We start from the raw sequence: 56,550 nt of genomic DNA, 5'->3' as shown, positions 1-56,550 counted from the left end.
GATCGATTTCGGCCTTCAGACCTTTTGCGAAAGCTGCAACAAATGCGCGCGGGAATGCCCGTCGGGGGCGATTACCGCTGGCCCAAAGCTGATGTTCAACGGCTATGAAATCTGGAAATCCGACAGCCAGAAATGCGCAACGTACCGCGTGACGACGCCGGGTGGGGCGATGTGTGGGCGGTGCATGAAAACCTGTCCTTGGAACCTCGAAGGCATCTTCAAGGAGCGCCCATTTCGCTGGGCGGCGATGAACATTCCCTCTGCCGCGCCTGCATTGGCTAAGCTGGATGATGCGGTGGGCAATGGCGGGCTGAACGACACCAAGAAATGGTGGTGGGATATCGAATTGCAGTCGGACGGCGCTTATCGTCCGACGGCACACCCACTGAACAGGCGCGACCTGCAAACGGATCTGGACCTGAAATACGAGGATCAGACTCTGGCCGTCTACCCGGCCTATCTTGCTCCGCATCCCTGGCCTTATCCCTTTATGATGGACCGCGAGGCCGGGATTGAAGCCTATGAGGCGATGGTAACTGCGGAGGAATACAAGTCCCGCAAGGCGAGCGGAGACATGTCTGTCGTGCATCGTTACTCAATCGCTGGCGACGCTCCGGTGATGCGGGTCGAATTGACCAAAGCCGACAAGATGACTGCCGATGTTACGAAATACGAATTCTCATCGCTGGACGGTGCGCCCCTGCCGGGATGGACAGCGGGCGCACATCTGGACGTGCTGGTTGCGCCCGAGTTCCTGCGTCAGTATTCGATGTCCGGTGATCCTTCGGACCGGTCGGTCTATCAGATCGGCGTGCTGCGCGAAGATAAGGGGAGGGGTGGTTCGGCCCTGTTGCACCGGATTTTCAACGAAGGCCGCAAGGTTTTTATCTCGAAACCCATCAATCATTTCGAACTGGAGGAAGCCGCCACCAAGACCTTTCTGATGGGTGGCGGCATCGGCATCACCCCGATGATCGCCTTTGCGCATCGCCTGTACGCGCTGGGCAAGCCGTTCGAGCTGCATTACTCGGCCAGCACACGCGCCGGGGCCGGGTATCTGGACGATCTGGCGGTGATGCCCTGGTCGGACCACGTGCATTACCATTTCTCGGACGAAGGCACGCGCGCCGATTTGGATGCGGTCCTGCCGAACTATCAGCAGGGGTGGCACGTCTACACGTGCGGGCCGGACCGATACATGGACGGTGTCATCGCAGCGGCCGAGCGTCAGGGTTTCCCCGAAGAGGCGCGGCATCTGGAGTATTTCTCGGTCCCCGAGCAGCCGGACTACGAGAACCACCCCTTCACTCTGAAGCTAGCAAAGTCGGGCAGGGAGCTGACTGTCCCTCAGGACAAGGACGCTGCTCAGGTGCTGAACGAGGCTGGTATTCATGTCGATGTCAAATGCGCAGACGGTATCTGCGGGGTCTGCAAATGCGGGGTGATTTCCGGCGAAATTGAGCATCGGGACTTTGTCCTGTCGAACAAGCAGCGCGAGGATGCGATCATCCTGTGTCAAAGCCGTGCGGCCGAACCTGACGGTGTGATCGAACTCAACCTCTGATCCGAGGTCTGAAAACGACTTCGTGAAACACAAAAATTGGTCGTTACGGCCATGGACGCCGTGGGGTTGCTGCACTAACGTCCCCTGCGAACCCCAGTGAATCCTGATCAACAGGTGCGAGGTATTTTCATGGATTATCACAGCCCCGCCAGCTTTGCCGAGGCATCGGCCCTGGCTGCAAACGCAACGGGCATCACACGGTTTCTGGCAGGTGGCACCGATGTTCTGGTGCAGCTGCGCTCGGAACTGGTGACACCCGATACGCTGATCGACATCAAAAAGATTGACGGCGTCAGCGAAATCAACAGCAATGCCGACGGCAGCTGGACGCTGGGCGTCGCTGCCACCGGCGCAGAAATGAGCGAACACCCGGAACTGGGCCGGGACTGGCCCGGCGTGGTTGAGGCGATGGACCTGATTGGTTCGACCCAGGTGCAGGGGCGCGCGACGCTGACCGGCAACCTGTGCAACGGATCGCCTGCGGCAGATTCCGTGCCTGCCATGGTTGCAGCAGGTGTGACCGTGACGGTGACCGGACCGGAGGGGGACCGCGAGGTTGCGGTCGAGGATATCCCCACCGGTCCCGGCAAGACGTCACTGGCCAAAGGTGAACTGATCTCGGCCGTCCACATTCCCGCCCGGGGCGAGAATGGCGGCGACGCGTATCTGCGGTTTATCCCGCGCACCGAGATGGACATTGCCGTTGTCGGCGTTGGTGTAAACCTGCGTCTGGACGGCGACACTGTCACCGAGGCTCGCGTGTCGCTGGGCGCTGTTGCCCCGACCGTTCTGCTGGTCGAAGACTGCGCGAAGGCCATCATCGGCAGCACGCTGGATGAGGCCGCGCTGGACGCGCTGGCAGCTGCGGCCTCCGCAGCCTGCAACCCGATCGACGACAAGCGCGGCACCATCGAATTCCGCACCGAGGTCGCTGGCGTTCTGGCCAAACGCGCCGCGAAAATCGCCTATGCCCGTGCGAAGGGAGAGCAAGCATGAGCAAGTTCCACGTATCCACTACTGTAAACGGCGACGCGGTCGAATACCTGTGCGACCCGCGCGAAACCCTGCTAGATTGCCTGCGCGACAAGCTGAATCTGACCGGCGCGAAAGAGGGCTGCGGCACCGGCGATTGCGGCGCGTGTTCGGTCTCGGTCGACGGCCGCCTGGTCTGTTCGTGCTTGATGCTGGGCGTTGAGGCGGATGGCAAAACCATCGAAACTGTCGAGGGCATCGCGGATGGTGATGTTCTGCACCCGCTGCAGAAAAAGTTCATTGAACACGCTGCGCTTCAGTGCGGTATCTGCACTCCGGGTATTCTGGTCGCGGCCAAGTCGCTGCTGGAGAAGAACCCCAACCCGACCGAAGAGGAAACCCGGTACTGGCTGGCAGGCAACCTTTGCCGCTGCACCGGATATGACAAGATCATTCGTGCCGTCATGGAAACGGCCGAAGAACTGCGGGAGGCTTCGTAATGGCACTCGACGATCGCAAATCCGACTTCACCTTTGTTGGCACACGCCCGAACCGTCCTGACGGGTTGGACAAGGTCACAGGCCGCGCAAAGTTCGGGGCTGATATCTCGGCCCCCGGCATGCTGCACGGCGCGATCCTGCGCTCGCCCCACGCCCATGCGCGGATCGTGAAAATCGACACCTCGAAGGCCGAGGCGCATAAGGGCGTCAAAGCTGTCGTGACCCGCGCAGATTTTGCAGATGTTCCGTTCAAGCCCGGTCTGGAAGGCGAGTTCTGGAATGTTCTGGAAAACGTCATGGCGGGGGAGAAGGCGCTGTATGACGGGCACGCCGTGGCAGCGGTGGCGGCAACTTCGGCGTTGGCGGCGCGCGATGCGCTCAAACTGATCGAGGTTGAATACGAGGTGCTTCCCCACGTCACCGATGTGGACAAAGCGATGGCGCCGGATGCGCCGGTCATTCGCGAGGGTGCCGCGGATTATTCGGTCCCGGAAGGGATGCATCCGAACGTCGTGCGTTACCACGAAAGCGGTCACGGCGATGTCGAAGCCGGCTTTGCCGAGGCTGATCTGGTCATCGAGGACAGCTTTGTCACTGAGGCGACCCATCAGGGGTACATCGAACCGCACGCCTGCTTGGGTATGCTGGGCAATGACGGCAAGGGTGAGCTGTGGTGCACCACCCAAGGTCACTGGATCGCGCAGAAGACTTGCGCGGCGTTGCTGGGGATCGAAACCTCGCAACTGCGCGTGACTGCATCCGAGATCGGCGGCGGGTTCGGCGGCAAGACGACTGTCTTCATCGAACCGGTTGCGCTGGCGCTGAGCCGCAAGGCCAACCGCCCGGTCAAGGTCGTGATGAGCCGGTCCGAGGTATTCCGAGCCACCGGTCCGACCGCGTCGGCTTCGATGGACATCAAGATCGGGATGAAGAAGGACGGCACCATCTCGGCCGCTCAGGGCGTGTTCCGTCTGCAGGGTGGCGCGTTCCCTGGTGCGCCGGGTGACATGACTGCCATGTGCGCCTTCGCGCCCTACAACCTGACCAACGTCAAGCAGATCGGTTATGACGTCATGGCCAACCGTCCGAAGCAGGCCGCATACCGCGCGCCGGGCGCGCCGATGGGGGCCTTTGCGGTCGAGTCGGTGATTGATGAGCTGTGCAAAAAACTGGATCTGGACCCGGTTGATGTGCGCCTGAAAAACGCCGCGCATGAAGGCACCAAGGCCAGCTATGGTCCGACCTACGAACGGATCGGCCTGGTCGAGACGCTGGAAGCCGCCAAAGCGCACCCGCACTATTCAGCGCCGCTGAAGCCGGGGCAGGGGCGCGGGATTTCCTGCGGGTTCTGGTTCAACCATGGTGGCGAGACTTCGGTGTCGCTGGCGCTCTCTGAGGACGGCTCGGCGCAGTTGATGGTAGGCACACCCGATATCGGCGGCTCACGCGCATCGATGGCGCTGATGGCGGCCGAAGTGCTAGGCATCCCGTACGAGAACATCCGTGTCACCATCGCCGATACGGCCACGCTGGGGTATAATGACGTCAGCCACGGCTCGCGCGTGACTTACGCCAGCGGTCTGGCGACGATCAAGGCGGCCAAACACGCGGTTGAACAACTCTGTGCCCGTGCGGCGGCCAGTTGGGGAATTCCGACCGACGCGGTGAAATGGGAAAACGGCTGTGCCGTGCCCTCGGGCCCTAATGCGGGTGATTTTGACCCGCGCCCGCTGGCGGACATCACCGCCCATATGGGCGCGACCGGCGGTCCGATTTCAGGCCATTTCGAAGCCACCCCCGAAGGCGCAGGCGTGTCGTTTGGCACCCATATCGTCGATGCAGAAGTTGATCCGGAGACCGGCAAGACCTCAATCACCCGCTACACGGTCATTCAGGACGCAGGGAAGGCGATCCACCCGACCTATGTGGAGGGTCAATATCAAGGTGGTGCTGCGCAGGGCATCGGCTGGGCGTTGAATGAAGAGTATATCTATGGCGATGATGGTCGCCTGCAGAACTCGATCTTCCTCGACTACCGCATCCCGGTTGCCAGTGACCTGCCGATGATCGACACGGTGATTGTCGAGGTGCCAAACCCCGGCCACCCGTTCGGCGTTCGTGGTGTGGGCGAAACCGGTATCGTGCCGCCCTTGGCTGCGATCGCCAACGCGGTTTCGCATGCAGCAGGCGTACGGATGCGGCAATTGCCAATGTCGCCGCCACGCATTCTGGCGGCACTGAAGGACAATGGTTAAGGTCCACCTCTGGTCCGGCCTCCGGTCTCTGACCGGGGGCCAGCAGGTGGTCAAGGTTGATGCCAAAACCACCGGCGAACTGCTACGCGAACTCGTGCGCGTGCATCCGCAGCTTCAGGGGCCGATTGATGCGGGTGTTTCCATCGCTATTGACGGGCGTGTCATTGCCACGGGGCTGACCGAACCGATCCCCGAAGGCAGCGAAATATACCTGATGCAGCGACTTAGGGGCGGTTAGCTTTCCGGCGACCACGGTTCGCGACCGACCATTCGGTCGGCCTCGGCAGTGATGACATTCATGTGGTTCTCGAGGCTCTGGCGAAGCTCTTCCATCTGCTCCTCCGTCGCTTTGCGCGGTACGGTATCCGTCCATTCGCGACACAGGAACACGCCTTCGTTGCGCCAGGGCCGGGGCATCAGCAGGCGGTCCCAAGTTCCTGCCTCGCGCCCGTGCTTTGCCGAATAGGTGATCCCGAACACCCGTTTGCCAGACGTACGCGCCCAGATCAGCGGCACGGTCGAAGACACTCGCTCTGGCCCGCGTGGGCCGTCGGCGGCAATCCCTATCGATATCCCTTGCTTCATCTTGCCCAGCACCTCGCGCGACAGCGCGACATGACGCTTGTGGCTGGACATCGCAATCGTATCCATGCCGAACAGTTGTTGAACGCGCCCCACCATGCTGCCTGCCCTTGCAGACGAGGTGATCGAACAAATCTGCCCCTTGTCGAGCGGAAAGAAATACGGCGACTGAGCTAGTCGTTGATGCCAAAGCACCACGATGACCGGCTCACCCTGTTCGGCCAACTGGTCCAGCTCTTCATAGCCGACCCGCTGCCATTGGGTGTTACGATTGACCATCCGGATATAGCTTGCGATGCGTCGCGCTGCCCAGTTCAGAACGGCTTCGCTGTCGGCGATTTTTTTGCGGATACTCACGGATGGGGTCCCTCGTACTGACCAAACCGTGTCTTATAGAACTCAACGCTGCACGCAACTTGTTTGTCGGATGCATTAGTCGCGCAGAATCTGAAAAAGCCTCTTGAGTCCGCCGCGCGGCTGGCATATCTGAGGCGCACCTTAGGGGTATAGCTCAGTTGGTAGAGCGACGGTCTCCAAAACCGTAGGTCGCGGGTTCGAACCCTGCTGCCCCTGCCATTTCCCAAATAACCGGAAACAATGCGCGCGTGTAAGCGGTGCCGCTGGGCCTGTGATTTTGGATTTTTGAGAAAACAACGTATCCTTTTCCAATTATTTCGGAAATTCTGATCGTGGGGGCGGTCAAATGCGAGTTTTCTTCAAGCAAGGGTTGGTGGTTTTCTGGTTCCTGTGGTGGGCTATGGCGTTCCTGACCGATTTCGTCGGAGGGCTGGAGCTGTTGGGTGTGACGTCGACGCCTTGGTTTGACGGACACAATTATCCATTTCTTGTGAAGACACTGGAGCAGTTTGGTTCCACAACAGCGATAAATGTCTCACTGTTCATCGGGATCATTCTGTGGGCATTGCTGTCTGCGGGGCTTTTCCTGATCGCTTTGGGGACACCTTACTCTCACACGGAGCTGTGGTTCCGCCGCGTGGATATGGCCTTTATCGTTTCGCTGGGGCTGTGGCTGGCTTTCTTTCTCTCGGACCAGACCGTCATGAAATTTGATCTGGAAGAAAACCACATGGTTCAGGGCGGCTTCCAGCTATTGTGTTACCTGACCATTTACGTATTGCCGGATTGAGCGGCTTGCGGGCTCTGAATACGCGTTAGAAATTCGTGCTTAAGGCGGAGCTTTCTGGTTTTAGGCGCGCGGCGTGACGCTGTGTTGAGCTTTTGTCACGCCGAACGCACAGCCCGGAATAAGGCTCCGAACTCAGCCCGTGAAGTAATGCCGGTAAACCATCTCGTGCATGTCGCGTCTGCAATAGCCCAGATCCATTAGCTCCTTTTCCGACATCCTGTCGATTTCGCACCGTTTACGTTTGTACTCAGCTTTCCTTTCACGCTTTGACTTTCTTTCCTCTGCGGACGCAAAGAGGTTCGAAAATGCACCGTTTCCGGTGATGAAGTCAGCATAGGCCATCATATTCTCCTCCATTTCATGGTGGCTGTCCTTGACATTCAGATTGGTGGCCGTGCTGAACCTTGCCTGTCGGAGAAATTAACGTTGGTTTAGGCATCAAGTGGGGCGGCAACCGCGCAATTCGGTCAATCCCGGTTTCCTACGCCTGGGGAATGGCCTATGGTCCAGCCCACGACAGACAGGCGAAAGAGGTTTCATGTCGCGCTTTGACGGTTATTTCCTGCGGCAATTGCTGATTCTGTTCGGCTTCTTCACTCTGGTTCTTGTCGGCGTGTTCTGGATCACCCGTTCCGTCAGCCTGTTCGACCGTGTGATTAGTGGCGGTCAGTCTGCGATCGTGTTTCTGGAATTCACGGCGCTGACCCTGCCGACCCTGATCCGAACCGTAATGCCGATGGCCGTGTTTGCTGCTGCCGTCTATGCCACCAACCGCCTCAGCCGTGAAAGCGAGATGACGGTGATGCTGGCCACCGGAACCAGCCCATGGAGGCTGGGGCGTGCGGTGTTCCTGTTCGGTATCCTGACGGGTCTGATGATGGCTGCGATCAGTGTTTTCCTGCGCCCCGCATCGGTTGATCAACTTGAACAACGCCAGGCCGAAGTCGCCGGTGATGTCACTGCGCAACTACTGAATGAGGGCGAGTTCCTGCATCCTGCGCAGGGCGTTACGGTGTATATCGGTGAAATTGATCTGGACGGTACGCTGTCCGAAGTTTTTGTTTCGGACCGCCGGGATGAAGAAAGCCCGGTCAGTTATTCCAGCAAGACGGCCTATCTGGTCAACAACGGCACAGGCATTCATCTGGTGATGGTCGACGGGATCGCGCTGAGACTGGACCAGCAGGGCCGAACGCTGTCTTCGACCCTGTTTGAGGATGCATCCTACGATATCTCCGCGCTCACAAGCGCGGATACCATGACGGCCCGCAGCCTTGAGGCGATCCCGACGATTGAGCTGTTGCAGGACCGCGATGCCATTTTGGCGTCCGAGTATTTCTCTGAGGGACAGATGATCGAGGAACTGCATCAGCGGTTTTCGTGGATCGCGATCTGTATCGCTGTGGCGATGGCCGGATTTTCGACGCTGATGCTGGGCAGTTTCTCGCGCTTCGGTCTGTGGCCGCAAATATTCGGAGCTTTCACGATTCTGGTCTTGCTAGAAGGTGTCCGGGGATTTGTCTCACCGGTCGTGATCGAAGATCCGAAACTGTGGATTCTGCTCTATTTGCCAGCCATTATCGGCATCCTGATCTCGTGTGTGTTCCTGCTGATCGCCGGGCGGCCATTGATACGTGCCCGATCACGGGGGACGAATGGAGCCTTGTCTCAGGCCTAACTGGACTGGCGAAGATCGGTCAGGCACGTCATCACGTCTTCAAAGGCATCGCTGTCTCGCCTGGTCACAAGGTAAAGCGGCAACATCAGGTCCAGCGCCCCGGCGACCGGCGTCAATTTTCCCGCGCTCAACTGATCCCGAATGACATATTCGGGAAAATAGCCAGTCCCACCACGTTGCAGAACATAACGCAGGGCCATCATGCAGTTGCCCAGAAAAATCGTCTGCCCCGAGGCTTTCCGCGCCGTTGATCGCACGTGGTCCTGATAGATCTCGCCCAGCTCCAGATTGACGAAAACCGGATCGTCGGACTTGTCCGGTGTCTCAACCAACAACAGGCATTCCGGCGTCAGTTCTTGGTACAGAACACGTTGATCCGAGGGTTTTTCGTGGGTGAGTGCCGCGTCCAGTACATGCGTCGCGACAGCCTCGACCATGTTGAGGTCGTGATCGTAGTTGAGCGTCAGCAACAACTGGCCAAGACGCTGTTCGTATCGGACAGCCAGATCGACCAGTAAGGGATCCCAAACGCTCAGCTGCGCGCCAAGACGCAGCGCGATTCTGTGCTGAGTCTGATCCGGCAGATCACGAGAGGCAAAGGACCAGAGCGATAGCATCTGCTCGGCATAGGGCCGGAACTGTCGGCCGAAATCCGTCAGGTTGGTGCCTCCGGCGCCCCGGGTGAACAGCGGTTTGCCGGTTTCCTCTTCAATCAGCTTGATACGGGCGCTGACAGCTGTCTGAGTCACGTTGAGTCTGCGCGCGGCGGCATGGAACCCGCCGGTTTCCGCAACACAGAGAAATGTTTCGAGCGCTTTGATCTGCATGGCGAAAGTATTTTTTCATCAGACCGATAAAATCAATTCGTTTTTTTGAACACCAACCTTGGGCTAAGTTGGGACCAGCAGATCAGCCAGAGGAAACACCATGCTGGACAAAAGCCACAAACCGACCTGGACCAGTTTTGAAGAGGCAACCAAGGCCGACTGGGACGCTGTCATGGACTATGAAGAGGCGTACAACGCCGCGTTGCCGGACCGTATCCTGGATGCCATCCGATCGCTTGATGAAGAGTGGACGCCCTATCCCGTGAACCGCTACCAGCACAGCCTTCAAGCCGCGACACGTGCTTATGAGGATGGCGCGGATGAGGAGCTGGTCGTCGCGGCGTTGATCCATGACACCGGAGATATCCTGTCACCCTACAACCATGGTGAGCTGTCTGCGGCGATGATGAAGCCTTATGTCAGCGAGAAAACCCATTGGATTCTAAAGCACCACTGCGTGTTTCAGGGCTATTACTACAATCATCACCTCGGCGGCGATCGCAACGCCCGCGACAAGTACCGCGACAGCCCGTATTGGGAGGACTGCCGCTATTTCTGCCATGAGTACGATCAAAAGGCGTTTGATCCGGATTATCCGACCAAGCCTCTGGAGTTTTTCGAGCCCATGCTGCGCCGCGTTCTGAACAAGGGCGAGGGCCACATGGAACTGAACGAAACGTCCGAGGGTTAACAGGCCGCCATCAGGCGATAGACGATTTGAGCGGCGGTAAAGTCCCAGGCGGCGTTGCCGTCCGGGGCAAGCTCGACCACGTCAAAGCCCACGCATTTGCGGTGCTGCAGTGCGTGTTCGACCAACCGCAGCGCTTGGTAATAGCCCAGTCCTCCGGGAACCGGTGTTCCAGTGGCAGGCATTTGCGATGGGTCCAACCCGTCGACGTCAAAGCTGACATAGACCAGCTCGGGGAAATCCTCGGGCAAGTCGACGGCGTGGATACTGCCTGTCACCAGTTCTTCGGCATCCACGTGGAAAACGTGGTTTTTCAAACGGCTCTTTGCTTCTTCCGTAGAAAATGCGCGCACACCGAATTGGGCCAGCTTGATGCCTTCCTCGGCCAGCAGGTGCATAACTGAGGCGTGGCTGTGTTTCTCGCCCTGATAAGCGTTGCGCAGGTCGGCATGGGCGTCGATCTGGACGATGCCGATTGGTTGCTCCATTGCGCGCGCCACTCCCATGACGGCGCCGTAGCTGAGTGAATGCTCGCCGCCCAAAGTGACCGGTATCTTGCCTGCGCGAACGGCGGCTTCGGTGCGTTGGGACAGGCGGTCCATAATCTCGGCCAGCGAGGCGTCGCAATCGATGGGGTCTTCGGTGAAAATGCCCTCGACACAAGGTTCGGCGTGACCGGTGATGCGTTCCAGTTCATTGCTGGCCTCGATAATTGCTTCGGGGCCTTTGGCGGTGCCCGAGCCGTAGGACACTGTGCGCTCCAGCGGCACCGGAATCACGCGGAACCGGGCGTCTTCGGTGCGCTCGGATGCGGTCAATTCACTGTCGAGGAATATGCTCATGAGAGTCTGTCCTTAAAGTCGTTATAGCCGAAATGTTTGATGATCTTCAGCTCGTCCGTTTCGCTGTTCCACAGCGCGATGGAGGGCAGGGGAACGCCGTTGAACGTGTTGGTCTTGACCATCGAGTAATGCGCCTGATCAAGGAAGGCAAAGCGCTGGCCGATCTCCAACGGTTTATCCCACGTGTAGTCACCGATCACGTCGCCGGCCAGGCAGGACGGGCCGCCCAGACGGTAGGTGTGGCCCGACCCGGCCTCATCCATCAGGGCGGGGCGATAGGGGGCCTCGATCACGTCGGGCATATGGCAGGTGGCCGAGATATCGGTGATCGCAAGGTTCATGCCGTTGGTGGGCAGGTCGAGGATTTCCCCGACCAGAATGCCCGCATCCAAAGCGACGGCCTCGCCGGGTTCGAGATAGACGTCGATGCCGTATGTTTCACGGATGGTCTGAATGAACTTCACCAGCCCGTCGCGGTCGTAATCGTCGCGGGTGATGTGGTGGCCACCGCCGAAATTGAGCCATTTGAGCTGACCGATATAGGGCGCAATCTTCGGTTCAAGGGCCGTCCATGTGCGTAGCAATGGCTCGAACCCTTGTTCGCAGAGGGTATGCATGTGCAGGCCATCCACACCAGCCAGTGCCTCTGCGGTCAGTTGACTGACGGGAGTTCCCAGCCGCGAACAAGGCGCACAGGGGTCGTATTTGGGAATTTCACCCTCAGAGTGTTCCGGGTTGATGCGAAGTCCGACCTGAACACCCGCGGCTTGCGCCTTGGCGAGGAAGCGATCCTTTTGCACCGGAGAGTTGAAGATGATGTGGTCTGACAGCGACAGGATTTCATCCATGTCCGCGTCTTTGTAACCGGCGCAGAATGTGGCGACTTCACCGCCGTATTCTTCGCGCCCCAGCCGCGCCTCATAGATACCGCTGGCACAGGTGCCGCCGAGGTGCTGGCGGACCAGCGGGGCAAGCGAGAACATCGAGAACGCCTTGAGGGCGCTGAGCACATGTGCACCGGACCGGGTTCCGATGTCGGAGAGAATGGTCAGGTTTCGCTCGACGGCCTTTTCATCGACCACGAAGCATGGAGTCAGCACGCGGCTCAGGTCAAATCTGCGAAAGGCTCCGGCGTCGCCGGCCTGTGTGGTCATCATGTCGGACATAACCGGCGTCTCCGAGTTGTGGAGAGGCCGGGGGCGCTGCCCCCGGACCCCCGGAGTATTTGGGAAAAGATGAAGGTCAGATCAGAATTCGACCGGGCCGTTGAGTTCGTGGACCTGCCACGGCAGGCCGTGTTCGTTCAGCATGTCCATGAAATCATCCGGGTCGAGCTGTTCCATGTTCCACACGCCCGGCTCGGTCCAGTTGCCTTTCAGCACCTGCGCCGCGCCGATCATGGCGGGGACACCAGTGGTGTAGCTGACGGCCTGGCTGCCGACCTCGGCATAGCATTCTTCGTGGTCGCAGATGTTATAGATGTAATAGGTCTTCTCGCCCGAACCGTCCTTGGCCTGGCCCGTAGCGATGTCGCCGATGCAGGCCTTGCCCTTGGTTTCCGCGCCCAGATCGCCGGGATCGGGGAGCAGGGTTTTCAGAAACTGGATCGGGATGATTTCCTTGCCGTCATGCATCACCGGGTCGATGCGGGTCATGCCGACGTTTTCCAGCACTTTGGCGTGGGTGATGTAGGCGTCACCGAAGGTCATCCAGAAGCGGGCGCGTTCGATCTCGGGGAAGTGGGTCGAGAGCGACTCCAGTTCCTCGTGATACATGAGGTACATGTTTTTCTGGCCGATGGCGGGGAAGTCGAACTCGACCTTGTGGGTCATGGCGGGGGAGTGTTTCCACTCGCCGTTTTCCCAATGGCGTACTTCGGCCAGAACCTCGCGCAGGTTTATCTCGGGGTTGAAGTTAGTGGCGAATTCCTGATCGTTCGACCCGCCATTGGCGTCCAGCACGTCGATCTGGCGGATCGTGTCCAGCTTGTGTTTTTTCAGCCATTTCGCGAAGACGGATGTAACGCCCGGATCGAAGCCCGAGCCGAGGATGGCGGTCAGGCCGGCCTCTTTGAACTTGTCCTGGTAGGCCCACTGCCAGTGATATTCGAACTTGGCCTCGTCTTCGGGTTCATAGTTCGCGGTATCCAGATAGTTGATACCGGCCTCGAGACACGCGTCCATCAGCACCAGATCCTGATAGGGCAGGGCGAGGTTCACCAGGATCTCGGCACCGGTTTCCTTGATCAGCCTGACTGTGTCTTCGACTTTGTAAGCGTCCAGCTCGGCGGTTTTGATATCAACGCCGACGCGATCCTTCACTGCTTTGGCGATGGCGTCGCATTTTGACTTGGTTCGGCTGGCCAGTGTGATTTCGGTGAAAATGTCCGAATTCATCGCCATCTTGTGCACGGCGGCGTGGGATACGCCACCCGCGCCGACAACCAGTGTTTTGCCCATGGGGTTTTCTCCTCTCACAGGGGGTTATTCGTAATACGTGTAGCCGTTGATCGAGTCGCGATACGCGCTCATCAGGGTTCTGCGGTCTTTGGCTTTCAGAGTACCGGTTGAGATCGCTTCGTCCACCATTTTGCGGAAGGCGGCGACGCAGTCATTTGGATCGAACTCCACATAGGACAGGACCTGGCTGATTGTGTCGCCTTCCTGCTCGTGCAGCAGGTCAAAGCCGCCGTCGGCCCGCAGGTCTATGGTGACAACGTTGGTGTCTCCGAACAGGTTGTGCAGATCGCCCAGCGTTTCCTGATAGGCGCCGACGAAGAAGACGCCCATAAAGTACTCGTCTTCCTCAGGCAGCGAATGCACCGGAAGGCTAGGCGAGACGCCGTCGGACAGAATGAACCGGTCGATCTTACCGTCGCTGTCGCAGGTGATGTCGGACAGAACCGCGCGGCGGTCCGGGGCCTGGTTCAAACCCTGCAGTGGTACGATAGGGTGCAGCTGATCGATGGCCCAGACATCCGGCAGCGATTGGAACAGCGAGAAGTTGCAATGGTAGATGTCGGCCACTTTTTCGAGTTGATCATCGACATCGGTTTCCAGATCATCGCTTGCGGCCAGCGCCTTGAGCCGCGCCATCAGAGACAGGTAAATCCGTTCCGCGCGGGCCATCTGGCGCAGGTCGACATAGCCACGGCGGAACAGGGCGCGCAATTCGTTGCGATAGAAGGTGGCGTCGTTCCAGCATTCCTGCAGACGATCTTTGCTCAGATATCCGTGCACGGCGGCAAGGTCCGAGACCAGATGGTGATCGTCGGGTTCGACTTCGGGGCCGTTGGGAGCATCGTAAAGCGTGCTTTCCAGCACGTTGAAGACAAGCATCGAAGATGTCGCCACCACAGCGCGGCCACTTTCGGTGACCAGTGTCGGGTGGTCGACTTCGGCCTCGTCCATCGCGTAGGCCACGGTTTCCACGACGTTGGCGCAGTATTCCTCGACCGTATAGTTGATCGAGTTCTCGGCTGCTTTTTTCTCGCCGGTGTAGTCCACACCCATACCGCCGCCGAGGTCGAGATGAGTCAGCGGCACACCCTCTCGGGTCAGCTCGGTGTAATACCTGCATGCCTCGCCTACGGCACGGCGCACATCGTTCACGTCCTGCACCTGAGAGCCCAGATGCGAATGCTGCAGCTTCAGGCAATGCAGAAGGCCCGCGTCGCGCAGCTTGTCCACCGTGGCGACCAGTTGATCGGTGTTCATGCCAAATGCGGATCGGTCGCCCGAGCTTTCTTCCCACTTGCCGCTGATCTGGTTGGTCAGTTTGACCCGAACGCCGATCAGGGGTTCGATTCCTAGCTCATTGTAGACCTCGATGACCGTGTCAGCCTCTTTCGGGCTTTCCAAAACGATGACGGTGTTGAATCCGATCTTGCGGGACAGGATGGCCAGCTGGATGAACTCGGCATCCTTGACGCCATTGCAAACGATCAGCGCTTCGCGGGCAAGACGATGCGCCAGAGCGACCACCAATTCGGGTTTTGATCCGGCCTCGAGCCCGTAATTGTACTTCTTGCCGAACTCGACAATCCGGTCCACGACCTGTGCCTGCTGGTTCACCTTGATCGGGAAGACGCCGCGATAGCTGCCTTTGTAGCCGACGCGTGCGATCGCATCGCGAAAGCTCTCGTTCAGATGGGCGATCTCATGTTCCAGATAAGACGACACGCGCAACACCATCGGTGCCTTGATGCCCCTGTCGTCCAGATCGCTGAGAATACCGGGCAGGCTGATCGCCTCGGCCTCGGGCACCAGTGGATTGCGCAGACCGATCTCGCCCCGCTCCGTCACCTCGATGAGGCCTTTACCCCATTTCTCAACCCCGTAGATGGAATGCGGTGCGTCGGGCGTCTGTTTCAATCAAGTCTATCCTTCGCAAGAGGGTGCCGGTGTCGCGCCCGCCAATACGGCAGCAATTCGATTCTTCCAAGTGTAATCTATGTGACGGGATTTGCCGAATTTATGCAGCTGCGCGAATTGAAATCAGGTGGTTGTCCCATTGGCAATCAGACTGGGTCGAGATCCTGGCTTCGTTAGCTGCCAACACCCCGATTAAACCGATTCCTGTCGTAAATACAAACCCGTTTTTCCCGGTGCCAAGCCCACAGACGTCTTCAAGCTCGAAAACGCCATCAAGCTGGCCATCAGCAACGCGGAAACGATGCAGGGCATTGCCGCGTGGGCAGGTAATTGCGACGGTCTCGCCATCGCCGGAAAAGGCAATACTGCCCGCATAGCCCTGCAGCGAGCTTTGGTCCGCATCTGGCGCGCTCAATAATCGGGGTTCCTCACCGCGGCGGTGCAGGCCCAGCAGAGGAGGGTGTTGCGACTTGTCCCCTTGCCATTGCATCGCGAGGCCGACCAGCCCGTCCGGCCGCACGGCCAGATGGCGGATCGAGTTTTTGTGCAGAGCACTTTGCAGTTCTACCTGCTCTAGTACTACACCGGACAAATCAAGGTAGGTCAGGCGAGGTTGCATCACCGGCAGATTAAGCTTGGTCCGACCAGTTTCCGGATGGGTTTCGATTCCACCGTTTGCAACGACCAGAGTTTGACCGTCGGGCATAAGACGCATGTCATGCGGTCCAACCCCGCCCGAAGAGAACTCGCCAAGTCTGGAATAGCCGTCGGCGTCCCAGATGCCGATCACGCCCCGACCGGATTCGTAATCATTTTCGGTGGTGAAAAGCCGGGATCCATCGGGCGAGAAAACCCCGTGACCATAGAAATGGCGACCTTCCGGGGCCTCCAATCGTGCGATTTCCGTACCCGACGCGCAGTCGATGACAATGGCGAAGGTTCCGGGGCGGCGGGCGAAGGCGACTGCCTGCGCATGATGTGGGTGAGCCGCTGCGGCGTGACCACGGGCAGGCAGCGGCAGTGAGAACAGAACGTCTCCGCTTGTGGCCAGCCCAACCAGCCGATAACTACCGTCCGGAAACAACGCGGCGGCCAGGAAATCCGGCGCTCCGACCGATGCCCAGCCGCGCACAGGCGCAAGGCTGGCTGCGGCCAATCCCGCAAGAAATTGTCGGCGGCTGGTCACGGCTCAATCTCCGTCCAGTGAGTTGAAACCGGCGCTGATACCCAACGTTGGGCCAAGTTCGGTCGCGCCGATTGTCCTGATGTCATTGATCGACTGCTGCAGCGCCTCAACGCGGAACCGTCCCTGCGGGGTGGCCACGTCGGCAAATGCAGGATCTTCCAGCGCTTGGGCACGGTCGATGGCAGAAGAGAATGCGCTGTCCAGATCGGCAGCGATTTCGGGGTGTTCCGCCGACAAGCGGGCCGCAAGGTCCCGCAGAGAGATGAGCGACAGTTCTACATGACGCAGCGAGCGGTCCGAACGACGTGCCTCGGCGCGCTTGGGTCGCGGGCGGTCAAACGTGCCCATCGGGCGGCCAAGGCGGGTTTCGGCAGTAAACTCCAGACCGGTCATCAGGGCTTTGTATAGCTCTTGCATGGCCTCGTCTTCCGACCGGTAGGGGCTGCCGCCGCCCGGGTTTGTCAGTACCGCCGCATAGTCCGACCAATCAGTGCCAATTGCGCGGGCATTGCCGTCGATATCCGCAGCAATCGCTTGAATCAGGGCGCAGCGGTACTCCGCACTGCCCTGATCTGAAAACCGTGGATCGTAAAGCATCAGTTCCAGCGCGAAAAATCCGCGACCGGCTACCGAGGTTTCCGCAAAGGAATTAGATGTTTGGACGGCCGAGTCCTCGTCTGTGATCAATCTGGACAGGGCCTTGGGCGTGAACCCTTTGGAGTCGGGCCAGAAAGCCAGTGCAAAGGCGCGGTCCTCCGCCTCGGAAGGCCCGAAACGCAGATGGCTGACGGAAATCCAATCATCAAAGGCAGTGTTGTAAGCTTCCCGAAGTTGGGCCGAGTTGGGGTCACAATCCGCCCGCGCCGCTTGTTTCAGCGCGCCGGTTGCGTCTGCTAGCGCTGCGTAGCCAGGCAGGATATGTGACTCGACCGTGTTGGCCAGGATTGGCCCGCGATCCTGCGCATGGGCGCAAATAGGAAGCGTAAAGGCCAGAGCGAAAGCGGAAATACGCATGGGTCAGAGGCTCTCCAAAAAACGAACAAGGGCATCGCGGTCGGGCTTCGGCATCGAAACGACCGTGTCGCGTGCCGCTTGCGCTTCGCCTCCATGCCACAGGATCGCTTCAAGCAAAGATCGCGCGCGACCGTCATGTAGAAACTGAGTGTGGCCCGACACTTGTTCGGTCATCCCAATCCCCCAGAGCGGAGCGGTACGCCACTCGCGACCGGTTGCGCGCGCCTCGGGGCGGTTGTCGGCCAGTCCCTCACCCATGTCGTGAAGCAACAGGTCCGAATAGGGCCAGATCAATTGGAAGCTTTGCTCGGGCCGGTCTTCCAGGCGGTGGGTCACAAAAGCAGGCGTATGGCAGGATGCGCACCCGGTCTCGTGAAACACCTGCTTGCCGCGCAACACCTGTGGGTCATCCACATCGCGGCGGGCCGGGACGCCCAGATTGCGGCTGTAGAATGCGACGAGGTCCATGCCGACCTGATCGATTTCGAATTCCCGCACGTCACCATCGCCATGCGGTGCATTCACGCAATCCATCTGGGCTTCGGTGCAATCGCCGTGCGCGGCCGGGTACAACGGGCTGGAAATGCCGATATCCCCGGCGAAGGCCGCAGCGGATTGCTCCATTACCGTGGGCATGCCTGCCTTATGCCCGAACCGGCCCATCATTGGCGCGCCGTATTCAATTGCCCAGACAATGTTCGGGCGGCCAGAAATCCCATCGCCGTTTTTGTCTTCCGGGTCAGCGTTCGCCAGCAGGTCCTCGACCGGGACCGCCTCGAGCATCCCCAGGCCGATCATCTGGGGTGCAACGCGCGGGCTAAGCATGGCGTCCGGGTGCAAGGGACCATAGCCCAGATCCGCAGCCGCATATGTGGGGCGGCGAAGCGTAACAGTTTCCCCATCTGAGAGAGCTACTGGAACGTCCTCATAGGTGATGTCCAAACGGTACTCGGCCGGGTGACCGGGCAGGGCCAGATCCTGCATCTGACCGCCATAACTCGGTTCAGGCAGGGTGGCGATGTAGTCCTCGATCTCGGGATATCCCTCTTCGGGCGCGCCGGGGATAGAGACCCGCAGGAACATAGATACTGCGTTGTCGTCAGGACCGTTCGGCGTGTGCCCGCGGCCGTCCTTGATGTGGCAGCGCTGGCAAGACCGGGCGTTGTAAAGTGGCCCCAAACCATCCGAAGCCAGCGTCGAAGCCGGGGACGATACCCAGATTTTCTTGAACAGCCCGTTGCCGACCCTGAAATCCAGTTCCTGCTCGAAAGTCAGATTGCCCGACGGCTGCGAAAACGCATCAGCATCGGTGCGTGCACGGACGGTGGCAGCCCCGGCGGGCAGTTCCTCGAACGGTTGCGGCGCGCTGAAATCCTTGGGCGCAGCAGTTGCACCGGCGATACGGGCGCTTTCGTCCTGGGTTCTGGGAATGTAGTTGAGATGAAGATCCTGCAGCTCTGCTGACAGAGATTGGGTGGCCGCAAGGGCGGCCACCGGAACAAGAACGAGCTTACTCGCCTTCGTCCATTTTCGATGCATTGAGTTGCGCATAATTGGCTTCGCCAATCCTTTCGTGCAGGTCGAGCTGCGTTTCCAGAAAATCGATATGGCCTTCCTCATCCGCCAGCAATCCCTCAAACAGAGACATAGTGACGTAGTCTCCGGCGCTCTGACAGTATTCGCGGGCTTCCTTGTACAGGGCCCGTGCGTCTATCTCAGCCGCGAGATCACATTCCAGCGTCTCTTTCGGCGTTTGCCCGATGCGCAAAGGGTCAAGCTGTTGAAGATTCGGGTGCCCACCCAGAAAGATGATCCGCTCGATCAGTTTGTCCGCGTGCTGCATTTCCTCGATGGATTCTTCGCGGCTTTTCTTGGCCATGTGACCAAGGCCCCAATCCTCCTGCAGGCGATAATGCAGCCAATACTGACTGACAGCCGTCAGTTCATGCCGCAGTGATTTGTTGAGATATTCTATGACCTTTTGGTCGCCCTTCATCTGCATTCTCCTGTGTTGCTTCGCTGCGTAATGCACGAAGCTGCATCGGGACTTCCAACTTATCGCTAGACCGCATCGAGTCTAGGAAAAGCGGCATGCACCCGCCACAATCTGCAGATTTTCCAAGGGCATGGTAGATTTTACCAGGAGTGATGACTGCGTAGGGATCCGACGTGCGCATCCAGTCAATTGCAGACCGGATGTCGTGATCAGAGATGTTTGTACAGTGGCATACGATCATGGCGGTCAGGGCTCGGAATAGTATATCTTACCATATTAGTAAGTTATTTGCTGCAGGTCCAGAGGGAACACATCAATATGTCCCTCACAAGATCGGGAAGCGGCATGATACTGCCGCCTCCCGCGTAGTGATTACTGGAACACCGCGTCAGGGTTATCCAGGCTGTCCGAGCCTTCAAACTCGATCTGGTCGAGTTTCAGCGCGGCCACGATGCGCTCAATGGTCTTGGTCTGGTCAACCAGGCCGTCCACGCCGCCCATGATCAGAACTTCGCCGCCTTCGTTGCCGCGCTCCAGCATCTGGTCGTATGCAAAACCGGCTTCGGCGGTCGATTTGAGGCGCCCCAGAGCTTGCATGGTGTTGGCCAGTTTGACCTTCATCTCAGCATCCAGCGACGGGTCAGTGGCGATGACCAGATCGGACAGCGACGCGCCGCTGACGGGGGTGCCATCGATGCGGGTGTAGCTGCCCAGGTAAACGTTCTGAATGCCCAGACCATCGTAGTAATGGCTGTTGTGGGTGTTGTCTGAGAAGCAATCATGCTCTTCCTCGGGGTCGTTCAGCATCAGGCCCAGACGCATACGTTCACCTGCCTGCTCACCGTAGGACAGCGAGCCCATGCCGGTCAGGATCGCGCTGACGCCAGCAGCTTCGTTCGCATTCAGGGCCGCGCGCGCTTCGCCACCTTCTGCCCACTGAGAGGCCATCCATTCCAGATCGCTGACCAGCAGTTCGGTGGCAGCGCTCAGGTATTGCGCGCGGCGGTCGCAGTTGCCGCCGGTGCAGCCGTCGCCTTGCACGTAGTCGGTATACGGACGGTTGCCGGCACCTGCGCCATGGCCGTTCATGTCCTGGCCCCACAGCAGGAATTCGATTGCGTGATAGCCGGTCGCAACGTTCGCTTCGATTCCGTCCGCTTCATGCAGCGTTTCGCCCAACAGTTCAGGGGTGATTTCGCTGGCGTCGATGGTTGCGCCCGACAGCTCAAAGCTGGGGTTTGCAATGACGTTCAGCGCGGCGAACTCGTTCTCGTCGGTCGGTCCACCATAATTGGCGTCAACATAGTCGATCAGACCTTCGTCCAGCGGCCAAGCGTTCACTTTGCCTTCCCAATCGTCAACGATGGCGTTGCCGAAACGGTAAACCTCGGTTTGCTGGTATGGTACACGTGCGGCAATCCAAGCGGCGCGCGCAGCATTCAGCGTTGCATCCGAGGGATCTGCAATCAGAGCGTTCACAGCGGCTTGCAGCGATTTTGCCGCGATCAGGCTATCGTCATACTTGGCTTCGGCAATGTTCGCATACGTTGTCAGAACATCAGCTTTCGAGGGCGCATCAGCTGCAAAGGCTGCAGACGCAATGCCCAGGGTCAGCGCGCTGGTAGCAGCAAAAAATTTTGTCATGGGGGTGACACTTTCCTGTCAGAAACAAATTCACAGGCGCCGCTGATGCGACGCGTACGGCCCAAAAGCTGAGTGAATTAGTCAGCTAAGTCAACCTGAGTTTTATTGTCGGAATTAAATGACGCACCCCTCCGCAAGCTCCCTATCCCCATAATTGGCGGGGGAAACGAACCATTGCTGCGATTGCACGGGGTTTTAAACACATTAGAATGGACTTCGTGATTCCCAGTTGGGTGGTGCTCTGTTTATGAAATGCGCAGTCTTCGCTTTGATCCTGACCCCGGCAATTGCCCTGTCTCAGACCCAGAGCCCGGCGCATGTTCATGGCACCGGATATATGGACATTGCGTTTTCGGGTGAGACGTTTTCCCTGTCGCTGGCTGTGCCCGCAGCCGACATAATCGGTTTTGAAGGACCGGCAGAGACAGACGATGACCGCGCGCTGGTTGCTGTTGCAATATCCGATCTCTCCAAACCCCTGGGTCTTTTTGTCCTGCCCGAAGAGGCGGGGTGTTTCACCGCGTCGGCCAATGTCACACTTTCGGGCGAGGGGTTGGGGCAAGACGCAAACGGACAGACCGCCGATCAGGCAAAGCACAGCGAGTTTCTGGCCGATTACCAGATTCAGTGTCAGGACATGGCTGCGTTGGTGAATATCCGGTTTGCCTATTTCGACCGTTTCGAGAATGCACAGAAACTGATCGTTCGGATTGCCCGGTCCGGCGAGAACCGCTCGTACGATGTGACGCGCAGCCAGACGGATTTAGCCATGTAAGGCAGTAAACACCTGTGCCGAAACTCCGAGCGCATTGAGCGTTCAGGGTAATGGGTCGGGCGGGCGGACCACACAAGTTGCCTCCGCACAATAGGGCGACACCTCCTATTGTGCTAGTATTGCGTGTGATTGTTGTTTTGGAGGGCGTTCAAGTGGCCTGGATCATGGCGTATGCAGGGGCGGTTCCGACTGCTAAAAAAGCGGAACATGAGAAGCACGCGAAGCGAATGGCGCGTATTTTTCGCAAACATGGCGCAACGCGAGTCGTGGAATCCTGGGGAGCGTCTGTTCCACCCGGCGAAGTGACGTCGTTTCCGCTTGCTGTGCAGGCTGGCCCCGAGGACACGGTCGTCACCGGTTGGCAGGAATGGCCGGATCAGGCAGCGCAAGAGGCTGGATTCGCCGCCGCCATGCAGGACCCGGAGATGGGTGACATGAGCGACGTGCCCGTCAACGGAAAAACAATCATCTTCGGTGGATTTGAGGTTCTGGCGGATATTTGACCCAAAGTTCCGCCGGCGCGGCAGAATTTTGGTTTTCCTGTCGGTTTGACTGCAACCCGATTCGGCGATTTGAAACGTGCGATTTTCTGTGTTCACATTCTGAAAGGGTGTTCAGACGTTACTTAGCATCCAGTCACGAACCCGTTTCGCGTTGTCGACCAGTGGCTTGAAATCGGACCACACCAGATAGAAGCCATATCCTGTTTCCCAGCGCCATTCTTCCATGGTTGACAGCAACCCGCGCTCTGCCAGCGGGGTCGTGAGGTGGCTCCAGCCCAGGGCATACCCTTCCCCCGCCAAAGTTGCCTGCAGCACCAGCGCGTAATCATTTAGTCGAAGCCCTGAAACCGGAGGCTTCTTGGTGACACCGAAGCTCTCGAACCATTGGGTCCAGCCCGGGCGTTCGCGCGTCGGTTCTTCGAGGTGGATCAACCGGTGCTGTAAAAGTTCTTCGACGGTATTGGGGCGACCTCTGTTCTGAATTTCCATCGGGCTGGCGACGGGGCACAAGACCTCGTTCGCAATCAGCGCAGAATTACAGCCGTCCCACGAGCCTTTGCCGCGGCGAATTGCCAGGCTGATGTTCTCGGCAACGATATCGGGCTCGCGGTCGCTGGACTGAAGTCTGAGGTCGATATCGGGAAACGATTGGTGAAACTCCTGCAGTTTTGGCATCATCCAGAAAAAGTTGAAAGCCGAAGACGCGTTGAGCGTTACGTGATCGTTCTGGGTGAACTGTCGAACCGCATTGACCGAGTTCAGCATTTGGTCGAATGAGCGAGACACATCGGAATACAGCTTTGACCCGGCTGACGTCAGGACGATCTTTCGGTGCTCACGATGAAACAGTTGCACATTCAGCGATGCCTCTAACTGTTTGATCGCTGCGCTAACCGCAGGCTGTTTCACATTCATTTCATCGGCTGCACGCGTAATCGACTGAAGCCGCGCTGCGGCTTCAAAATATACCAGATGCTTTGATGATGAGATCGTTTTCCAGAGCTGATGCATAATCTGTTTTTATCCATATCATCACCTTTTTCAACCGTCACGAACGTGTTGCGACGCGGTAATGTGCTGACCAAATGAATCGAGGAGTCACCCATGGTCAGACGCGCCCGCGCCTCGCGCGACCGCCAAAGCGCCGCTGCCGGAGCCCCGGCCTCGCCGTACATCCAGCGGAGCCTGAGCTATTTCAACCCGTTGAACGAAGAGGATCTGGAGCGTCTCGAAGCCCAGGTTGACTGGATTTTTGAGGACGTTGGCATCGCATTTCGCGACGATCCCGAGGCGCTGGAGCTATGGCGTCGTGAGGGTGCGCGGATCGAAGGTGACATTGTGCGAGCCGACGCAGCGTGGATTCGTGATCTGTGCGCGAAGGCGCCGAAGAAATTCACCCAGTTGGCCCGTAATCCCGAACGGTCCGTTGTCATTGGTGACGGCAATCAGGTTTTCGCGCCGGTCTATGGCGCTCCGTTCGTGCGCGACCTTGAAGGCGGGCGGCGATACGGCGACATGGATGCGTTCGAGCAATTGGTCAAGCTGACCTATCTGCATCCGAACTTGCATCATGGTGGTTTTGTCACCTGTGAACCCTGTGACGTTCCCGTCAGTAAACGGCATCTGGACATGCTGTTCGCCCACATGACGCTCAGCGACAAGCCGCATCTGGGCGCGATCACCGAGATGAGCCGTGCGCAGGACAGTGTCGAGATGGCCGAGATCGTCTTTGGCGCGGATGTGATGGACCAGAACTGTGTCATCATGGGCAACGTCAACACCAACTCGCCCTTGTTGGTGGATCGTGTGGTGACCGAAGCGGCGCGGATTTATTCCACCCGGGGTCAGGGCATGATCGTGGTGCCTTTCATCCTGTCAGGAGCCATGGGTCCGGTCAGTACGGCGGCGAGCGTTGCACAGGCCATGGCCGAAGCGATGATGGTCTGCGCCTATGTTCAATTGCTACGTCCCGGTGCGCCATTCGTATTGGGCAACTTCCTGTCCTCCATGTCGCTGAAATCCGGCGCGCCGACTTTTGGTATGCCCGAGCCCGTAATGTCGAACTATGCAATCGGCCAGTTGGCGCGTCGCGCCGGTCTGCCCCTGCGCTGTGGCGGGTCGCTAACGGCTTCCAAAATAGAGGACGCGCAAGCTGCATATGAATCCGCAGACTCGATGCACTCGACCATGCTGGCCGGGGCCAATTTCGTCCTGCACTCCGCGGGCTGGCTCGAGGGCGGCCTGTGCACCGGATTCGAAAAGCTGATCATGGATGCGGACCGGCTGGGGTCTTATCAGAAGGTTCTGAGTCAGGGTCTCGATACCAGCGAAGATGCCTTTGCCCGCGATGCTTATACCGAGGTTGACGCAGGCGGTCATTTCCTCGGCTGCGCGCACACGATGCGGAATTACCAGTCTGCGTTCTATGAGCCGAAACTCAGCGACAGCGAGAATGTAGAAAGCTGGGAAGAGGGCGGCTCCAAGGACATGCGCCGCCGCGCTTATGAACGCTGGAACGCGATGCTGAACGAATATCAACCCCCAACCATGGACGAAGCCAAACAAGAAGAACTGGCCGCCTACGTCGCCCGACGAAAAGAAGAAATCCCGGACGCCTGGTACTGAAACGGCGATCCCGTCATCTGGCCAAAAATATCCTCGGGGGTGAATTGAGCCGCAGGCTCAAGAGGGGGCAGACAGCCCCCTTTCCCCAAACATCACACACACATGACACAGGACTTTCCCATGCCTGAAATTCAAAAAGATGAAAGCACTGGTGGCAAAAAGCTCCCTTCCCACGCCAAGGTCGTGGTGATTGGCGGCGGCGTCGTCGGTTGTTCGATCCTGTTCCATCTGGCCAAATTCGGCTGGAAAGACGTGGTCTTGCTGGAACGTGACGAACTGACGTCCGGCTCGTCCTGGCACGCGGCCGGTCAAATCCATACGATCAGCTCGGACCCCAACATCTCGCGCCTGCAAAGCTATACGATCGACCTGTACAAAGAGATCGAGGAAACCTCGGGCCACTCGGTCGGTCTACACATCACGGGCGGTTTCTATCTGGCCTCAACCAAGGATTGGTACGACTACCTTAAACGCGAACGGTCCAAGGCCCGCTATATGGGGCTGCATCAGGAATTCATCAATCCGAAAGAGGTCGCCGAGCGTCATCCGCTGATCGACCCCAAACATTATCACGCCGCACTTTGGGATGATCAGGATGGCGACCTAGACCCATCCGGTGCGACATATGCATTCGCCAAATCGGCTAAGGTGCACGGTGCCCAGTATTTCACCCATTGCGGCGTAACCGGAATGAGCCAGCGCCCTGATGGCAGCTGGGATTTGACGACGCCCAAGGGTCAGATCAATGCCGAGTATGTGGTGAACTGCGGTGGCCTCTGGGCACGCGAAGTGGGGCATATGTCCGGCGTCCATCTGCCGGTCCAGCCGATGGAGCACCACTACCTGATCACCGAAAAGATCGACGCGGTGGCCAATCACGGAACACGTCTGCCCGCCGGGATCGACTATGAGGCGAATATCTATTTCCGTCAGGAACGTCAGGGTATGTTGCTAGGAACTTATGAGCCCAAGGGTACACCGTGGAAGGTTGACGGTACGCCCTGGGATTTTGGGCACGAACTGCTGCAACCTGATCTGGATCGCGTCGCCGACCGGTTGGAGATGTCCTTTGAACGCATTCCCGCTATCGGAGAGGCAGGGATCAAGGACATCATCAACGGGCCGTTTACCTTTGGCCCGGACGGCAACCCGATGATCGGCCCGGTTCCGGGCATGAAGAACTACTGGGTCGCTGTCGGTGTCATGGCTGGTTTCTGTCAGGGCGGCGGCGTGGGCCTGACCATGGCCGAATGGATGATCGACGGTGAACCCTCGATTGATGTCTGGGCCATGGACGTGGCGCGCTTTGGCGAGTTCGCCACACCCGACTGGGGCACCATCAAATCGACGGAAAACTACGAGCGCCGCTTTGTGATGACCTTCCCGAACGAAACCTTGCCCAAAGGCCGGATGCAGAAGACCACGGCACTCTATGATCGTCTGGTCGCCAAAGGTGCCGTGATGGGGCAGGGGTTCGGCCTTGAGAACGCGCTGTGGTTTGCGGACAGCCCGGAAGACGCGCATGAAACGCCCACGTTCGAGCGCAATCGCAGTCACGACTACGTGGCGCGCGAGGTCAAAGCCGTGCAGGAGGCCGTCGGTGGTATCGAGATCGCGAACTTTGCTAAGCATGAATTCAAGGGTTCCGGGGCGCGTGCATACCTGGACCGGACCCTGGCCGGATATGTACCGAAACCGGGCCGTCTGGCCCTGACGCCGATGCTGACCGAAAAGGGACGCCTTTTCGGCGACCTGACGGTGGCCTGTCTGGCCGAGGATCACTTTGTTCTGTTTGGTTCAGGTGCGATGCAGGATGCCCATCGGCGCTGGTTTGAAAAGGACCTGCCTGTGGATGTGACTTATGCCAATGTCTCGGACGACTGGCACGGGATCGCCTTGTCCGGACCGAAATCGCGCGAATTGCTGGCCCGGATCACCCGCGAAGACGTCAGCCCCGATGCGCTGAAGTTCCGCGATCTTCGCCAGACTTTCGTCGGCGGCGTTCCAGTGATCCTGAACCGGATTTCGTTCTCGGGTGAACTGGGGTTTGAGATTTACTGCCGTCCGCAATACCTGTTGCGTTTGGCTGAAGCGATTGAAGAGGCCGGCGCCGATCTGGGGTATCGCTGGTACGGCGCCCGTGCGCTGATGTCTCTGCGTCTGGAAAAAGGGTGGGGTGTCTGGACTACCGACTTCCGACCGGACTTCAATGCGGTCGAAAGTGGCATGGATGCCTTCATCAACTGGAAGAAGGACTTTGTCGGTAAAGAGGCCACCTTGAAATTCCGGGAAGACGGGGTTTCACGCAAGCTGGTTACCATGACAATCGACGTCGACGGTATCGATGTTTCCAACGACGAGGCAATCCTCAAGGACGGAGAAGCGGTAGGTTACGTGTCCTCCGGCGGCTATGGCCACCGCGTCGGCAAGTCGATGGCTATGGGCTACGTGGCGATAGAAAGTGCGGCGCCGGGCACAAGGTTGCAGGTCGAAATCCTTGGTATTTTCTATGACGCCGAAGTGCTAGGCGCGCCGATATACGACGCAAATGGGGCGAACATGCGGGTGTGATGTACAAGCGGGATCGCCTTGAAGGCCTCCGAAACGGGTCGTGAGGTGATCCGGAGCGGATTCCCTGGAGCACAACAGCAGATGCCCTGCGGATGGGGCGCAACTCGCCCCATCCGCAGTATCCTCAATGCACAAAGTGCAATTCTGAGAAACTCTGACGCCATTCACCAACCTCAGCGGCGATATCTTTGCCTGCTAACCCGGACGTAATCAACGTCGCCAGTCTGCCTGCATCTTCGGACGTCATCCCCCACCGAACCAACTCGGGCGTTCCGATCCGGAGGCCGTTCAAATCTCCTGTCACTTCCGGCACGGGCAGGCCAATCCCGCAGGCGAGGAACCCGGCGCGGCGCAGGGTTTTTGACGCGGTTTGCCCGCCACCGTAAGGTTCAGCCAACACGGCAAACTGGTGCGACGCGGTAAAGCCTTCGCGCCCGGCAAAGACCGGTAAACCATTTGCATCCAGATCTTCGGCCAGTGCCTGCGCCATCGCGATCATCTCGGCGGCGTATTGCGAACCAAAATCTCGCCAATCCAGCATCGTCACGGCAAGGGCCGCCGACTTAGCCGCATCAAAATTGGCCGTCATGCCGGGAAAGGCAATTGCGTCGAGCTTTTCTGCGATCTCGGCATCATTCGTAACGATCAAACCTCCGGCAGGTCCGCCAAGACTTTTGTAGGTACTCATCGTCATGAAATGAGCGCCTTCGGCCAGAGGGTTTCTCCATGCCTTGCCTGCGATGATCCCACATTGATGGGCGGCGTCAAACATCACCTTAGCACCGATCTCGTCCGCAATCTGGCGGACCTCCTTCACCGGATGTTCGAAAAGGTTCAGGCTGCCGCCGATGGTGATCAGCTTGGGCCGCTCTTTCAGCGCAATGGCACGCAGTTGGTCGAGGTCGACGGTGTAGCCGTCACCGTCCGTCGGGGCATCAATGGTACGCAGCCCAAATAGACCTGCACATCCTGCAACGTGATGGGTCACGTGGCCCCCGATCGAGGCCGGGGGTGCGATGATCGTATCGCCCGGTTTGCAGGTGGCCATGAAACCATACAGGTTTGCGATTGCCCCTGAGGGCACCCGGATTTCGGCAAATTTGGCGTCAAAAACCTCGGCGCAGAGTTCAGCAGCAATCACCTCGATCTCTTCGATGGCTTCAAGACCCATCTCATATTTGCCTCCGGGATAACCCAAGGATGGGCGCGATCCGATCCCGGACGACAACAGCGCTTCCGCCTTCGGGTTCATCACGTTTGTTGCAGGATTGAGGTTGAAGCACTCCTTTTCATGGATTTCCTTGTTCCGGGTTGCAAGGCCCTCGATCCGTGCAAGCAGCTCTGCCGAAGATGTCTGTGATGTCTGGTTCGCGATATTCTGAACAAGGGCCTCGGACGCAGCAGGCACCCAGTTTCGAGATTCAATTGTCATGTCTGTAACCTCCAAGTTGCCACCAGATTGAACAATCGGGGCGACATCGCAAATCAGATTTGCTATTTCTTGGCGTAGAAAAACTGAGTCTATGTCTATGGCCGTCTTACCTCGCCGACCCAAGGGGCCGCCCCTTAACGCCCTTCGTGCCTTTGAGGCCGCCGCGCGTCTGGGCGGTTTTGTCTCAGCGGCCGAAGAGCTCAGCGTTACGCCCGGCGCAGTTTCACAACATATTAAAGCTGTGGAGGCTTGGGCCGACGTGCCGCTGTTTCGACGAAATGCCCAAGGGGTTGAATTGACCTCGTCAGGGCGTCAATTGGCCAGCGAATTCACCTTGGCGTTCGATCATCTGGCCGCCGCAACGCAAAGCCTGCGAAATCTTAGCCCGAGCGTCGAAATCCACATTGCCGCTTTACCCTCGGTTGCGCAGCTCTGGTTGCCTGCACGTTTAGGGCGGATAAGGGAAGCCCGCCCCGATCTGAAGTTCTCTGTTACTGCTCTGGAAACCCCGCCCAGCCTGTCGCGTGAGTTGTTCGACCTTTCGGTGTTTTTTACTGTGCCTGACGGAGCTGCCGACCAGATTGTTGTCGCTGAGGATGTCATTTTTCCGGTTTGCTCACCGAAATTGGTTGACAGTTTTCGCTTTGATTCCATTCCACTGCTGCATGATCAAACATGGCATGACGATTGGCGGCTGTGGTCAGAGGCAACTGGGGCAGACGTCGCTGATCCGACCAAGGGCCCGAAATACTCGCTGTACGGTCTCGCGGTCGAAGAGGCCAAATCCGGAGCCGGCGCGCTCATGGCGCATGCCTGTTTGGTCGAGCAAGCCTTGCGGGATGGGCACCTGTGCCGAATGTCCGCCGAAGAGTGTGCCACAGGTCAGGCATTGGTGATAAACCTTCCGCACCCTTCCAGGCGGCGTCCGGAGACTGATGAAATTACTGTCCTGTTACAAGATTCGAAGCGGTCCGGTCAGGGCTGACGTCGAGCAATCTATCGCCGGGCAAAGCCGCTTGTTAATTTGATTGGGATTCCGACCGATACGCGTCCGTATCTAGGGCGGTGCCCTGCATAGAATTCCAGAGCTGAGGATGGATGGTAGCGGAGGAGGGACTTGAACCCCCGACACGCGGATTATGATTCCGCTGCTCTAACCAACTGAGCTACTCCGCCATGAGTGAGAGGCGATTTAAGCGAGCGGCCGGGGAGGGTCAAGGGGGAAAATAGCGACTGGCCGGGATTATTTTCTTCGCCCGTTACACCGTTTCACCGGCGGCTTCGGCTTCGGTTCCCACGCTATCAGCAATCCTGCGAACGAAGGCCGCACAGGCGTCAGGTGCGGTGATGGGAATCATGTGGCCCAAGCCCTCGATCTGTTCGTCGCTCAACCCGAACCGGGTCATCGGGGCACCATGTGCGGACGGGAAAAGGATTGCGTCCTGCGCGCCGTAGAGAATGCCGCCGGGCACCGTTAGTTCGCCATAACGGGCCACTTGGGCATCAATGCTGAAATCGAGCCCGACAACGTCCTGCGAGGCGGTGATAAATGCCGAGGGGCGCAAGCCGAGCGCGCCGCCTGCTCGGTCCAGAAAGTCGTCTGGCGCGGATTCCGGGTCAAAAACGGCCTCCAGGGCATGGGGGGCGGTCTTGGCTGACAACGGCACAGCGATCGTGTTGCCGATCAACTCGCGTAACCACTCGGTGCGGATTTCCAGCGGTTTGAACACCTGAGGCGTTTCGGGCAGTTTTTGCGTCAATGGCGCCAGCAAAGCCAAAGCTCTGGTTTTCTCGGGGTAATCCAACGCTATAGCCAGAGATACGGCCCCGCCCAGAGAATGCCCGACCAGCACGGCGTTAGAGATTCCTTTGGCGTCCAGAAACTCCTGAATCATACGGCCCTGTTGGGGGAGATGTGCCAGATCTGCCGTTTCTCGGGTTGAATACCCGCAGCCCGGCCTGTCGAGGGCGATGACGTGGTAGTCCTTGGCCAATAGGTCGACCATGGCATAGGTGAAATGCTGCAGTTGCCCCGCCAGCCCGTGAATAAGCACGATGGTCTGTTTGGTAGGATCGCCCTTTTCCACGTAATGAATGCTGCCGCCTTGCACCGGAACAATATCGCCTAGTTGCGGAACGCGTTCCAATCCCTGTCGGGTAAGGCGCTTTGTCCACAGGTGCATGCCGATAAAAAACGCGGCGATCAGAAGGACAATAATCAGAAGTGCAGTCATGCCAACAGTCTCCGTCTGGGGTTCGGGCGGCGCGGTAATTCGCGCGCCCAAACCGTGACATGCACAGCTATACTCTGAAACGTCGACCAGCCAAAGCGTGGTGTCTTGCAGAAACGAGAAAGGCCGTTAACTGGCCTTTTTCAGGTGCTGGTAGCTGGCCGCGAAACGGCCAAACTTATGAGCGCCGCAAGTTACGGCCTCGTAACGTCGAGGGTTGGTTTCACTGATACACGACTCCAGCGGAGAAAACGTGGCATCGTAGTCCGCGTCAATAAAAAACGGGATCGAATAGCGCTCGCGCCCGGTTGCATTGATGACACGGTGCAAATTGGCCAGGTAGACATCATTGGTCAGGCGTTGGATCAGATCACCGATATTGATGACGAACGTTCCGGGGATTGGCGTGCCTTCGATCCAGTTGCCTTCACGGTTCATTACCTGCAGGCCGCCAACGTCGTCCTGCGCCAGTATAGTCAGGTTCCCATAGTCGGTATGCGCGCCGATGCCGATGATCTTTTCATCGATCATGCCGTTCTGCGGCGGGTAGTGCAAAAGGCGTTGGATGCTGATTGGATCTTGCATCAGGCTTTCAAAATGCGTTTCGGGCAGATCCAGGCTTAGTGCAATGCCCTGCAGTAGCTGCTTGGACAGCGTCACCATTTTCTGGTGATAGGTATAGGTCAGATCCTGGAATTCGGGCAGGGGGCTGGGCCATTGGTTCGGGCCAAAGAACGGTCCTTCCAACGCAGCGCGCTCGGGGCCAAGGTCGAAGCACTCTTTCAGGTCTTTGGTTTTGCCGGGATCTGTATTTTCGCCGAACGGTTCGATGTAGCCGCGCAATGCAACGTCCGAGTTGCTAACGTGCAATGCCATCTTGGTGGTCATCGGCAGCTCGAAAAAGCGCCGTGTGACGTCGAAAACCTGATCAACGAAGGTCTGCGCGATGCCGTGGTTCTTCACATACATAAAGCCGGCATTGGACAGAGCCCAGCGGATTTCTCGGGCAACTTTCAATTTGTCGGTACCGTCCAGCAGTGGCGCAATGTCGATCACCGGAATCTTGTCGAAGGACTCGCGCCTGGCGCGAAGCTTGTCGTCGAGTTGGGCTGTAAAGTCTGGTTCCATGGCCTGTTCGCCTGTGTTCTGGAGGATCAAAGGGATGATGCCAATTTCCCAACCGGCGCGGGGTTTTCAACAGGATAAATTCTCGCCATGAGATGAGTAAAATTAACTTAATGGCACTGTGGTTTCTTAATTCGCTTTTGTTTTCCGGTTTTTAGGAGAATAAGTGTCGTTTAGGTTTATTTTGATTAACTGGTTGAAGCAAAGAAGGCCGGCTTTGGAAGCCGGCCTTTGTACCTGTTTCAACAGTTATCCTGAACTATCTGCGAAGCACTTCGCCCGATGCGTCAAAAGGCGGCTCGTGCAGAATGGTCGCCTTGTGCGGGCGGCCCAGAACCATGACCTGTACCTCGTCCCCCGGTTCAACACCAGTGACATAGCCCAGCGCCAGCGACATGCCCACCGAGTAGCCGTAAGCCCCCGAAGTCACGCGCCCGATACCCTGACCGTCCTTGAAAATCGGCTCGCCACCGGTCGCATCGGCATTGGATGCGGTGGTGTCGTTTTCGTCCAGATGCAAAAGCACAAGTTGTTCGCGGGCGGGATTGTTCAGCGCTTCCTTGGCTGCGTCCTTGTTCAGGAAGTCCTTTCCGAACTTGCACAAGCGGTCCAGACCGACCTCATGAGGCCAATATTCCGGGCTGTATTCGCGGCTCCACGATCCGTAGCCCTTTTCTACTCGCAAGGACATCAGTGCTCGACTGCCGACAGGACCCGCGCCAAAGTCTGTGCCGGTTTCGATCAAGGCATCATACAGGCGTTCTTGGTCTTCGGTGGCGCAATGGACCTCCCACCCCAGATCGCCAGTGAACGATACCCGCAAAGCCAACACCTCGACACCTGCCAGTTCGATTTTCGCGGATCGCATAAATGGGAAGTCTTCGGTGGCCAGCGATGTGTTTGTCAGGCGCTGCAGAATCTCGCGCGACTTCGGACCGGCGACATTGAACCCGCACATTGCCTCGGTCCTGCTTTCGAACGTGGTGCCGTCGGGCAGTGGGACCTGTTTGAAGAACCGCTTGTGATAGCGTTCGGCCATACCCGAGCCAATGATCCAGAACTCATCCTCGGCCACGCGGGTCACGGTGAAATCCCCGGCGATGCCGCCGCGTTTGGAAATAAGCGGCGTCAGGCAAGACCGTCCCACCGCTTTGGGCATGGTGTTGGCGAACACGGCGTTCAGCCAATCCTCGGCACCGGGGCCCTTGCATACATATTTGGCAAAGTTCGAGATATCTATGATCCCGGCGCGATCACGCAGCATCCGGCATTCTTCACCGACGGGTCCCCACCAGTTCTGGCGGGTAAAGCCATTGGTATCGGTGGTGCCCGGCATGTCCGCAAACCACAGCGGATGTTCCCATCCGGCGTTCAGGCCAAACACAGCGCCCAACTCTGCCTGTTTTTGGTAAATCGGACGCATGCGCGCAGGACGCCCTGCGCTGCGTTCTTCGTTGGGGAAGTGGATTGCGAAACGGTGGGCGTATTGATCCTGTACGCGGGCCATAGTGAAGTCTTTGGTGGCCCAGCTGTCGAACCGCGCCATGTCCCATGCGAACATGTCGTATTTCGTCTCGCCTTCAATGATCCATTGGGCTGCCATCAGGCCCATCCCGCCGGATTGTGAGAATCCAGGGATGATGCCGTTGCAGCAGAAATACCCATCAACCTCGGGGACCGGTCCCATCAACACGTTGCTGTCCGGCGACCAGATCATCGGCCCGTTGATCACGCGCTTGATCCCGGCCTCACCCACAGCGGGCAGGCGTTCGATGGCGTTCATCATGTTCTCCTCGATCCGTTCCAGATCGTCGGGGAACAGATCGTGCGCAAAATCCAGCGGCGTCCCGTCTTCGGCCCAGAACTTCATATCCTTCTCGTAGGCCCCGACCAGCAGACCCTGACCTTCCTGCCGAAGGTAATACTCACCGTCGCGGTCACTGACCGAAGGCAGACGGGTGCCGTGCGCTTCGACGTCGGCCATGGTTTCAGTCACAAAATACTGGTGTTCGGTCGGTTGCAGGGGCAGCTCGATACCGGCCAGCTTTGCCACCTCGCGGCCCCACAGTCCGGCTGCGTTTACGACCCAAGGTGTTTGAATGTCGCCTTTCGGTGTTCGAACGATCCATGTACCATCTTCTTGTTGATCAGTCGCGATAACGGGCGTGAAGCGATGGATCTCGGCCCCGCGCTGCCGCGCACCCACCGCATAGGCATTGGTCACACCCGAAGGGTCCACGTTGCCGCCGTCGGGTTCATACATCACGCAGCGGATGCCATCGTAGTTGACCAGCGGGTTTAGGCGCTGCGCCTCTTCGATGCTGATTTCATAGAAGTTCATTCCGTAAAGCTTGGCCTTGGCGGCCTGCAGCTTCAGTTGGTGTTCGCGCTCTTCGGTCTGCGCCAGATACAGCGATCCGGGCTGAAACACGCCGCAGCTTTGGCCGGTTTCTGCCTCAAGCTCTTTGTACAGGTTCATCGTATAGTGCTGAATGCGGCTGATATTGGTGCTGTCGTGCAGCCCGTGGATGTTCGCTGCCGCGTGCCAGGTCGAGCCTGACGTCAGCTCATCCCGTTCCAGCAGCACCACATCCGACCATCCCAGTTTGGTCAAATGATAGAGGATCGAGCATCCGATCACCCCGCCGCCAATCACCACCGCCTGTGCATTCGTCTTCATGAGCCTGCCGTATCAAAGTTGGTTCCGCAGCCATGTGTCATCAACGCGATGACACGGGCAACGGACATAAATTTCATGTTGGGTTGAGTGGGTTTAATCCGAGGCGCGCTTCAGAATTCCAGCTTGTGCCCGCGATCGTGGGCGATCAGCCGCTGGTTCAGCGCATCCGCCTCGGGTGCGCCGGATTCCAATGCAAAAACAAAAGCATGGGTCAGGTAGAAGCAGGCCGCATCGATGTCTTGCGCTGCTTCGCGCTCATCTGCGGCCATGGTGTAATACCGGATCAGGTCGGCATGATCATTGCGATCATGCGCGTCCAGTAAAAGGCGATCCAGGTCCTGTTTGTCCATGGGCGTCCCCTTTCAACGGGAGGCCGGCCCGCCATGACATGACAGGCCGGTCCAAAAGGGTTATTCCGCGCGGCTGTTTTCGATCTGCGTCGCCACCCAATGGTGGAAGTTATGCGTCGGACCGTCCATCGCCGGAGAGAACCGGCCGCCGTCGAATAACATCCCGTGCCGACCTTTCTGCATGCCTTCAACGACGAAAACATCCTCTTCGAACACCGTTTTCCACAATTGTGCGTTCGAGGCGCGAAGACCGTCATGCTCGGGCGTGTCTTCGACGCTTTTGGCGTAGTAGAGCTCAATGTGCTCGACGGTGTTTTCGTGGTCCACCGGCTCCAGCACGATGGCAAAGGCGTGGTCGCGCTGCACACCCAGCAGGACGTTTGGGTAGAGGGCCACATATTCCGCGCCTTCGTTCCATTTGTCGCTCAGGCCTTCGAAGTCAGGGAAGGTCGCGCCATCCTGATCGGTCAACTGACGATAGACCAACGTGCCCTGACCGGAATACTGACCGCGCAACTCGATGTTGTAGTGGTCTTCCAAGCGGGAATAGCTGTTCAGTCCGGGATGCACCCAAGGCAGGTGATAGCTTTCGCAGTAATTCTCGACGGCTAGTTTCCAGTTGGTTTTGACCTCCAGCTTGAACGAGGACGTCTCACCGCCGTGAAAAACGGGTTTATCAAACTCTTTCCAACGCTCCAGAAGGGCGCCATGGACCTCTTCAAATTCGGGCGCGTTGCCGTCGACATTCACAAAGATCACGTCACGCCAGACATACGAACGCACGCGCACGAGGCCCAGGTCTTCCCGTTTGACATCCTCGTGTTTGTTCTGGCCGGGGCCGCCGACGTGAGGGGTTGCGCGCAGTTCGCCCTTCAGGCTGTAGCACCAGCTGTGATAGGGGCATCGGATCGCACCGCCAATTTTGCGCGGAGTGTCCACCAGGATCATGCCGCGGTGACGGCAGGTGTTCTGGAACACGCCAACCTCGCCGTCGCGGTCCCGGACGATCAGAAGCGGCATGCCCAGAAAGTCGACCGGTTTCGCATCGCCTTCTTCCGGCACGTCTTTACCAAACCCGATCCCGGACCAATTGGCATAAAGCACGGAGCGCTTTTCTTCGTCAAAAACAGCCGGGTCGATATAATGTTCATTCGGCAGGCCATTTGCGACGTTGACGTCGGCCAGAACGGAAGACAGCGCGCTATGCTTGTTCATCGGGCTCTCCTGAGGTTTTGCTGGATGTATCTTTTTCCGTATTGGCGGATCGAACCTGTTGGTCTCAATACCAGAAAAGCTCATCAGTGGGTGATTTCACCTAAACCGAACCTTCCTGCACCTCTTGAATGATCCATGCTTTCAGAGCGCGGGCGCTTTCGGAAAGCTCTTCTTCGGGGCGCCCAACAAGGTAGAACTGGTTGGGGGCGGCCACCTGGTGCGGGCCAATCGGCACCAGTTTGCCGGATTGAAGCATCGGTTGAATCAGGCGCTGCCAACCCAAAGCCAGTCCCGCGCCCTTGCGGGCAAGCTGCAGTGCAACGGAATAGCTGTTGACGCGAGATTCAATTGGCACAGCGCCGTTAAAACCCAATTGCTGAAACCATTCGGGCCAGGTTGTCCATGTGCGGTCTTCCGAATCCAGATGGATCAACCGTTCAGCCGTCAGTTCTTCGAGGTTGGCGCCATTCAGGCGTTCGGCGACCTCCGGGCTGCCAACGGGAACGAGGTGATCGCGGAACAGCGGCGTGTGGGACAGGTTCGGATCGCTGTCGCGCCCGTAGCGGATGAAAAAATCGACGTCTGGGCGATCGCGGAACGGACGGTCCTGGGACAACTGGTCGACATTGACCTCGGGCATATCGCGCCAGAACCGGATGACGGCCGGGGATAGCCAAAGCGCCGCAACCGCAGTCGTCGAGCCAACGGTAACCTTGCCGGCCGTCGATCTGTCGCGGATTGTGTTCAGGGTGTTCGAGATTCGGCCAAAGGATTTGGACAGGGCCTCATAAAGCGCTTTGCCATCTTCGGTCAGATCGACTCCGCGATGCTTGCGTTGGAACAAAGGGGTGCCCAGATCGCCTTCCAGCGCTTTGATCTGATGGCTGACCGCGCCGGGTGTGACCGACAGTTCGACGGCGGCGTTCTTGAAGCTCAGGTGGCGTGCTGCTGCCTCAAAAGCGGACAGGGTTGTCAGCGGCGGCAGGTTGTAGTGGCGTCTGGACATAGTGGCTGGTGAATCGCTGCTAGGTTACAGTTTAGTTTTTATCAACCCAGTTTTAGTTTTTTTGAAGGTGAAAGCCAGAGGTCTCTGAACGAAATAGTGTTTTTTTGGCTCACGTTCGCAGGGGATGTCGCATTTTTCGTCAATGCGTCGGTTCTGGCCGAATTTAGATTGGTGCGTCACTATAGTCAGTTTCACCAACAAATGTCGTGTTCAGCAGGCTTTCTGGGTGAAAATGCCCGGCGTCGCAAGATGGTTCTGCCTAAAAGCGACGTCTCAAACTGACCGCGGAAAGGCCGAAAGGGCAAGTGAAGGAGGCGCGGAACTCATCCCCGGTTGGTAAGACTGAATGCAGCCCACAAAGTCTCTGTGTTGAATTCACCGCAACTCAGAAAGCGTCGAGCCATGCGGCCGCGCACCTGTCGTGCTGGGTTCTGAACATTGAGAAATACAAAGACACCAGACGCCCGCTGTCGCATCGTCCTCAACATTCCGTGCCTTGAACGGTCGATCATCAGCAAAAGGCCCAAGACAGAAAACGACACACGGAGGAGAAACATGTCGATACCCGAACCCTTTACGGACGTTGAAATAGAAACGGCTGATGCCGGTTTCTATGAAGACTATAGCGTCCCAATCGCCCTGATCAGTAAGGGCATCATGGTGGCTCTTGTTCTGTGGGCGCTGGTCTTTCCGGCGAACGCAACCAGCACACTGGGCACCCTGAACAGCCAACTGCTGGAAATCTTCAACAGCTTCTACATCATCATCGTCGGCGCGTTTTTCTTTTTCCTCGCCATTGTCGCCATCCTTCCTGCCACGGGTCGTCGGATCATGGGAACACCGGGTGAAAAGCCTGAGTTTTCGAACTTTTCGTGGTTTTCGATGATGTTCGGCGCAGGTCTGGGCGTTGGCCTTATGGTCTTTGCTACAGCCGAACCGCTGGGCCTGTGGGGATCGAATCCCGTTGTCGTTTCGGGCGCGGTCGAGGGCAACACGCCCGAGGCGCTGCAGTCGGGTTACCGCTTTACCTTCCTGCACTACGGTTTCCACGCGTGGGCGATCTATGTCGTCACCGGTCTGTCGCTCGCCTACTATGCATATACGCGCGGTATGCCGCTGACGATCCGCTCGGCGCTGACACCGCTGTTTGGTCGCCTGATGAACGGTTTCCTCGGACATGTTGTTGACGTTCTGGGTGTCGTTGCGACAATCCTCGGTGTTTCGGTAACCATCGGCTACGGTGTCAGCCAGTTCATCGATGGCGTTTACGCGATCACCGGCATGGAATGGGTCATGGATCTGGGTGGCGAAGTGCCGACCCCCAGCAAAGTGGGCCTGATCTCGGGTCTGGTCGTTATCATGGGCCTGTCGATCATCTCGGCTGTGTCCGGTGTTGGCCGGGGTGTTAAGTACCTGTCGAACCTGAACCTGGTTCTGTCGATCATCCTGCTGGGCACGTTTGTGGTCTTCGGTTCATTCGTCTTTGCCATGACCACCTATGGTACGGCGATGGTGGACTACATCCTGCACTTCATCTCGCTGAGCTTTGGTGCATACGGTCCGTTGTCTGCCGAAGCGTTCGCCGCTGCATTGCCCGCAGAGGCACAGGCACATGCCGACGCTCTGATGGGTGGTGCAACCAACGCCTGGGGCAGCTTTGATGGCTTCAAGAGCGGTCTGGAAGGCGCGGCTGCCGAGCTGGACGAGGCAACGCTGGCCGCAGCATACGCTGCCGGTGAGCAGGGGCGTCAGTTCGGCTGGCAAGCCGGTTGGACCACGTTCTACTGGGCCTGGTGGATCGCGTTCTCGCCTTTCGTTGGTCTGTTCCTGGCGCGCATCTCCAAAGGCCGTACTGTGCGTGAGTTCATCCTGGGCTGTGTCTTTGCACCGGCACTGGTGTGTTTTGCCTGGATGACCATCCTGGGCGGAACCGCGATTGACCTTGAGCTGGCAGGTGCCGCCGAAGGTGCGATCATCGGTGCGTCGAACACCAACAAGCTGTTCGCCACCCTGTCCTTCATGATCGACGGTGGGCTGCTGTCCATGCTGAACGTGATGTGCGTGATCCTGATCATGACCTTCCTGGTGACGTCGGCGGACTCGGGTATTCTGGTGATGAACACCATCATGTCCGGTGGCAGCCAGGAAACCGGCATCAAGCACCGCATCATCTGGGGTGTGATCCTGACGGCTGTGATCGGCGCGCTGATCCTGGCGGCGGGGGACAACAACCCGATGGATGCGTTGCGCAATGCGATGATCATCGGCGCGCTGCCCTTTACCATGGTGATGGGTCTTATGTGCGTGTCGCTGGCCAAGGCGCTCTTCCGCGATAGCCAGCGCGACAAGCTGGCGGCGGAATCGCAGGCGGCTGAATAAGCGCGCGTTCGCATAAGGTAGTAGGCGCCGCCCCAACCGGGGCGGCGTTTTTCGTTCCGGATTGGTGTCGCTTCCTGCAAACAGATATCGCAATCAGTGAGGTGCGCAGCCGCCGAATCCGTCAGTCTGACCACAAGATTGGAGGATTGCCCCGTGAACATTCGTACTGCGACACGCTCAGGCGGACGCTCTGCCCGCCGCGCCATGCGCACCGCCCCGAACTTTGAAATGCTGCCCGGCCTGACCCGAGGCATTCCCTTGTGTGAGGTAATGGACGGCAGCCAGGTTGAACGCATCGACAACGCCTCGATGGACATTCTGGAGAATGTTGGCGTTCAGTTCCGCGACCCAATTGCTCTGGAAGACTGGAAGAAGATCGGCGCCAAGGTTGAAGGTGAGTTGGTCTATCTCGACCGCGGACTGGTGCGCGAGCTTATCGCGACCATACCCAGCGACTTCACCTATCACGCGCGTGACCCCAAAAAGAACGTGCGGCTCGGTGGGAAGCACTCGATCTTTGTGCCGATGACCGGAGCGCCGTTCCTGCGTGATCTGGACGACGTGCGCCGGAACCCGTTGCTGGACGACCTGGCAATGTTCCATAAGCTGAGCCACATGATGCCCGCGTTGCACAGCTCGGCGCACCACATCGTCGAGCCCTACGATCATCCGATCAGTCAACGGCACCTGCGGATTACTTATTCGTCGATGAAGCACTCGGACAAGACGTTCATGGGGATGACCACTTCGCCCAAAAATGCCGAGGACGTGATGGATATGTGCGCGATCCTGTTCGGGGAAGAATTCCTTGAGGATCATCCAGTCACAACGGGTAACTGCAATGGCAATTCGCCGCTGGTTTGGGACGAAACCATGCTGGGTGCAATGCGGGCGTTCTGCCGTCGTAAACAGCCTGTTCTGTGCTCGCCCTTCGTGCTGGGCGGGGCCAATACGCCGGCTTCCGTTCCGGCTACCGTAGCGCAGTTGAATGCCGAGGCACTGAGTGCGCTGGCCTATACGCAGGTGATCCGCAAAGGTGCTCCGGCGATCTATGGTCACTATTTGTCGACCGTGTCGATGAAGTCCGGCGCGCCGATGGCGGGCACGCCCGAGATCAGCCTGATGAACTTCATGATCGGTCAGATGGCGCGTCACTACGGAGTGCCGTGGCGCACTTCGAACACGTTGGGCGGAGCCAAGACGTTTGACGCACAGGCCGGATACGAATCCGCGACGACGTTGCAGGCGGTTGTTCATGCCGGTGCCAACTACATCTGGCACAGCGCGGGTTGGAATGAGGCCGGGATGCACTGCTCGGTCGCCAAATTCATCGTCGATGCCGAACAATGCGCGATGGCGTACCGCATGGCCGAGGGTCCGAAGTGGCACGATTTCGATCAGGCCATCACCGCCGTTCCCGATGTTGGTCCCGGAGGCCATTACCTGGGCCACCCGCACACGCAGGACAATTTCCAGAACGCATTTTTTATGCCCGAACTGTTCGACAACAACTCGATCGAGCAATGGCAGGCCGAAGGTAGTGTCGAAATAACCGAACGTGCCCTGAACCGCGCCCGCTCCCTGTTGGCTGAGTATGAGGAACCCAAACTGGATGAAGCCAAAAACGAAGCCTTGTTGGATTACATCGCGCGGCGCGAGCGCGAGATTCCAGCGGCCGACGAGCTGAACCAGAGTTACTGAGATCAAATCCCCCGAAACTCACCCGCCCGGACCATTGGGCGGGTTTTTTCCTTAAACAGCATTACGGAATACAAGCCGTGAAAATCGCCGAAATTCACATCTACAGTCACGATCTGCCGGTCAAAAACGGCCCTTACACCATGGCAAAGGCTGAGGTCTGGGCACTGGATACAACCTTGGTCAAACTGGTTGCCGACAACGGTCTGGTCGGTTGGGGCGAAACCTGCCCGGTCGGCCCGACCTATGCAGAAGCCCACGCAGCCGGGGCACGTGCTGCATTGGCGCAGATGGCCCGGGGTCTTTTGGGGTCAGAGGTTTCGCCGCTAAGCCTGCACCGCCAGATGGACAGCTTGCTGAACGGCCACAACTACGCCAAGGCCGCGATCGACATCGCCGTGCACGATCTGCTGGGCAAGCACCATGGGGTCAGCGTATCCGACCTACTGGGCGGCGCTGTTACACACAAAGTTCCGTCCTATTACGCCACAGGTGTAGGTGCCCCGGATGACATCGCGCGTCTGGCAGCGGACAAACTGGCCGAAGGTTATCCGCGCCTTCAGATCAAGGTTGGCGGACGGCCGGTGGAGCTAGACATCGAGACCATCCGAAAAGTCTGGGAGGCAATCGGCGGATCTGGAATGCGCCTTGCCGTCGACGGGAACCGTGGCTGGACAACCCGTGACGCGTTGCGGGTCAGCCGCGAATGCCCGGATGTTCCCTTTGTGATGGAGCAACCCTGCAACACGATTGAAGATCTGCAAAAGATCCGACCACAGGTCAGCCACGCGATCTACATGGATGAAAACAGCACCAGCCTAAACACGGTGATTACTGCGGCAGGAACCGGTCTGGTCGATGGGTTCGGCATGAAGGTCACGCGTATCGGCGGCTTGCAGCCCATGCGCGCGTTTCGAGACATTTGCGAGGCGCGCAATTTGCCCCATACCTGCGATGACAGTTGGGGTGGAGACGTTATCGCCGCTGCCTGCACGCATATTGGCGCAACGGTTCGGCCCGATCTTCTGGAAGGCGTTTGGTTGGCTGCGCCGTACATCGAGGGCAACTACGATCCCGAGAATGGAATTCGGATTGAGGCCGGGCATATACAAGTGCCAACTGGCCCGGGTCTGGGCGTTGTGCCCGACGAAACCCGCTTTGGCGCGCCGGTCGCGTCTTTCTGATGGAGCAGTTCATGGGATTCGAAGGAAAAAATGCTCTGGTCACGGGCGCCGCTGGTGGGATCGGAGCTTCACTCGTACAGCGCCTGCGCGCCGCCGGTGCGCGGGTTGCCGTTGCCGACCGTTCGGTCGATGGGATCGAAGCCGAGGCGCATCTGCCCGGTGATTTGCTGGATGCGACGTACGCCGATGCCTTGCCGCAGAAAGCTGCGGATGCGCTGGGCGGGCTGGATATCGTCGTCAACAACGCAGGCGTCATCTCACGCGGCGCAGTCACCGACACCTCGGATCAGGACTGGGCGCTGTCGCTGGGCGTAAATGTCGAGGCCCCGTTCCGCATTTGCCGCGCGGCAATTCCGATCATGGCGGCCAATGGGGGTGGAGCAATCGTCAACACGGCTTCCTGCTGGGGGCTGCGCCCGGGCCCGAACCACGCCGTTTATTGCATGACCAAGGCGGCCATAGCCTCTCTGACGCAATGTATGGGGATGGATCACGCGCATCAGGGTATCCGCATAAATGCCGTTTGCCCGAATGAGGTGAACACGCCAATGCTGCGGTCCGGCTTTGCCAAACGCGGGTTCGACCCGGATACTGCGGTGGCCGAACTGGGTCAGACCGTACCGCTGGGTCGTATCGCCGAACCTGAGGATATCGCGGACGTGATCCTGTTTCTGGCGTCGGACGCATCGCGCTATGTTTGCGGCGCGTTGCTGGAGGTGAACGGAGGCAAGCCGGTATCATGACCCGTTTTGAAGGCAAAACCGCCCTTGTCACCGGCGGGCGCAGCGGGATCGGCCGGGCCATTGCCGAGCGGCTGCGCAGTGACGGCGCCCGTGTTCTTACTGCTCAACGCGGTGAGGACCCGAATTTCGAGGGTATCGAAGCCGATTTCAGCAACCCGGACAGCCCGAGTTCGGTTGTTTCGCAGGTTATCGAGAGGGCGGGGCGGTTGGATATCCTCGTGAACAACGCGGGTATGATGCAGGAAGCCTCAGTCGAAGAGATGAGCCTGGATGACTGGCAACGCAATTTATCGGTCAACCTGACAGCTCCGTTTCTGCTGATAAAGGCCGCCCTGCCTCATCTGCGTCAATCGCGCGGTTCCATCGTCAATATCGGATCAATCGAAGGGTTGGGCAGCAATCCCGGTCACGCCGCCTATTGCGCGACAAAGGCGGGGCTGCACGGCCTGACGCGCTCCGTCGCAGTGGATCATGGGGGCGACGGCATCAGGTGTAACGCCGTGGCCCCGGGTTGGATCGACACCGAGCTGAACATGGACTTTATCAAAGCACAGCCGGACCCGGACGCATTTCGTCGCGATATCGGACATATCCACCCCGTGGCGCGGACGGGCCGACCCGAAGAGGTTGCCGCTCTGGTCGCGTATCTTGCGTCTGAAGACGCCAGTTTTATCACCGGGCAGGTCTACACGGTAGATGGCGGTCGTATGACAAAGCTCAGCCTGCCTTAACCGGCAGGCTTACTCTTTACCGGAACGCCATTCCTTCCAGATCAGATAGCTGTTCGCACCCAATGACGCGAAAGGTTCGGGCGGAAGGCGCGGCGGCATCGGTTGAGCCAGGAAATGATCGGCGATGTCCGATCCGCCTTTCGTGAGCAGCTCTGCCACACCCATGCCCTGCAACGTACCGCGGGCAATGCCCAGACCGTTCTGGCAGCAGGCGGAGAACACGCCGTTTTCCAGTTCCCCGAACGCGGTTGACCCATTCCTGCTGAGACACAGCATACCGGCCCAGCGGTGTTCCATCCGAACATCGGGCAGGTGTGGGAACCGTTCGCGGAACTTGCGGTCATGCACCCAACCCGCATTGCGCAATCGCATTGGGCTGGTCTCGATCGTCGGGTGGAAGCTGGAGCATGTGCGGATCAAAAGACGGTCGCCGTAGCTGCCCGAGATACGCCGGACCGACGTGCCCATCGGATCCGCCGGTGTGACGGACCACCGGGGCAGGCCGCCGAGCGTTTTTATCTGCTCGGGCGTCAGCGGTTCGGTCATCGACGCATACAGGCAGATGTGCATCAGGCGGTGTTCAAAAAAACCAAAGCTCTCAAGGTGGCCGTTGTTTGCCAGAATGATACGGCCCGTCGACGCTTGCGCGTCGCGGGTTTTCACAAGCCACCCTGACCCCTGTTTTTCGAATGCGGTCACTGGCGAGTTTTCAAAAAGATCGATCTTCTCGGCCAAATGCGACGACAGCGCTCGCACGTATCCGGCAGGTTGGATCATGACCGTTCCGGGTGCATAGAGACCTGATGTGTAATGCGGGCTGCCGGTGATCTCCTGCATCTGCTGGCGATCGTAAAGCGTGTAGGGTTCTCCCAACTGCTCCAGATGCTGGGCGAATTCGCGGTTGTGACGGTCTCCGGCCCGGGTGGCTGCGGCGTTGAACTTGCCGCAGGGGTCGAAGGTCTCATCCGTCAGGTCACAGTCGTGGGCAACGTCAGTCGCAAATGCGATGGCGCGGCGGTTCAGGGCAATGGTCGCCCGATCTGCCTCTAGCCCGTCACCGGCGTAGTTATCTGACGCCAGATCGTGCGGCAGATCGATCATGAAGCCCGAGTTTCGCCCGGCCGAGCCTTCGGCAAAGCGCCCGGCCTCCAACAGGACGACCTTTAGCGTCGAGTCGAGTTGCTGCAACCTGCGCGCTGCGCTGAGGCCAGCAAACCCACCGCCGACAATCGTGATGTCGGCCGTGGTGTTTTGCTCGAGCCGTGGGAGGGTAGGCTGCGGCGGCAGGATGGCATTCCATCCCGCCGGTCCTGTCTGCCGGGGCAGCCGTTTTGCGGTAAAGGCGGTCAATCGACCGCCTCGTCGGCGTCGTCGGCCAGATCGATCCAGATGGTTTTCAGCTGGGTGTACTGGTCATGCGCATGGACCGAGTTATCGCGCCCGCCAAAGCCGGACTGTTTGTATCCACCGAACGGCGTTGTGATGTCGCCCTCGCCAAAGCTGTTGACCGTCACGGTGCCCGCTCGTATCGCCCGTGCACCACGGATGGCACGTTTGGCGTTGGCGGTGAAGATCGACGCACACAGTCCGTATTCGGTGTCGTTGGCGATCTTGATGGCTTCGTCAAAACCCGAAACCTCGATCACCGACAGAACCGGGCCAAAGATCTCTTCCCGCGCCAGAGTGGCGTCGTTGCCGGGGACTTCGACGACGGTGGCTTCGACAAAACCTTTGTCCGCCTTGCCGCCGATCACCACATTCTCGGCCTGATCCAGATAACCGCAAACCTTGTTGTAGTGGCCTTCGCTGACCAGCGCTCCCATGCGGGTTTCCGGGTCCAGCGGGTTGCCGATGTTCCAATGTTTTGCGTGATGCGCGATGCGCTTCAGCAGTTCTGCTTTAACGTCTTTGTGTACGATTAAACGGGACGAGGCCGAGCAGTTTTCGCCCATGTTCCAGAATGCGCCATTCACGACATGTGCAGCCACACGGTCGAGGTTCTCCGCGTCGTCCATAACGATCGCCGGGTTCTTGCCGCCCATTTCAAGCACCACTTCCTTGGCGTTGCTTTCGGCAGAATAGGTCAGGAACCGTTTGCCGGTCATGGTCGATCCGGTGAAGGACACCATGTCGATATCCATGTGCCGCCCTATGGGCTCGCCCACGTCAGCTCCGTCACCGGGGACGATGTTCAACACGCCACGCGGCAGACCGGCCTCCATCGCCAGTTCGGCGAGGCGCAGCGCGGTCAGCGTGGTTTCCGCCGCCGGTTTGACTACCACTGAGCAACCTGCGGCGAGAGCTGGTCCGATTTTCCACGCCAGCATCAGCAGGGGGAAGTTCCACGGCAGCACCAGCCCGACAACACCGATCGGTTCGCGCACCACCATTGCAATGTGATCATCGCTGGCGGGCGAAACCTGATCATAGATCTTGTCGATCGCCTCGGCGTGCCATTTCAGGCAGTGGATCGTTTCGGGCACGTCCACGGTTTCGCAGTCGAAGATGGTTTTGCCGCTGTCGATGCTCTCCATCACCGCCAGTTCGCGGGTGTTGCGGGTCATCAGCTTGCACAGGCGGATCAGCACGTCCTTACGGTCCGAAGGATGCAGTTTCGACCAGCGGCCGTCGTCGAACGCCTCACGCGCCTTTTCAACAGCGAAGTCTACATCCGCCGCGCCGCAGGCGGCTATGTCAGCCAGCTTTTCACCGGTCGCCGGGTTCACGGTCTCAAAGGTCTCACCTGAGATCGCCGGGCGGTACGCGCCGTCAATAAAAGCGCCGGTGGGCAGGGTCAGGCCTGCGGCGATGGATTTGTATTCGTCCTGTGTCAGCAATTCCATGCCTTAGCCCTCCGCCACGATATCTGCGATTGTCTTTTTCAGCACGCGCGTCACCTGTTCCAGCGCGCGCTTGTCGTCTTTGTTCAAACCTTTCAGCGGGGGCCGCATCGCGCCCGCGTCGATGCCGTTCATGGTCACGCCATGTTTGATGGTCTGGATGAATTTGCCACCCTGTTCCAACACTCGCATCAACGGCATCATCGCGGACATGATCCGGCGGCCTTTGGCGAAGTTCCCTTCGATCACGCAGGCCTGATACAGCGCCACGTGCTCGGCTGGCAGGAAGTTCGACCCGCCGCACACCCAGAACGGCGCGCCCCATGCGAAAAACTCCAGCGCCTGATCGTCCATGCCGCAACCCAGCTGGATATGCGGATAGTCCCGCGCCAGCAGGTGCACTCGGTTGATATCGCCCGAGCTTTCCTTGATGCCGCAGAAATTCCGGCTGCGACCTACACGGTCGAGGAACTCTTCACCCATCATCGTGCCGGTGCGATGCGGATAGTTGTACAGCATCACTGGCAAGTCGGCGGCCTTGTCGATAGCCAAGGCGTTCAGCGCGTTTTCACGGTCGGTGGGCACCGAATAGGGCGGGCTGGCGAGCAGGATGGAATCCGCGCCGATCTCACGCGCGCCGGACGCCAACGCAATCGAATCCGGTGTCAGCATTGCGCCAGTGCCGACGACCAGCGGCAGACGGCCCTTCAACTGGTCATGGGTGAACTTCGCCAATTCCAGCCGTTCCTCGACGGTCTGGGCATAGTTCTCGCCGGTCGACCCGCCGGAGATAAGGCCGTGCACGCCGTTCTTGATCAGGTGCTCGATCACCTGCGCCAGAGCGTCCCAATTCACGCTGCCATCGGCGTAATAAGGCGTGACTACAGGGGTATAAATCCCCTCAAATTTGAAAATGGGGTTCATTCCGTCCTCATGCAGGTTTCGAAAGGGGTGGGGTGCCCATTGGGACATCCAGCGCGTCAGGCATTACAAACATTTCGATCTGATCGCGCGACAGGTTCCAGTGATCCACGGCCAGTTGCGCGGCCGTGGCATCGTCGCGCGCTTCAATGGCCGTGATGATGGCGTCATGTTGTTGGCTGGCCAACGAGAGGTTGTCAGACATTTCGGTCGATTGAGGCCGGTAAAAGGTCATGCCGATCCGAGCGTGGTCAATCAGCAACCGGTTGAACGAAGGCAACAAGTAGACATTGCCTGACATCTCACCGGTAACATCGTGAAAGCGGTTATTGGCCAGCGCGCGGTCTTCGCCTGATCCCGAACGCAACGCGGCTTTGAACGCTTGTTGCGCGTCTTTCAGGTCATCAATCTGCGCTTTGGTCGCATTCAAAGCGGCGAGCCGCAGGATTGCGCCGTAGACCATGGGTGCGGCCAGAAAGAAATCGCGCAGCGTGGTATAGGACATTTCGGACACCCGGGCGCTGCGGTTGGTGCGCAGATCCAGATAGCCTTCGCCGGCCAATTGACGAAACACTTCGCGCAACGGCGTGCGGGACAGACCGAAGGCGTCCGACAAATGGGCCTCGTCCAGATCCGCGCCGGGTTGCAAGCGCAGGGTCAGGATTGAGACTTTCAGATGCTCCATCAATTCAGCTTTGCGGGACTTGGCGTCGTCTTTCATCCGTTCCTCCAACGGTCTTGGAGCGAATCGTACTGGCTACTCCGTGCATTCTCTGTATGCTAAGAAAATACAACTTGTATACATAAAAAAATCGTGCAGCATAAACCATCGACCAGATCCAGCCGAACGGGACGCCCCATGCGCCAACCCAGCCACATGACTTTCATCCTGATTGAGGAGTTCTCGCACCTTGCATTTTCGTGCGCGGTAGAGCCGCTGCGTATTGCCAACCTTGTCAGCGGCGAAGACTTGTATGAATGGTCATTTGTTTCTGAGCATGGCGAACAGGCGGTCTGCTCCAACGGGTCGGTGACCTTGGTCCATGGTGGGTTGGACGCGTTGCCCAAAACCGATCAGTTGTTCGTGCTTTCGGGCATTCATATGCGTAACCACGTCTCGCGACCCTTGCTTGCGACCTTGCGGCGCGAGCGGGCCCGTGGAACCGCCATCGGGGCCTTGTGCTCGGGCGCTTGGCTGCTGGCAGAGGCCGGTTTTCTGGACGGGATGCAGGCCGCTATCCACTGGGAGTACCATGATGCTTTTATGGAGGCGTTCCCGGAAGTGAATTTGGTTCGCAGTGTCTTTGTAGCGGATGAAAAGCACATTACCGCCTCGGGTGGGACGGCGACTGCGGATTTGATGCTGCACTTGATCGAGCGTGACCACGGCGAGGAACTGTCCGTCGCGGTTGCTGACCAGATGGTCTATAACGCCGTGCGCAATGCCACGGCCAAGCAGCGCGTGTCTCTGCAATCGCGTAACGGAATGCGGAATGCGCATCTCGCTAAGGCCATTCACATCATGCAGGACTGCATCGAAGCACCCGTGTCTCCATCTGAGATTGCCGAGGATCTTGGCATTTCGACGCGTCAGTTGGAAAGGCTGTTTGGCAAGTACCTCAACACCTCGCCCAAAAAATACTTCATGGAATTGCGGCTGGAGCGCGCGCAGAAACTGCTGTTGCAGACAGAGGCTTCGGTAACCGAGGTCGCCATGGCCTGCGGTTTTGAGAATCCAGGGCATTTTTCGCGCGTGTACAGATCAAGCTTTGGTGTGACGCCGCATGCGCAAAAGAACAAGATAGACTGATCGCTGAGGACGGGGGGAGCGTCTCTGTCCAAAGGCGAGCCTGGCCGGACAGGCGCTCACCCCCTGGTCCTGCTTCGTACCCCCTCGTTAAAACTGTACTGGTAAACTGGTCAGCAGGATTAGGTATTCATAGATGCGGAAATGGGCATAACTTTTACAAGATCGTGTCAGATATGTGTGCGTTTTAGCTAAATCCTTAATGTTCGCCCCAACTCACTGGTTGACCGAAAGACGGAAAGCAGGCCATTTAGTAGGATCAAATTTGTTGGACCAGATTTTGAAAGTGGCCAAAAAAGCAATTGAAACAGGAAAACCTGGCCGTAAATCGCAATCAGGCGATGCGATCAGTTTTCATATCTTCATCACGTATTAACGATGGAGGACAGCAATGCACCTGGAGACCGGTAATTCAGAATTGCGCCCCGCTCATGATGCCGCCGTACTTGCAAATCGTGAGCGTCAGATTTGCGAAGCAGCCGAGTTGGGGAAAGCCGCCTTTGCAGAGCTGACCAGTGCTGTGAATTTCGAGGCTGACACGCGTGGGTCAAAAGCCCGGGTTTTCAGGGTTTTCCGCTGGTATTTCCTGTCGGCGTATTGCACGCGGATGCTGAGTGACGCGACACATCGGCTGGAACATCATACGTTGCAGGTCTCGATGGATGTTTTCAGCGCGGTCAGGATGTCGCTGTCGGATTCCGAGGTTGAGGTATCAATGGCGCTGGTTGGGGAAGACGTGACCACCCCGGCCGCCGCGTATTCGAACAAGGTTGGGCGCCGAGGGCACTCGGCCGGATGGATTGCGGCAAAGCTGCAGGAACAGGGTCGGGAAATTCCTGCGGAAATCAAAAACTCGCTTACCGGTGCTCTGTCTGCGTCGGTTCCCAGAATCTGACGCACAACGCACGGCCTGTTTGAATCACGCGTCTCGTGATTTCATCAGGGGTATTTCAATACGACGATCAGATAGCCAATTTGGAAGGCGGATCAGCCAGTCCGATCTTATGCCGGTCAGGAGCCTGCAGAATGCAATGGTAAACCCAAGACGACTATCACGGATTGTGCCATTGCGGCGTGTAATCTGATCCATTCAGACGCGAAGACGTCGATTGGAAAATAATCGAACAGCTTGTCGGCGATCGCCATCCTATGCGACCAAATACACAACAGGAGTTATGCCTGAATGATCGTTGCAAATGCGATGACGCAAGCCGGTGGAACACCATTCAACCCGCACAGGTAGCTTCGGGTCGAGGCGAAGACCCGTTAACGCGTGATGGGCGACCGCAAGAAACATCGTAAGATCCTAGATCGCATCGACCCAGTCGAGCCTTCCGCCAGCAGGACTGTCGGGATGGCGATGTCCGGCGCTCTGCCGAGCAGCGCATACTTTCACCGAAAGGATTGGATGGTGCTGCTGGAGAGAATTGAACTCTCGACCTCTCCCTTACCAAGGGAAAATAGAAACACCAAATTCCCTTACTTTTTCAACCTCTTGACCCGCTTTGCGTTCAGCGGTTGTACGGCCCCTGTACGAATCCGGTCTCTCATTTCGCGGTCATCGCCTTCCACATGGGCATAGATTTTGTCCGGCAGCGCCGGGTTCGACCAGCGTCCCGCCTTGGCGGCTGTGACCGGATCGACGCCCTGGCGCACCCGCAATTCGGTGTAGAACCCGTGCCGCCCTGCCTGGTGCGGGCTGAGATAGTCGACCTCGGCAGCTTTGCAGGCCGTGCGCAGCGCAGCGGTGAAGCCGGATCGATCCGCATAGCCAAACATGCGCCTGGGCAGCTTGTAGTGGTGGCGGCGGTTGTGCGGCGCTCTGGGCTTGAGATTGGCCATCGTCACCACCAGCGCGGTCGAGATGGAAACCCACTGTTCCGGGTGGCCTTTTGAGGCGATGATCTTGACGCGCCCGTTTTGCAGATCGCAGTGCTTCGGCTCAATCGCCACCAGTTGCGAGACCCGCACACCGGTTTCGAACATGAATTCCAGCCCTGCCGCCACATACGGATTGGCATGCGGCTGGACGGCCCTGATCCACTCCCAGCTTCCCGCCTTGCGTTCGGGGCGGCTTTGCTTGCCGCGTATCTTGTCCTGATCGATGCGCTGCTGCGACGTGAAGGATCGGATTCGGATCGGGTGGCATTTGCCTTTGTCGTGGGCGTTGTTGATTACGGCAGAGACAGGGGTGATGATCTGGCGGTGCCACGTGTCGGTTGAGGCTTTGGGGTAGATCACCGGGCCAAGGTCGCGGACCTGACCGGGCGTGATCTTGTGAACAAATTCATGGCCGATCTGTTCGACAATCGGGATCAGGAACTTGGCCTCGGCGGGTTTGGCCTTGTAGAGCATCACCGCATCGGCAAAGGTCAGCGCCGCTTCTTCTCCAAGGACGTGACAACGGATCTGCCTTTCCTCTTCGGCCCTGATCCAGTCCCTTGCGCCTGCTTCTGTAGATGCGCCAGAGCTGCACCGGTAGTAGTCTGTAATGGCAAGCCCGTTGTATTCGATCCGGCCCTTGACCCACCAGACCTTGCCCCGTTTGTAGGCTTCGAGCGGCATAAGCAATTCTCCAAAATCAAATTCAACTGTTCAGGTGTGATAATCATGGCCCGCCCAATGATATGGCAAGCTTCGTGTTTGCGGGCTTTTTCCCGCAGGCTGCGCGGGCTGATGTCGATGCCACGTTCGGCCAGCAGCTCGCACCACTGTTCCGGCGACTTGCCGTTGTCGATGATAAACGATCCGGTCGGGGGCATCATGGACATGGGGTCGGTTCCTTCAACACATGGTCGCAAACAGATCATCTGCGAAGTTCATCCACAGAATTTCCGTGCGTTCTCCTGCGCGATCCGCGCGGGTTTTGATTTCGACGCGCCGCCAGCCTGACAGGGCGGTGTCATACAGATCAGACGCATAGCCGCTCAGAACCACATGGCCCTGCAGGCCCTGCAAATCGTCCAGCAGTTGGCTATGCTCATCGACCGTCATTTCGTGGCGGTAGTCGCTGCCCTTGTCGCGTGTTTCCGGCAGATAGGGCGGGTCAACATAGTGAAGCGTGGTTGGTCCATCGTTGGTCCGCATCACGTCAATCGCTGGGCGCTGTTCAATGACCACGCCGCGCATCCGTTCCGCTGTGCGCTGCACGGCCTCTGGCAGCGTTTGCCACAGGTGGACGGGTAGCGTACCGGCACGCATACCAGCTCCACGAAATCCGGTCTTGCGATGAATGCCGGATGATCCATGTCCGAAGTGCGACCGGATCAGCACGCGGCGGGCGCGTTCAAGGTCTGAATCGCATTTCTCGTAAGATAGCTGGTGTTCGGCGCGGGAAAATGGCGTCAGGGCGATGGCCTCAGCCAGCGCGGCCGAGTTGTCCCGCAAAACCCGAAATAGCGTCACCATATCCCCGTCAAGATCGTTGTAGACTTCGAGGCGCGACCGGACCTTGGCCAGCAACACGGCAGCGCCCCCGCCGAACGGTTCGACATAGGCATCATGACCGGGAAACAGGCTGGTGATCTTTTCAGCCAGCCGAACTTTTCCGCCGTGGTATCTAACAATAGCGCCCAATTCAGATTTCCCTCTATGCACCCGCTTCGACTTCGGCGGGTGACTTCGTAGTGAGTGATAGCATTTCGCTGATTGCCCGGATGTCCTGGTCCGAGGGTTCTTCTGCCAGAGAAACAGACAGGGCTTTCGGGTTGTCCGCGTCGCGGCCAACGCCGAGAACGCGCAGGGCGCTGTCAAACAGGGCGCACGGCCAGCGCATCAGGTGGTGCTTGATGGCCATTCCGGCGCGCGCTGCGGCCTCGCAATGGGCCTTGTCCTTGCCGTAGGTCACGACATGCTCATAGCCATCGTTACCGACCTTGCGCGCGACAATGATGACCTGATCCCAGCCGCGCTTTTCGGCGATGTCTCGGGCGTCCTTGATGGGCAGTTCTGGCATAATGATTCCTTTCAGATTGCGTCAGGTTCGAACTCGTCGGGTGCGCCGCAGTTGCTGCAATTCCCGTTTTCAAGCTCGGCCTCGTATTCGTCCCATTCGGAGTCGTCGCCGAAGTGGAAATCAGGTTTCAGAAGGTCGCCGCAAAAGTTGCACCAAAAGCCTTGAGCATTGCGGCTGAACCAGTCTCCGGGCATGCGCTGGCTCCTTTAACGTTGCTCAGTCGCAGGGTCGGCTTGTGCCGTGTCGTCATCGTCGGGCAGGTAAACCGTCAGCCCCCACAGAACGGCAAGGCCGACAATTGCGAACCCCAGAGCTTTGCCAAGGCCTTCTGCGAACCCATACAAACCCGCTTCGGTTGGGCTGCGCACGGTTTTCACCGTGTGTTTAATGTCAAGTTCGGCCATCGTGTTTCCTTTCTATGCGAGCGCTTCGTAGGCGGCTTCGCGTGGGTCGTGTTCCTGCCAGTCGGTTGCTGATTTCCATTCGTCCGGAACGCGCTCATCCAGCGGAACAGAGCGGTTTTTCCAAAACTTCTTTTTTGGTTCGCTGGTCCGAAATATTGCGGACCTGACATGGCAGATTGATTTTGCGTCTTCGTATGTCATCGGCTCCGGTTCCCTATTGTTTGGTTTCGGTCGCTTCGAGCAACGCGGCTTCGGCGATATCCATCACCTGATCCAAGACAGAGTGCATTTCTTCGGGTTTGAGATTGATGATGTGGCCAGCAACAGCGGCGGCGGTCATCAGGGCGACGAAAGGCTGGCGCGGATCGGAGCCGTTGCCACCGAATAGTTCTCTGGCTTGATGCGCCAGCAGCAATGAAACATCCTTGATGCCGAGTGTTTCACCGTTTTCCTTGGGGCTTGCCATCATGGTTCCCTCTATGCGTTTGTGTTGATGTAGGCTTTGCGGCGGTTGTCGTACCGGACCCAATCCGAATGCTTGGCCTGAAATTTGGTCAGGTCGTGTCCGGCTGACTGTGGTGAGCAACCGAATTTCTCGACGATGTGGCTGCGGTTAATGAAGCCGTAAATCCGCAGCATTTCGCCAATCCAGTTCTGGCGCTGTTCGGCGTACCAGTTCATGCCGCGACCCTCTCGGGCATCTCGTTCCATTCCCGGCCATCCAACAACCGGCCAGCGGCTTTCTTGCTGGTGCGGCGCATCAGGCATACGCGTTCCCCGTGAAAGCCGATTCCGCCTGCAAGGTTCAGGATCGACCAGCCGTCACGGTGCGCTTTCGAGTAGTTCGCGCGCCAATCAGGATCGTCCCTGTCGCGGTCAATCTCGACAGTCCATGCCCCCCATTGTTTGAAGAAAAACGCGGTGCCAGCGGCCTTGCACTGGTCGCGCAGGCTGCGCACCCAATCCGGATGCATGGCACGCGCGTTCGGGCCGCTTTCGCCGCCCACAATGACCCAATCAATTGCCGCGCCGAACTGGGATCTCAGATAGCCGCTTTGCGTCCCCTCGACCTTTTCGCCTGACAGGGCATCAAGCGTGTCGCCCACTGCCCGCAGGCCAGGATACTTGCCCGGGCCAAGTGACAGCAGGCTCAGATAGACCGGCCCGAGCAGCGGCTCTGCACTGATGAAGCGGATCGCGGCGGGCGTGGCCAGCAGCTCGGGAACGCGTTCGTTAGCACGCTTCTGATCCTCGACCGACACGCCCAGCCAGACGTTCGGCAGGGGCATATTTTTGAGCGCGTGGATTACGTCACCCTGATAGTGCTTGGGTAGTTCAACACCTAGAATGCGGTTCCAGATGCGGTTGGGGGTGCGTAAGTCGTTCAAGTACGCCCGCATCCGATCTGCGCGCTTGGTCAGCACCTGAAACGTGTGCTGCGGGCAAAGCGCCATCACGGCAAACACCCGGTCAATCCATTCGTCCGGCATATCCTCGTGGAACAGGTCGCCCATGCTGTTGACGAAATAGGTGGTGGGCGTCTTGCGCTTGAGCGGTTCCAGCAGGGCTTTTTCCACTAGGGCCAGTTTGCCGGTAAACACCGGCTTGCCGTTCGCCAGCTTGGCGGTGCCGTGGTATTGCGGTGTCTTGGGGTTCTTCGACATCCGGTAAGCCGTGCGCATGGCGTAGCAGTTTGTGCAGCCGGGGGACGCCAGACTGCAGCCCACAACCGGGTTCCATGTCCGTTCGGTCCATTCGATCTTGGTTGGGCTGCTCATAATCACATCCCCAACGCTTCGGTGTACATGTCCAGAACGGCCTGTTCTTCGGCGATATCGTCTTTGTCGCGCTTGCGGAGGGCGATCACCTTGCGCATGATTTTGGTGTCGTAGCCGCGCGCCTTGGCCTCGGCCATCACCTCTTTCTGCTGTTCGGCGATGTCCTTCTTTTCCGCGTCCAGGCGCTCAATGCGTTCGATGAATGAGCGCAGTTCGGCGGCGGTGACGCGATGGGCCTTATCCTTGGCCTCATCAAATTCCGGGTCCGGTTTCATTGATGGCTCGGCTGGGGGTGCCCCGAAGCCGGGTAGGCTTTGGAAGCCTTTGGT

At 58.4% G+C, this 56,550-nt stretch carries 55 protein-coding genes and 3 tRNA genes (1 of these 58 only partly in view); 21 read left to right on the top strand and 37 right to left on the bottom strand.

Features of this window, described 5'->3' with window-relative positions; all coding sequences use genetic code 11:
• From MHN28_RS14795 to MHN28_RS14775, 5 genes are all read left to right on the top strand, one after another.
• Nucleotides 1–1,564 carry the 3' portion of a reductive dehalogenase gene (locus MHN28_RS14795; RefSeq protein ID WP_239342875.1) on the top strand. The gene continues 1,649 nt to the left of window position 1, outside the view, so 1,564 of the gene's 3,213 nt are visible here — the last part of the coding sequence; its start codon lies off the left edge, out of view; its stop codon occupies nt 1,562–1,564.
• Between the two features lie 129 nt (nt 1,565–1,693).
• Nucleotides 1,694–2,560, top strand: a complete 867-nt coding sequence (locus MHN28_RS14790; RefSeq protein WP_239342858.1) for a xanthine dehydrogenase family protein subunit M — start codon at nt 1,694–1,696, stop codon at nt 2,558–2,560.
• A complete protein-coding gene (locus tag MHN28_RS14785) occupies nt 2,557–3,036 on the top strand; it encodes a (2Fe-2S)-binding protein (protein ID WP_239342856.1) in 480 nt (159 codons plus the stop codon). The genes MHN28_RS14790 and MHN28_RS14785 overlap by 4 nt, the downstream gene beginning before the upstream one ends.
• Nucleotides 3,036–5,291 (top strand): xanthine dehydrogenase family protein molybdopterin-binding subunit, encoded by a 2,256-nt coding sequence (locus MHN28_RS14780; RefSeq protein WP_239342854.1) that lies wholly within the window; start codon nt 3,036–3,038, stop codon nt 5,289–5,291. The genes MHN28_RS14785 and MHN28_RS14780 overlap by 1 nt, the downstream gene beginning before the upstream one ends.
• Nucleotides 5,284–5,529: a MoaD/ThiS family protein gene (locus MHN28_RS14775; protein WP_239342852.1), complete on the top strand. Its 246-nt coding sequence runs from the start codon at nt 5,284–5,286 to the stop codon at nt 5,527–5,529. The genes MHN28_RS14780 and MHN28_RS14775 overlap by 8 nt, the downstream gene beginning before the upstream one ends.
• Here the strand turns inward: MHN28_RS14775 and MHN28_RS14770 are convergent.
• Entirely contained in the window at nt 5,526–6,230 is a 705-nt protein-coding gene (locus MHN28_RS14770) for a DUF374 domain-containing protein (protein ID WP_239342850.1), read from the bottom strand. The genes MHN28_RS14775 and MHN28_RS14770 overlap by 4 nt on opposite strands.
• A 143-nt stretch (nt 6,231–6,373) precedes the next feature.
• Between MHN28_RS14770 and MHN28_RS14765 the strand changes: the two genes are divergently transcribed.
• Together MHN28_RS14765 and MHN28_RS14760 are read left to right on the top strand one after the other, a co-directional pair.
• Nucleotides 6,374–6,449 (top strand) — tRNA-Trp (locus tag MHN28_RS14765).
• Nucleotides 6,450–6,576: 127 nt separating this feature from the next.
• Nucleotides 6,577–7,020, top strand: a complete 444-nt coding sequence (locus tag MHN28_RS14760; RefSeq protein WP_239342840.1) for a hypothetical protein — start codon at nt 6,577–6,579, stop codon at nt 7,018–7,020.
• A 132-nt stretch (nt 7,021–7,152) separates the two neighbouring features.
• Here MHN28_RS14760 and MHN28_RS14755 read toward each other — a convergent pair whose 3' ends face one another.
• Nucleotides 7,153–7,362: a hypothetical protein gene (locus tag MHN28_RS14755; RefSeq protein WP_239342839.1), complete on the bottom strand. Its 210-nt coding sequence runs from the start codon at nt 7,360–7,362 to the stop codon at nt 7,153–7,155.
• A gap of 196 nt (nt 7,363–7,558) precedes the next feature.
• On the opposite strand from MHN28_RS14755, the gene lptF reads away from it, so the two are divergent.
• Nucleotides 7,559–8,698 (top strand): LPS export ABC transporter permease LptF, encoded by a 1,140-nt coding sequence (gene lptF / locus MHN28_RS14750; protein ID WP_239342837.1) that lies wholly within the window; start codon nt 7,559–7,561, stop codon nt 8,696–8,698.
• Here lptF and MHN28_RS14745 read toward each other — a convergent pair.
• Nucleotides 8,695–9,525, bottom strand: coding sequence for a LysR family transcriptional regulator (locus MHN28_RS14745; RefSeq protein ID WP_239342826.1), 831 nt, complete (start codon nt 9,523–9,525; stop codon nt 8,695–8,697). The two genes, lptF and MHN28_RS14745, sit on opposite strands and share 4 nt — an antisense overlap.
• Before the next feature lie 100 nt (nt 9,526–9,625).
• Between MHN28_RS14745 and MHN28_RS14740 the strand changes: the two genes are divergently transcribed.
• Entirely contained in the window at nt 9,626–10,216 is a 591-nt protein-coding gene (locus MHN28_RS14740) for an HD domain-containing protein (RefSeq protein ID WP_239342824.1), read from the top strand.
• On the opposite strand, the gene speB is transcribed toward MHN28_RS14740, so the two are convergent.
• The 10 genes from speB to MHN28_RS14690 form a co-directional block, all read right to left on the bottom strand.
• Nucleotides 10,213–11,055, bottom strand: a complete 843-nt coding sequence (speB, locus tag MHN28_RS14735; RefSeq protein ID WP_239342822.1) for an agmatinase — start codon at nt 11,053–11,055, stop codon at nt 10,213–10,215. The two genes, MHN28_RS14740 and speB, sit on opposite strands and share 4 nt — an antisense overlap.
• Complete coding sequence (nspC, locus tag MHN28_RS14730; RefSeq protein WP_239342813.1) at nt 11,052–12,221, bottom strand: carboxynorspermidine decarboxylase; 1,170 nt, start codon at nt 12,219–12,221, stop codon at nt 11,052–11,054. The genes speB and nspC overlap by 4 nt, the downstream gene beginning before the upstream one ends.
• Before the next feature lie 81 nt (nt 12,222–12,302).
• Entirely contained in the window at nt 12,303–13,514 is a 1,212-nt protein-coding gene (locus tag MHN28_RS14725) for a saccharopine dehydrogenase family protein (RefSeq protein WP_239342811.1), read from the bottom strand.
• Between the two features lie 24 nt (nt 13,515–13,538).
• Nucleotides 13,539–15,428, bottom strand: coding sequence for a biosynthetic arginine decarboxylase (gene speA, locus MHN28_RS14720; protein WP_239342809.1), 1,890 nt, complete (start codon nt 15,426–15,428; stop codon nt 13,539–13,541).
• 100 nt (nt 15,429–15,528) lie between these two features.
• Entirely contained in the window at nt 15,529–16,614 is a 1,086-nt protein-coding gene (locus tag MHN28_RS14715) for a DUF1513 domain-containing protein (protein ID WP_239342798.1), read from the bottom strand.
• 3 nt (nt 16,615–16,617) lie between these two features.
• Nucleotides 16,618–17,628, bottom strand: coding sequence for an imelysin family protein (locus MHN28_RS14710; RefSeq protein WP_239342796.1), 1,011 nt, complete (start codon nt 17,626–17,628; stop codon nt 16,618–16,620).
• A gap of 3 nt (nt 17,629–17,631) precedes the next feature.
• Nucleotides 17,632–19,167 carry a di-heme oxidoredictase family protein gene (locus tag MHN28_RS14705; RefSeq protein WP_239343083.1) on the bottom strand — a complete coding sequence of 512 codons (1,536 nt, stop codon included), beginning with the start codon at nt 19,165–19,167 and terminating at the stop codon, nt 17,632–17,634.
• Nucleotides 19,139–19,624 (bottom strand): bacterioferritin, encoded by a 486-nt coding sequence (gene bfr / locus MHN28_RS14700; protein ID WP_239342794.1) that lies wholly within the window; start codon nt 19,622–19,624, stop codon nt 19,139–19,141. Before bfr ends, MHN28_RS14705 begins: the two co-directional genes overlap by 29 nt.
• Nucleotides 19,572–19,865, bottom strand: a complete 294-nt coding sequence (locus MHN28_RS14695; RefSeq protein ID WP_239342792.1) for a bacterioferritin-associated ferredoxin — start codon at nt 19,863–19,865, stop codon at nt 19,572–19,574. The genes bfr and MHN28_RS14695 overlap by 53 nt, the downstream gene beginning before the upstream one ends.
• Before the next feature lie 131 nt (nt 19,866–19,996).
• A complete protein-coding gene (locus tag MHN28_RS14690) occupies nt 19,997–21,268 on the bottom strand; it encodes an imelysin family protein (protein ID WP_239342790.1) in 1,272 nt (423 codons plus the stop codon).
• 247 nt (nt 21,269–21,515) lie between these two features.
• Here MHN28_RS14690 and MHN28_RS14685 point away from each other — a divergent pair, with 247 nt between their 5' ends.
• Together MHN28_RS14685 and MHN28_RS14680 are read left to right on the top strand one after the other, a co-directional pair.
• A complete protein-coding gene (locus MHN28_RS14685; protein WP_239342788.1) occupies nt 21,516–22,043 on the top strand; it encodes a DUF2796 domain-containing protein in 528 nt (175 codons plus the stop codon).
• A gap of 50 nt (nt 22,044–22,093) precedes the next feature.
• Complete coding sequence (locus MHN28_RS14680) at nt 22,094–22,546, top strand: DUF1428 domain-containing protein (RefSeq protein ID WP_370645722.1); 453 nt, start codon at nt 22,094–22,096, stop codon at nt 22,544–22,546.
• Nucleotides 22,547–22,657: 111 nt separating this feature from the next.
• Here MHN28_RS14680 and MHN28_RS14675 read toward each other — a convergent pair whose 3' ends face one another.
• Nucleotides 22,658–23,557 (bottom strand): LysR substrate-binding domain-containing protein, encoded by a 900-nt coding sequence (locus tag MHN28_RS14675; RefSeq protein WP_239342786.1) that lies wholly within the window; start codon nt 23,555–23,557, stop codon nt 22,658–22,660.
• A 93-nt stretch (nt 23,558–23,650) separates the two neighbouring features.
• Here MHN28_RS14675 and MHN28_RS14670 point away from each other — a divergent pair, with 93 nt between their 5' ends.
• Together MHN28_RS14670 and MHN28_RS14665 are read left to right on the top strand one after the other, a co-directional pair.
• Nucleotides 23,651–25,171 carry a trimethylamine methyltransferase family protein gene (locus tag MHN28_RS14670; RefSeq protein ID WP_239342784.1) on the top strand — a complete coding sequence of 507 codons (1,521 nt, stop codon included), beginning with the start codon at nt 23,651–23,653 and terminating at the stop codon, nt 25,169–25,171.
• Nucleotides 25,172–25,291: 120 nt separating this feature from the next.
• Nucleotides 25,292–27,742, top strand: a complete 2,451-nt coding sequence (locus MHN28_RS14665) for an FAD-dependent oxidoreductase (RefSeq protein WP_239342782.1) — start codon at nt 25,292–25,294, stop codon at nt 27,740–27,742.
• 124 nt (nt 27,743–27,866) lie between these two features.
• On the opposite strand, the gene glyA is transcribed toward MHN28_RS14665, so the two are convergent.
• Complete coding sequence (gene glyA / locus MHN28_RS14660) at nt 27,867–29,174, bottom strand: serine hydroxymethyltransferase (protein ID WP_239342772.1); 1,308 nt, start codon at nt 29,172–29,174, stop codon at nt 27,867–27,869.
• Nucleotides 29,175–29,271: 97 nt separating this feature from the next.
• On the opposite strand from glyA, the gene MHN28_RS14655 reads away from it, so the two are divergent.
• Nucleotides 29,272–30,159: a LysR family transcriptional regulator gene (locus MHN28_RS14655; RefSeq protein ID WP_239342762.1), complete on the top strand. Its 888-nt coding sequence runs from the start codon at nt 29,272–29,274 to the stop codon at nt 30,157–30,159.
• A gap of 114 nt (nt 30,160–30,273) precedes the next feature.
• Here the strand turns inward: MHN28_RS14655 and MHN28_RS14650 are convergent.
• The 7 genes from MHN28_RS14650 to MHN28_RS14620 all read right to left on the bottom strand — a co-directional run bounded on the left by MHN28_RS14650 (nt 30,274) and on the right by MHN28_RS14620 (nt 37,781).
• Nucleotides 30,274–30,350 (bottom strand) — tRNA-Met (locus tag MHN28_RS14650).
• 83 nt (nt 30,351–30,433) lie between these two features.
• A complete protein-coding gene (locus MHN28_RS14645; protein ID WP_239342752.1) occupies nt 30,434–31,408 on the bottom strand; it encodes an alpha/beta fold hydrolase in 975 nt (324 codons plus the stop codon).
• A gap of 126 nt (nt 31,409–31,534) precedes the next feature.
• Nucleotides 31,535–32,533, bottom strand: coding sequence for an isopenicillin N synthase family oxygenase (locus MHN28_RS14640; RefSeq protein WP_239342750.1), 999 nt, complete (start codon nt 32,531–32,533; stop codon nt 31,535–31,537).
• A gap of 256 nt (nt 32,534–32,789) precedes the next feature.
• Nucleotides 32,790–35,210, bottom strand: coding sequence for an FAD-dependent oxidoreductase (locus MHN28_RS14635; protein WP_239342748.1), 2,421 nt, complete (start codon nt 35,208–35,210; stop codon nt 32,790–32,792).
• A 110-nt stretch (nt 35,211–35,320) separates the two neighbouring features.
• Nucleotides 35,321–35,560, bottom strand: a complete 240-nt coding sequence (locus tag MHN28_RS14630) for a hypothetical protein (RefSeq protein ID WP_239342738.1) — start codon at nt 35,558–35,560, stop codon at nt 35,321–35,323.
• Between the two features lie 60 nt (nt 35,561–35,620).
• Nucleotides 35,621–36,775, bottom strand: a complete 1,155-nt coding sequence (locus MHN28_RS14625) for an aromatic ring-hydroxylating dioxygenase subunit alpha (protein WP_239342731.1) — start codon at nt 36,773–36,775, stop codon at nt 35,621–35,623.
• Between the two features lie 100 nt (nt 36,776–36,875).
• The gene (locus MHN28_RS14620) at nt 36,876–37,781 is read right to left on the bottom strand and encodes a LysR substrate-binding domain-containing protein (protein ID WP_239342729.1); all 906 of its coding nucleotides are present in this window, start codon (nt 37,779–37,781) and stop codon (nt 36,876–36,878) included.
• Nucleotides 37,782–38,336: 555 nt separating this feature from the next.
• On the opposite strand from MHN28_RS14620, the gene MHN28_RS14615 reads away from it, so the two are divergent.
• The 5 genes from MHN28_RS14615 (at nt 38,337) to MHN28_RS14595 (ending at nt 44,516) form a co-directional block, all read left to right on the top strand.
• Entirely contained in the window at nt 38,337–40,160 is a 1,824-nt protein-coding gene (locus MHN28_RS14615) for a BCCT family transporter (RefSeq protein WP_239342727.1), read from the top strand.
• A 153-nt stretch (nt 40,161–40,313) separates the two neighbouring features.
• Nucleotides 40,314–41,861 carry a trimethylamine methyltransferase family protein gene (locus tag MHN28_RS14610; protein WP_370645721.1) on the top strand — a complete coding sequence of 516 codons (1,548 nt, stop codon included), beginning with the start codon at nt 40,314–40,316 and terminating at the stop codon, nt 41,859–41,861.
• Between the two features lie 77 nt (nt 41,862–41,938).
• Nucleotides 41,939–43,042: a mandelate racemase/muconate lactonizing enzyme family protein gene (locus tag MHN28_RS14605; protein ID WP_239342725.1), complete on the top strand. Its 1,104-nt coding sequence runs from the start codon at nt 41,939–41,941 to the stop codon at nt 43,040–43,042.
• 11 nt (nt 43,043–43,053) lie between these two features.
• Nucleotides 43,054–43,785 carry an SDR family NAD(P)-dependent oxidoreductase gene (locus MHN28_RS14600; protein WP_239342723.1) on the top strand — a complete coding sequence of 244 codons (732 nt, stop codon included), beginning with the start codon at nt 43,054–43,056 and terminating at the stop codon, nt 43,783–43,785.
• Nucleotides 43,782–44,516, top strand: coding sequence for an SDR family NAD(P)-dependent oxidoreductase (locus MHN28_RS14595; RefSeq protein ID WP_239342721.1), 735 nt, complete (start codon nt 43,782–43,784; stop codon nt 44,514–44,516). The genes MHN28_RS14600 and MHN28_RS14595 overlap by 4 nt, the downstream gene beginning before the upstream one ends.
• A 9-nt stretch (nt 44,517–44,525) precedes the next feature.
• Here the strand turns inward: MHN28_RS14595 and MHN28_RS14590 are convergent, their stop codons facing one another.
• From MHN28_RS14590 to MHN28_RS14575, 4 genes are read right to left on the bottom strand one after another with little or no spacing between them, the layout of a single operon-like run.
• A complete protein-coding gene (locus tag MHN28_RS14590; protein ID WP_239342719.1) occupies nt 44,526–45,866 on the bottom strand; it encodes an FAD-binding oxidoreductase in 1,341 nt (446 codons plus the stop codon).
• The gene (locus MHN28_RS14585; protein WP_239342717.1) at nt 45,863–47,359 is read right to left on the bottom strand and encodes an aldehyde dehydrogenase; all 1,497 of its coding nucleotides are present in this window, start codon (nt 47,357–47,359) and stop codon (nt 45,863–45,865) included. Before MHN28_RS14585 ends, MHN28_RS14590 begins: the two co-directional genes overlap by 4 nt.
• Before the next feature lie 3 nt (nt 47,360–47,362).
• Entirely contained in the window at nt 47,363–48,280 is a 918-nt protein-coding gene (locus tag MHN28_RS14580; RefSeq protein WP_239342715.1) for a dihydrodipicolinate synthase family protein, read from the bottom strand.
• 7 nt (nt 48,281–48,287) lie between these two features.
• Nucleotides 48,288–48,998, bottom strand: coding sequence for a GntR family transcriptional regulator (locus tag MHN28_RS14575; RefSeq protein WP_239342707.1), 711 nt, complete (start codon nt 48,996–48,998; stop codon nt 48,288–48,290).
• Between the two features lie 138 nt (nt 48,999–49,136).
• On the opposite strand from MHN28_RS14575, the gene MHN28_RS14570 reads away from it, so the two are divergent.
• Nucleotides 49,137–50,087, top strand: coding sequence for a GlxA family transcriptional regulator (locus tag MHN28_RS14570; RefSeq protein ID WP_239342705.1), 951 nt, complete (start codon nt 49,137–49,139; stop codon nt 50,085–50,087).
• A 388-nt stretch (nt 50,088–50,475) separates the two neighbouring features.
• Nucleotides 50,476–50,979 carry a hypothetical protein gene (locus MHN28_RS14565; RefSeq protein WP_239342703.1) on the top strand — a complete coding sequence of 168 codons (504 nt, stop codon included), beginning with the start codon at nt 50,476–50,478 and terminating at the stop codon, nt 50,977–50,979.
• 514 nt (nt 50,980–51,493) lie between these two features.
• Here MHN28_RS14565 and MHN28_RS14560 read toward each other — a convergent pair.
• From MHN28_RS14560 to MHN28_RS14510, 11 genes are all read right to left on the bottom strand, one after another.
• Nucleotides 51,494–51,567, bottom strand: a tRNA-Thr gene (locus tag MHN28_RS14560).
• A complete protein-coding gene (locus MHN28_RS14555; protein WP_239342701.1) occupies nt 51,564–52,649 on the bottom strand; it encodes a tyrosine-type recombinase/integrase in 1,086 nt (361 codons plus the stop codon). The genes MHN28_RS14560 and MHN28_RS14555 overlap by 4 nt, the downstream gene beginning before the upstream one ends.
• A gap of 219 nt (nt 52,650–52,868) precedes the next feature.
• The gene (locus MHN28_RS14550; RefSeq protein ID WP_239342691.1) at nt 52,869–53,660 is read right to left on the bottom strand and encodes a DNA adenine methylase; all 792 of its coding nucleotides are present in this window, start codon (nt 53,658–53,660) and stop codon (nt 52,869–52,871) included.
• Nucleotides 53,661–53,673: 13 nt separating this feature from the next.
• Nucleotides 53,674–54,039 carry a hypothetical protein gene (locus MHN28_RS14545; RefSeq protein WP_239342680.1) on the bottom strand — a complete coding sequence of 122 codons (366 nt, stop codon included), beginning with the start codon at nt 54,037–54,039 and terminating at the stop codon, nt 53,674–53,676.
• An 11-nt stretch (nt 54,040–54,050) separates the two neighbouring features.
• Entirely contained in the window at nt 54,051–54,233 is a 183-nt protein-coding gene (locus MHN28_RS14540) for a hypothetical protein (RefSeq protein ID WP_239342669.1), read from the bottom strand.
• 12 nt (nt 54,234–54,245) lie between these two features.
• Nucleotides 54,246–54,443: a hypothetical protein gene (locus tag MHN28_RS14535; RefSeq protein WP_239342659.1), complete on the bottom strand. Its 198-nt coding sequence runs from the start codon at nt 54,441–54,443 to the stop codon at nt 54,246–54,248.
• A 12-nt stretch (nt 54,444–54,455) separates the two neighbouring features.
• Nucleotides 54,456–54,644, bottom strand: coding sequence for a hypothetical protein (locus MHN28_RS14530; RefSeq protein ID WP_239342657.1), 189 nt, complete (start codon nt 54,642–54,644; stop codon nt 54,456–54,458).
• 13 nt (nt 54,645–54,657) lie between these two features.
• Nucleotides 54,658–54,912 carry a hypothetical protein gene (locus tag MHN28_RS14525; protein ID WP_239342655.1) on the bottom strand — a complete coding sequence of 85 codons (255 nt, stop codon included), beginning with the start codon at nt 54,910–54,912 and terminating at the stop codon, nt 54,658–54,660.
• Between the two features lie 8 nt (nt 54,913–54,920).
• Nucleotides 54,921–55,124, bottom strand: coding sequence for a hypothetical protein (locus MHN28_RS14520; RefSeq protein ID WP_239342653.1), 204 nt, complete (start codon nt 55,122–55,124; stop codon nt 54,921–54,923).
• A complete protein-coding gene (locus MHN28_RS14515; protein ID WP_239342651.1) occupies nt 55,121–56,221 on the bottom strand; it encodes a phage Gp37/Gp68 family protein in 1,101 nt (366 codons plus the stop codon). Before MHN28_RS14515 ends, MHN28_RS14520 begins: the two co-directional genes overlap by 4 nt.
• 2 nt (nt 56,222–56,223) lie before the next feature.
• Nucleotides 56,224–56,496, bottom strand: a complete 273-nt coding sequence (locus tag MHN28_RS14510; RefSeq protein ID WP_239343070.1) for a DUF2312 domain-containing protein — start codon at nt 56,494–56,496, stop codon at nt 56,224–56,226.
• Between the last annotated feature and the right edge of the window lie 54 nt (nt 56,497–56,550).

This window comes from Ruegeria sp. Ofav3-42, assembly GCF_022347725.1.
In the GTDB taxonomy this organism is placed as follows: Bacteria; Pseudomonadota; Alphaproteobacteria; order Rhodobacterales; family Rhodobacteraceae; genus Ruegeria.
The sequence above is the reverse complement of the archived record's forward strand: the minus strand, read 5'-3'. Positions and strand labels throughout refer to the sequence as shown.

Excerpts from the sequence above, each read along its gene's own strand:
- MHN28_RS14790 (WP_239342858.1), top strand. The coding sequence starts at position 1,694 with ATGGATTATCACAGCCCCGCCAGCTTTGCCGAGGCATCGGCCCTGGCT.
- MHN28_RS14785 (WP_239342856.1), top strand. The coding sequence starts at position 2,557 with ATGAGCAAGTTCCACGTATCCACTACTGTAAACGGCGACGCGGTCGAA.
- MHN28_RS14780 (WP_239342854.1), top strand. The coding sequence starts at position 3,036 with ATGGCACTCGACGATCGCAAATCCGACTTCACCTTTGTTGGCACACGC.
- MHN28_RS14775 (WP_239342852.1), top strand. The coding sequence starts at position 5,284 with ATGGTTAAGGTCCACCTCTGGTCCGGCCTCCGGTCTCTGACCGGGGGC.
- MHN28_RS14760 (WP_239342840.1), top strand. The coding sequence starts at position 6,577 with ATGCGAGTTTTCTTCAAGCAAGGGTTGGTGGTTTTCTGGTTCCTGTGG.
- MHN28_RS14755 (WP_239342839.1), bottom strand. The coding sequence starts at position 7,362 with ATGGCCTATGCTGACTTCATCACCGGAAACGGTGCATTTTCGAACCTC.
- lptF (WP_239342837.1), top strand. The coding sequence starts at position 7,559 with ATGTCGCGCTTTGACGGTTATTTCCTGCGGCAATTGCTGATTCTGTTC.
- MHN28_RS14745 (WP_239342826.1), bottom strand. The coding sequence starts at position 9,525 with ATGCAGATCAAAGCGCTCGAAACATTTCTCTGTGTTGCGGAAACCGGC.
- MHN28_RS14740 (WP_239342824.1), top strand. The coding sequence starts at position 9,626 with ATGCTGGACAAAAGCCACAAACCGACCTGGACCAGTTTTGAAGAGGCA.
- speB (WP_239342822.1), bottom strand. The coding sequence starts at position 11,055 with ATGAGCATATTCCTCGACAGTGAATTGACCGCATCCGAGCGCACCGAA.
- nspC (WP_239342813.1), bottom strand. The coding sequence starts at position 12,221 with ATGTCCGACATGATGACCACACAGGCCGGCGACGCCGGAGCCTTTCGC.
- MHN28_RS14725 (WP_239342811.1), bottom strand. The coding sequence starts at position 13,514 with ATGGGCAAAACACTGGTTGTCGGCGCGGGTGGCGTATCCCACGCCGCC.
- MHN28_RS14710 (WP_239342796.1), bottom strand. The coding sequence starts at position 17,628 with ATGCGTATTTCCGCTTTCGCTCTGGCCTTTACGCTTCCTATTTGCGCC.
- MHN28_RS14705 (WP_239343083.1), bottom strand. The coding sequence starts at position 19,167 with ATGCATCGAAAATGGACGAAGGCGAGTAAGCTCGTTCTTGTTCCGGTG.
- bfr (WP_239342794.1), bottom strand. The coding sequence starts at position 19,624 with ATGAAGGGCGACCAAAAGGTCATAGAATATCTCAACAAATCACTGCGG.
- MHN28_RS14695 (WP_239342792.1), bottom strand. The coding sequence starts at position 19,865 with ATGATCGTATGCCACTGTACAAACATCTCTGATCACGACATCCGGTCT.
- MHN28_RS14690 (WP_239342790.1), bottom strand. The coding sequence starts at position 21,268 with ATGACAAAATTTTTTGCTGCTACCAGCGCGCTGACCCTGGGCATTGCG.
- MHN28_RS14685 (WP_239342788.1), top strand. The coding sequence starts at position 21,516 with ATGAAATGCGCAGTCTTCGCTTTGATCCTGACCCCGGCAATTGCCCTG.
- MHN28_RS14680 (WP_370645722.1), top strand. The coding sequence starts at position 22,094 with ATGGGTCGGGCGGGCGGACCACACAAGTTGCCTCCGCACAATAGGGCG.
- MHN28_RS14675 (WP_239342786.1), bottom strand. The coding sequence starts at position 23,557 with ATGCATCAGCTCTGGAAAACGATCTCATCATCAAAGCATCTGGTATAT.
- MHN28_RS14670 (WP_239342784.1), top strand. The coding sequence starts at position 23,651 with ATGGTCAGACGCGCCCGCGCCTCGCGCGACCGCCAAAGCGCCGCTGCC.
- MHN28_RS14665 (WP_239342782.1), top strand. The coding sequence starts at position 25,292 with ATGCCTGAAATTCAAAAAGATGAAAGCACTGGTGGCAAAAAGCTCCCT.
- glyA (WP_239342772.1), bottom strand. The coding sequence starts at position 29,174 with ATGACAATTGAATCTCGAAACTGGGTGCCTGCTGCGTCCGAGGCCCTT.
- MHN28_RS14655 (WP_239342762.1), top strand. The coding sequence starts at position 29,272 with ATGGCCGTCTTACCTCGCCGACCCAAGGGGCCGCCCCTTAACGCCCTT.
- MHN28_RS14645 (WP_239342752.1), bottom strand. The coding sequence starts at position 31,408 with ATGACTGCACTTCTGATTATTGTCCTTCTGATCGCCGCGTTTTTTATC.
- MHN28_RS14640 (WP_239342750.1), bottom strand. The coding sequence starts at position 32,533 with ATGGAACCAGACTTTACAGCCCAACTCGACGACAAGCTTCGCGCCAGG.
- MHN28_RS14635 (WP_239342748.1), bottom strand. The coding sequence starts at position 35,210 with ATGAAGACGAATGCACAGGCGGTGGTGATTGGCGGCGGGGTGATCGGA.
- MHN28_RS14630 (WP_239342738.1), bottom strand. The coding sequence starts at position 35,560 with ATGGACAAACAGGACCTGGATCGCCTTTTACTGGACGCGCATGATCGC.
- MHN28_RS14625 (WP_239342731.1), bottom strand. The coding sequence starts at position 36,775 with ATGAACAAGCATAGCGCGCTGTCTTCCGTTCTGGCCGACGTCAACGTC.
- MHN28_RS14620 (WP_239342729.1), bottom strand. The coding sequence starts at position 37,781 with ATGTCCAGACGCCACTACAACCTGCCGCCGCTGACAACCCTGTCCGCT.
- MHN28_RS14615 (WP_239342727.1), top strand. The coding sequence starts at position 38,337 with ATGTCGATACCCGAACCCTTTACGGACGTTGAAATAGAAACGGCTGAT.
- MHN28_RS14600 (WP_239342723.1), top strand. The coding sequence starts at position 43,054 with ATGGGATTCGAAGGAAAAAATGCTCTGGTCACGGGCGCCGCTGGTGGG.
- MHN28_RS14595 (WP_239342721.1), top strand. The coding sequence starts at position 43,782 with ATGACCCGTTTTGAAGGCAAAACCGCCCTTGTCACCGGCGGGCGCAGC.
- MHN28_RS14585 (WP_239342717.1), bottom strand. The coding sequence starts at position 47,359 with ATGGAATTGCTGACACAGGACGAATACAAATCCATCGCCGCAGGCCTG.
- MHN28_RS14580 (WP_239342715.1), bottom strand. The coding sequence starts at position 48,280 with ATGAACCCCATTTTCAAATTTGAGGGGATTTATACCCCTGTAGTCACG.
- MHN28_RS14575 (WP_239342707.1), bottom strand. The coding sequence starts at position 48,998 with ATGAAAGACGACGCCAAGTCCCGCAAAGCTGAATTGATGGAGCATCTG.
- MHN28_RS14570 (WP_239342705.1), top strand. The coding sequence starts at position 49,137 with ATGCGCCAACCCAGCCACATGACTTTCATCCTGATTGAGGAGTTCTCG.
- MHN28_RS14565 (WP_239342703.1), top strand. The coding sequence starts at position 50,476 with ATGCACCTGGAGACCGGTAATTCAGAATTGCGCCCCGCTCATGATGCC.
- MHN28_RS14555 (WP_239342701.1), bottom strand. The coding sequence starts at position 52,649 with ATGCCGCTCGAAGCCTACAAACGGGGCAAGGTCTGGTGGGTCAAGGGC.
- MHN28_RS14545 (WP_239342680.1), bottom strand. The coding sequence starts at position 54,039 with ATGCCAGAACTGCCCATCAAGGACGCCCGAGACATCGCCGAAAAGCGC.
- MHN28_RS14540 (WP_239342669.1), bottom strand. The coding sequence starts at position 54,233 with ATGCCCGGAGACTGGTTCAGCCGCAATGCTCAAGGCTTTTGGTGCAAC.
- MHN28_RS14535 (WP_239342659.1), bottom strand. The coding sequence starts at position 54,443 with ATGGCCGAACTTGACATTAAACACACGGTGAAAACCGTGCGCAGCCCA.
- MHN28_RS14530 (WP_239342657.1), bottom strand. The coding sequence starts at position 54,644 with ATGACATACGAAGACGCAAAATCAATCTGCCATGTCAGGTCCGCAATA.
- MHN28_RS14525 (WP_239342655.1), bottom strand. The coding sequence starts at position 54,912 with ATGATGGCAAGCCCCAAGGAAAACGGTGAAACACTCGGCATCAAGGAT.
- MHN28_RS14520 (WP_239342653.1), bottom strand. The coding sequence starts at position 55,124 with ATGAACTGGTACGCCGAACAGCGCCAGAACTGGATTGGCGAAATGCTG.
- MHN28_RS14515 (WP_239342651.1), bottom strand. The coding sequence starts at position 56,221 with ATGAGCAGCCCAACCAAGATCGAATGGACCGAACGGACATGGAACCCG.
- MHN28_RS14510 (WP_239343070.1), bottom strand. The coding sequence starts at position 56,496 with ATGAAACCGGACCCGGAATTTGATGAGGCCAAGGATAAGGCCCATCGC.